Genomic DNA, 55903 nt, shown 5'->3' on the forward strand with positions numbered 1-55903 from the left:
TGATCGATGAGGCGAGGATGCAGGCCAAGTTGACGAGCCGCCCACCAGGCGATCACTGGCGCTTGGAATGACTTTCCGATCCAGCGGACGAGATGCCACAACCGGGTTGGCATTGCCTCATGGCCCTCTACCTGGCGTCCTCCGAGGCGGTGCAAATCGGGCGGGTTGTCGTCGCCACTCCGCCATTCGAGCAGGTTATCGTTTCTGGTTCCCCGTCTGAAATCCTCATCACTGATCGGACCAAGATCATCATCGAAGCCATATGCCTGCACGGGATCGAACTCTTCGGCATCTTCCCCGTATCCGCTGCACTTCTTGGCATTGCGAACGAATGCATCGAGGACGCAAACCCACTCCGGGTGTGGTGATGGTTCGGCGTCGGCAAATGCCTTGGCTCCCGGAACCGAACGTAGGACATGGGCGACCTGGCCACGCTCGTGCGGTGATATCTCCTTCGGGTCACGTTGCGCAGAAGCGACGACCCGGCTCCGCCAGGCACGTGGGTCGTCAGCCCGGTCAGCCCAAGCTTCCATGGTCTGCCATAGGTGGCCATGATCTTGATAGGCGATGGCAGTTACGCCCCGATCTCGCCACTTGGCTTCAATTTCCTCCGGCTCCCCTCGGTCGAAGGCATAGAGGCGCGTTCGGTCGAACTGACCATCATGGTTGAGCCCTTGAAGGAGGTACTTCACGTGCGGGTCTTCGGCCTGATACCCGACAAAAACGACGGTATATCGTTCCTACAGGCCGCTGATGAACTTCGTGGCCCATGCCTCGGACAGATAGGCTCTGCCGAAATCTGCACTGCTCAGCACGTAGGGGTGTTGGGTCGCATCTGGTGCAACAAGTCGCCCGTGTAGATAGGTGATACCATCAATTGGTGATCCGAATGACAGATCAGGGAACGCTGGGGGAATATGGGCCGGGATACTGCCCGCTTCGTCGCCAAGTTCGAACAGGTGATCGAAGTTGGTTGTCACGATCTGGGGGACGCCACTCTGGTTCGACGATATCCGCTTCACCAGGCTGTGTTCATGACCTTTGGTTGCTGCTGTTGATGGGACCAGCAACCGCTCTGTTACCAGTGCGTTGACCTCATCCCGACCATATTCCTGGTGCAGAAGGTTGAAGATCTGATCGAGGGGAACATTTGCTGCTGCTGGATCGTCTCGCCAAGGGGCGAACGCCTTCATTGCCTCTGATTCTTCCGGCGGATCGAAAAAGTCGATCACGTGCTGCGTAAGCCCGAGAAACGTTGGCATCCCTGAATTGAATGATACTCCCGCACCACATAGGAAGACGACCCGTCCAGCGTCGCAACGCTCCAAGAGGAGATCGGGAATAGAAGGGGCGTCGGAAAAAAATCGCATATTGAAGGTTCAACAATCTTAGCCAGTTCTGCCAGTCATGGCATTGTGAAGTTTTTGCACCGTGAAACCCGCTCAACCTCTGGCGCTCCGCAAAACAAGAGGCTCTTCTAATGGTTGAACTCATATCTGCCGCACTTCGGCGAACTCGGCAATGGGTAATGTCCGCAAAGGGCCGTCATCTAAGGATCAATTGACGTTACTGGGCTTGCAGCTCAAAAATTGCGGGAAATCTGCGGGGGTGCCGCGGGGAGCCATCCCTGTTGGTGGCCACACGGCAGATAGGTGCTCTGCGGCAAATCTCGAGAGCGTCATTCGCGTATTCGATCCACCTTGGATTTTGTCGAAGCCCACCGTAGGCGAGAGCCACACAATCAGAGCGGCGAGCGCAACGCCGAATATGTTCGAGGTTCTCGACTGAACGTTCCTCGCCTTCCGGAAGCTGAACTGGGTCGGTTGCACGGTAGTCCATAACGTTGAGCAGAAAGAGCCTGCCAAAGTTCAGACGACGGGAATGACGCGTGAGTTTTCGGGAGGTTGCGTCGTCCAACTCATCGGTTGCCGACGATGGGTTCATGCAAAGCCACATTATTGTTGGGCCTACACCCCAGCCTCGACGGAGGTATGGGCGGTAATTTCCGCAATCAGAGAACACAGCAGAACCTCGAACGTCATCGTCCAAATCAAATGTGCGACCTAATTGGCGCTGGATATCTGGATACCCCTCAGCAATGTGAGCCTCTTACAAGCAGTTGTTGAAGCGAGCTTATATGGCAATCCGCTTTCGGAAAGCTGCAACGCAGCATCATGGGCATGCCTCTATGATCGGTTTGGGCCGGAGTGACGGGTGGCAATTTCTGCGCTTGCAAGATGCTGGGCGATAGCATCCTGCATAGAGGACTCGAAGCGGCCACGCGGCGGCGCGGCGACCACGGGAGCCTCCCCGGTCAAGACCACCGTCGCTTCCGGCCCATAGCCGCCACCTACATCAGGCGAAATGCTGCCGGGTGACATCGTCAAAGCAGACATTGCCCTTTCGGGTTGAGACTATTCGTTTGGAGGCGAACATTATTATCGGTTAGACATGTTGCCATGTGTATCCAAGCTGCAGACTTCAGGAACGGTGATGCCAACCATAGAGTGCTTTTCGTTGGCGCATGTCCGGGACGTGAAGAAGAGGAAGAAGGAAGGCCATTTGTCGGCCAAGCCGGACAGAACCTCACAGTAATGTTGCAGAGACTACATGCTCTGCATCCGGGCATCTTTCCCACGGAACGCCTGGATGACTATAGCTTGATCAATGCTCACTCTCTCCCGAGGTATAGGGGGCGTGACGGCTACGATGGAAGAACACAGCCACTGAAGCGCGAGGTTTTAGCTGAGGACAACTGGGCCAGGTTTTCAGCTCAAGTAGAGCACCTGCAGCCGACAGTCATAGTGTATCTCGGGAAGGCGGCTGAGTTTGCTCATGAAATCTCTCAAAACGCGGCAAATGAGTTTCAAGCCTACAGAACGGGCCATCCGTCGGCCCCAGCTTGGAACACAAGGCCCGAGTATGTGGGTATGGGGCGAAACGCAAAGCTGCATCAGTGGGCTGAGCATCGATTTGAACAAATACCCTGACTGCGAGCCTGACGTAACTCGCCTTTAACGGCCCTAACTGCCTTTCGCCTATTATCCCAGTGCTGCAGTGCAGCTCGTCAGAGCTGCCGTACGCTGGACGACTCCCGGAAGGAGGCGATGTGCAGCGGATGCTCGGCATGCCGCCCTCAACCAACCGGACAGCGAAGGGCAGACGACCAAATCGTGAGGAGGCATGGCTACGATCAGGTTTCAGATTGAAACTGCAGTGATCTCCATTTCCATCAAAAGACGTGATGCGACCTCTTCACCTTCTTGGTCGTCGGAACATTTTATTTCGAGTTGGTCTGTGCCGCCGGAGCTAAAATAGGAAAACAAGCTTTAACAGCATCTTCTTCTATTTTGGGGCTTGTATTTGCTTCTTTAGTTGCAATTTATGGCGCTATGGTTTTCCATAAATCAGGTCAGCAATTTTGCGCGACAAGTTTCCTTGCGCACGTCATGAAGTATCAAGGAGAACGCATGAAGGTTCGCATGGGTGAGATGGGCGACATGGTCGCCAATATGAGCGCCGCCGAACTGGAACGCGAGATCGCCTCACCCGACAAGCTTCGCATATGGGAGGGAACGGCCGGGTGGAGGAACTTGCAGGTGGCCTGGGCGCCTTTTGACACCGTCGAGAATACGGCCCGCATCGCGATCTTCGGGGTGACTCCGGGGCGGGAGCAGATGGGCAATGCCCTGCGCGCCTATCACAAAGCACGTCTGGGCGGCTCAGACCACCTGGTCGCAGTGCGCTACGGCAAAGGCACCGGTGCCTTCTCGGGGGAGATGCGAGACACGCTCATCCGTCTCCTCGACGAGGTCTCGATCCCGCGCCTCCTTGGCGCAAATTCAAGCCAAGCTCTCTGGGGCGCGCAGGCCAAACAGGTTCACTTCAGCTCGGTACTGCGCTGGCCCGTCTTCTGCGACCAAAAGGACAAGCATAAGATCCTGCAGCCTCTGCAGAATTACACCGGTGGAACCCCGTCGATCACCGCCCAGAGGATCTTCAGAAGCATGCTGAAGAATGTGCTTGTTCCGGAGATACTTCGCCTGCCAGAGGACTGCCTCATCGCGCCATTGGGCTCGGCGGCCCAAAAAGCCATGACTTATGCCCTGTCCGGGGTCTCCGGCTTTGATCAGAAGCGCCTCCTTATCGGGCTTCCGCACCCCAGCGGTGCTGCGCGCGACGTTTCAAGCCAGTTTCTTGGCGATCCGCCGAGCCCTACACGGAAGAAGCCGCTCAACCCGGCGTACCGGGAGGATGCAATGCGCCTGCGCCGTGTGGTGAAGGGTTTGATCGAGGCCGATCAACGGCCGACATGCCTCGCCTCGGATACCTCCCTGAACACGCAAAGGCAGATTTAGCTCTCGTCTGTCAGATCCGTGTTCAGCCCGGCCATCCGGTCATTGTCCAATAGCGACACATCCTTTCAGCATTCCATGGTGCCGGATTTCGTTATGACGGTGACTTTGGCCTGCCTTCTGCCGATCCCTCAATCACACCAGGACTCCACGCGCGCAGTGGAGGCATTGAAGCGCAGAGAAACCTGCTAAAGTGGACAGTCCGAGGGAAGCGTCCGATCCCTGAAAAGCCCGACTCAGTTGTCAGTCCCATACGGCTTCATCATATGGCCCAGCTTTTCGTAAGCGGTGTCGCCGCCCCACGTTGTCGATGAGACCAGTCATTGCGAGTTGATACGCATCCGAAGAGATGGAGTGCGTTTCGCAATGTTCGCAAAGAGTTCGTTCCTCACAGCACTTGGTGTTGAGGTGTTTGCCTCCGGCCAGAGGCGTTGGCCGGATCATGTGAAGGCGCAGGCCGTGTCAGAGACCCTGGAGCCCGGCGCGACGGTGTCGGGTGTCGCGGCGCGCTACGAGATCATGCCGAGCCAGCCGACGGCGTGGCGACGGCTGGCCAAGGAGGGTACCCGCGATCTGGCCGCGATGTCTGATCTGCCGGCGTCGCCGTTCGATGCCTGCGATCAGGCCACCGGACGAGTGAACTCCCAAGCCCTGGTGCGCTACAAGACCAACGATTATGTGCAAGTCCTGCGCCTGCTTGAGACCTTCGACATCGATGATCTCCACGCGGCGGTGAAGAAGGCGCTGCAATTGGGCGCGGTCGGCTTCGATGCCGTGAAGCACCTCGCCCTCTGCCATGTCGAGAAACGGCCGCCCAAACTGGACCTCGATATCTATCCCTACCTGCCACGCGCGAATGTCGGGACCACCTCGGCGGCCAGCTACATGTCCCTGCTGTCGGGGGATGCGGCATGACCGACACTCCGAAGATCCTGCTCGCGGATCATCTGAAGACGCTGAAGCTACCCACCTTCCTGCGGGAATATGAGAAGCTGGGCCGCCAATGCGCCGCCGAAGGGCAGGACCATGTCCAGTTCCTGGCCCGTCTGGTCGCGCTGGAGCTGATCGATCGTGAGCGGCGAATGGTGGAGCGCCGCATCAAGGCCGCGTCCGCCACGGGCCTCGAACCGGTGGCGGCCTCGTGGCGAACTCCCGACGACCAAGAGCCTCGACAGCTTTGACTTCAAGGCGATCCCCAAGCTGAACAAGATACAAGTGCTGGAACTTGCCCGTTGCGAATGGATCGGCCGGCGCGAGAATGTCATCGCCCTTGGCCCGAGCGGCACGGGCAAGACGCATGTGGCCCTCGGGCTTGGACTGGCGGCCTGCCAGAAGGGCATGTCGGTCGGCTTCACCACCGCAGCCGCACTGGTCAACGAGTTGCTGGAAGCGCGTGATGAACGCCGCCTCCTGCGCGTCCAGAAACAGATGGCCAGCGTCAAACTGCTCATCATCGACGAGTTGGGCTTCGTGCCGCTGTCCAAGACCGGCGCCGAACTCCTGTTCGAGTTGATCTCGCAGCGCTACGAGCGCGGCGCCACGATGATTACCAGCAACCTGCCATTCGACGAATGGACCGAAACCTTTGGAACCGAGCGCCTCACCGGCGCTCTCCTCGACCGGCTGACCCACCACGTCAACATCATCGAGATGAACGGTGAGAGCTACAGGCTTGCACAGAGCCGCGCTCGAAAAGCCAAAGCCCCAACCTGATCATCCACAATGGGATTGGCCCTGCGGGCCAAAGCGCCATGGCTCGCGCCAGCTATCTGGGGAGCGCGCGCGCCATGGCGCCTCGCGCCCTGCCACTGGCCTGGTATTGCACCGCCACGTGGCCGGTTTTTGCTCCGCCGTTAACACTTTTCCCGTTTAAAGTGAGGGCATCATAGTGATCGACGTGGTGATCTTTCACACTCATACCGTGGACTTCTGCCTTATGCCCGCTTTCAAGGAAAAAGCGGTCGGGTGTTCATTGCAGCAATCGGAAACATGGGCGCGGTCAGGATCTCGTTGGCCGGACCACTCCGTAGTCGCCGCAAAGGTCCGCGAGAACCGCGTGCAGAAGGGCGATGATCTCGGCACGCGGCGCCGCAGTCCTTTCGACGATGCCGATCTGGCGGGTCACCTGCGGGGCGCCGAAGGCCAGGCGCATGATGTTCAGATCCTCGGGTTCCTGCAGGGCGACGTGCGGAACCACCGATATGCCCAAGCCTTGCCGCACGCCTGTGACGATCGATCCGATGGTGTCGATTTCGGCCACGTCATTGGTTACCACGCCGAGACGGGACAACTCGGTATCGATCAGGTTCGCCAGCGGCACGGCGCTTCGGAAACGGATGTAGGGCCGTGTATTCAAAAGTTCGATCGGGTCGCTCGCTTCCATGCCACGAGGCACGATCACCCAGAGCGGTTCACGCAAGAAGGGGCTCCAGCGCAGGGTGTTGGGAATGCCGAGGTGCTCCGCGACGATGGCGGCATCGAGCCGACCGCCGGCCACATCCGCGATCAGGGTTGAAGACAGTGACACACGCAGGCTTGGCTTCAGGTCCGGGTAGCGCCCGCGCATCTGCACCATGGCGCGCGGCAGCAGGTTCAGCGCGCTCGACCTCACCGACCCCAGCATCAGCGTCCCGGCGATCTGATCGCCGCGCAGGCTGGCCTTGGTGTCCTCGGCGCGGCGCAAGATATCTGAAGCCATTTCAATAACTTGAACTCCCTCCGGCGTGATCCTGGGCGGTCGCGTGGAGCGGTCGAAGATGGTCACGCGCAGTTCTTCCTCAAGCGCGTGAACCTGTTGGCTGACGGCCGAGGGTGTCAGGCCGACAAGGTCCGCCGCCTGCGCGAAAGTGCCATGGGATTGAATGGCCAAAAGGGTCTTCAGTTGCCGGGTGTCCATGCTTAGATCCAGTTTTTCTGAATCTACTAACCAGAATTACGCGCTTTTGTGAAGACATTCTTGGCGTTACGGTTTCAAACCAAGGAGGAAACCCACGATCCGGTTTGGGAGACCGCTGTGGGCCAATCGACAGACAAGAGAAACGAAATGGCGCGCCCCGTCGCTTCGGGACGCTATGGAGACATGCGCGATGAGCAAGACGATCCTCGTGACGGGGCCCGACCTCGATCCGTCCGCGGCCCGGCTGGTGGCGGACCACGGTTACCAGACGGTGCATACCCCGCCCTATGCTGACAGCGCCGTGATTTCCGAATTTCTCCAGCAGACCGGGGCCGAGGGCATCGTGTCTCGCATGGGCCGCCTGGATGCTGCCGTGATGGATGCCGCGCCGCAGCTCAAGGTGATCTCGAAACATGGCGTCGGGGTCGACAACATCGACATCCAGGCCGCCGCCGACCGGGGCATCCCTGTGCTGGTCGCGACCGGTGCCAACGCGGTGTCTGTGGCCGAGCATGCCATCGCGCTGCTGCTGGCGACGGTCAAGCGCGTAGTTCCGCTTGACGCAAGCCTGCGCGCCGGACGTTGGGAGAAGCCAGGTTTCCTGGGGCGCGAGATCGCCGGATCGACCTTGGGCCTGATGGGCATGGGAGCGATCGCACAGGCGACGGGCCGCATGGCCAGGGGGCTGGGGCTGAAACTGGCAGGGTACGATCCCTACGCGCACGACAGCGCTTTCGAGACCCTCGGCGTCACCCGATGCGCAACGGTCGAAGACCTGCTGGCCCGGTCCAACATCCTGTCGCTGCATTGCCCGCTGAACGAGCAGACGCGCGGTCTGCTGAACGCGGGCACCATCGCGCGGATGCCGGAAGGCGCCTACGTCATCAACACGGCGCGCGGCGGCCTCATCGACGAGCCCGCGCTGGTCGCGGCGATCCGCTCCGGTCATCTGGCGGGCGCCGGGCTCGACACTTTCGCGTCCGAACCGCCTGCGCCCGACCATCCGTTCTTCGCCGTGCCGGAAATCGTGCTGACGCCGCATATCGGCGGCGTGACGCGCGAGGCCGGGGCGCGCGTCGGCGTCGATGCGGTGCGCGGGATATTCCAGGTCCTCGACGGGCAGCCCGTCGCCCCTGAACGCATCATCAATCGCAAGTTGCTGGCCGCCGCGCAGGCGGAGTCGGCCAAAATGGAGAAACAGCCATGACCATCGGGTTCCGCATTCTCAAACGCGACCGCGTTGCCCCAGCCGAGCTTGTCGCCGAGTTCGCCAAGCTGCCCGTCGCCAACGTGTCCGACAGCATGTCGCGCATGACCGCCGCGGGGCCGACGTTGCGACCCATGCACACATCCGGAGGCATGGCGGGCGTCGCGCTGACGGTCAAGGCGCGCCCCGGCGACAACCTGATGCTGCATGCCGCGATCGACCGGGCTATCCCGGGGGACGTGATCGTCGTCGATGCCGGCGGCGCTCTGGACAACGCGCTCATGGGCGAATTGATGCTGGCCTATGCCATCAAGAAGGGCGTCGTCGGCTTTGTCATCAATGGCGCGATCCGCGACCTGGACAACTTCCGCGAAACCAACCTGCCGACATGGGCAGCGGGCGTGACGCATCGCGGCCCCTACAAGGATGGCCCGGGCGAAGTCAACGTCCCCGTCGCCATCGACGGCATGGTGATCCACCCCGGTGACATCGTCATCGGCGACAGCGACGGCGTTCTGTGCGTCCCGATCGACGAGGCCGAAACGGTCCTGAAGGCTACGAAGGCGAAATCAGAGAAAGAGATCAAACAGATGGCCGCCATCGAGGCGGGCACCAACGACCGGGCTTGGGTCGACCGCGCGCTCAAGGAACGCGGCTGCGCCCTGCTCGAAGACTGAAAACACCCGCATGTAAAGGAGGAGTGACATGCTCAACATCTTCAAGAAGACCGCCATTGTCGGTACGATGTGCATTGCAGCAGGCGCGGCGCTGGCGCAGGACTATCCCGCAAAGCCCATCGAGGTAATTGTCGGCTATTCCGCCGGGGGCGGGACCGACGTGATGGCCCGCACAGCGGCGCCCTTCATTGAGAAATACCTCGGCGACGGCGCCAGCCTCGTCGTCAAGAACATGCCGGGCGCCTCGGGCCAGATCGGTGTCACGGAAGCGGCCAATGCCGCGCCGGACGGCTACACCTTGGGCACCTTCAACCTGCCCGGCATGATGGCACGTACCATCGACCGCAAGGCCGACTACGACCGCGACAGCTTCACCTACCTCGCCAATGTTGTGAACGACCCCAACGTGATCGTGACCTCGAAGAAGAGCGGCCTCGACACGATCGAAAAGCTGCTGGAAGAGGCAAAGGCCAACCCCGGCGCAATCACCGTCGGCATGTCGAGCCTTGGCGGCGACGATCATTTCGCGCTGATCAAGCTTCAGAACGCCACCGAGACCGAGTTCACCATCGTGCCGTTCAAGGGCTCGGCCCCTGCACGGACCGCGCTGTTGGGCGGCCATGTCGCCATGGGCATCCTGAACATCTCGGAAGTGGCCGAGTTCCAGGACCAGCTGAATGTGCTGGGTGTCGCCACCAGAGAGCGTTCGGAATTCGCGCCTGACCTGCCGACCTTCCAGGAACAGGGCCTCGATCTCGTGAACGGCTCTTTGCGCGGCTTCATCGCGCCGGCCGGTCTGCCCGAGGACGTTCAGGCCAAGCTGATCGACGCCTTCACCCAGCTGAAGGACGACCAGGAATTCCTCGACGCCATGGCCGCGACCGCCAACCCGGTCGAAATCGTGACCGGCGACGATTTCAAACAGCTCACCTCGGAGCTCTATGACCTCGCCAGCGGCGTGTGGGAAACCAGCCCCTGGAACTGAGGCCGCATGCGTGAGGGGGCAGGCTCCCTCACGCACCACTTGCGCGGGGGGCGGCGCCCCCTTCGCCCCTCATCCCTTTCACCAAAGGCTTACCCATGTCCGAGAGCCGCAATTCCCGCCTGAGAAGGCCCGAGACCCTGACCGCGCTCGGCATCATCCTGGTCGCCGCGGGCTTCCTGATCCCGACCTCTAACCTGCGCGCGATTTCTGCGCTGCTGCCTGCCGCGATGCTGATCGGCCTTATCGTCCTGTCGGTTGTCCTGCTGCTCGCCGACCAGCGCACGGCCAGCGCGGGCGAAAAAGCCGCGCCGGTGACCAAGGCACCCAAACGGGTGATCGGCGCCTTCCTTCTGATCGTCGGCTATGCGCTCGCGACCGATTTCATCGGGTTCTACGTCAGCACCACCGTGACCATCCCCCTCGTGGCCTGGGTCTTCGGCTATCGCAGCCCCCTGGGCCTCTTGATCGCGACGGTCATCGTGGTCGGCACCATCTGGGCGATCTTCGATTTCGGGATGTCGCAGGACTTCCCCACCGGCCGTCTTTGGGGAGGCTGATTCATGTATTCCGAACTGCTCCACGCCCTGCCGGACGTCTTCGCCCTGACGAATTTTGCCGCTGTCGTGATCGGCGTGATCGCGGGCATCGTCGTCGGCGCAATGCCGGGCCTCTCGGCCACAATGGCGATCTCCGTCCTCGTGCCCTTCACCTTCGGGCTCGAGCCGCTGGTTGCGCTCGGCCTGATGGCGGGCATCTACAACGGCGCGATGTACGGCGGCGCGATCCCCGCCGTGCTGCTGCGCATCCCCGGCACCCCCGCCGCCGTGGCAACCACCTTCGACGGCTACCCGATGGCGCAAAAGGGCGAAGGCGGCTTCGCGCTTCAGGTCGCGGTCGTGTCGTCGGCGTTTGGGGGCATCGCCTCGGCCTTTGCGCTGATGCTGCTGGCCCCGCCGCTGTCCAGGGTCACGCTGCTCTTCGGACCGTCCGAGGTGTTCTGGGTCGCGGTCTTCGGCCTCGCCTCGATCATCTTCCTTCTGGGCGGCAACCCGGTGAAGGGACTGATCTCGGCCTGTTTCGGGGTCTTCGTGTCCGTCATCGGCTCGGACCCGATCTATGGCAACGACCGCTTCACCTTCGGCCAGCTGGAAATGCTGGACGGGATCAACATCGTGATCCTGCTGGTCGGTCTTTATGCCCTGCCGCCGGTGATGGACCTTCTGGAAACACCTCTCAAGACCGATGGCGTCAATGCGTCCAAGCTCGGAACCGTGTCGATCTGGAAGGCCCTGCCACGCATGAATTATTGGAAGACCTGGCTGCGCGGTTCCTTCATCGGCATCTGGATCGGCATCCTGCCCGGCGCGGGCGGCTCCATGGCGGCCTTCATGTCCTACAACGAGGCGCGCCGTACCTCGAAAACCCCCGAGACCTGGGGCGAGGGGGAACCCGAAGGCGTCGCCGCCGCCGAGGTCGCCAACAACGCCGACACCGCCTCCGCGCTGATCCCCGCGCTGACGCTGGGCATCCCCGGCACCGCCGTGGCGGCCGTCATGCTGGGGGGGCTCCTGGTGCACGGGCTCCAACCCGGCCCGATGCTGTTCCGCGACAATCCCGACATCGTCTTCGGCTTCATGTGGCAGTTCCTCTTCGGCGCGATCCTTCTGATCCTGCTGGGGGGATCCTTGGCGACCAACAGTTTCGCGCGCCTGCTGAACCTGCCGCGTCCGCTGCTTGGGTCGGTGATCATCGTGCTCATGCTGATCGGCGTCTACTCGATCCATGGGCGTATGTTCGACGTCTACCTGATGCTGGGCTTTGGCGTGATCGGCTGGCTGATGGACCGGCTCAAGTTCCCGCTGCCCCCGGTGGTGCTGGGTCTGATCCTCGGCGGCTTTGCCGAAGAGAACCTGCGCCTGGCCCTGCGGATCGGCCGCGGCGATCCGATGATCCTGTTCCAGAACGTGACCAGCCTCGTTCTGGTTGCGCTGACCGTGGCCGTGATCGTCGGTCCGACGCTGAAAAAGCGGTACGTCGACAGCCGCAGAACGGCATAAGGGCCCGCCCGCACCGAACCACCCGCGCGGAATGGCGCGCCCTGGCACAAGAAAAGGCTTTTGCGCCAAGGCGAAAGAACCAAGGAACCGGGGCGCAAATCCCGGCCAATCATCTCTAAAACCGGAGGAACACCATGACCATCAAGACACTGGGCACCGCGGCGCTGATCGTCGCTTCGACTGCCGTCGCTCATGCCGACGACTGGACGGCCTACACCTATTCATCCGTCTCCACGACATCCGCCGTCAAGGGCATGAACCGCATCGTGGAGCGTGTCGCGGCCGAGACCGAAGGGGACCTGACCATCGACCTGCACCTTGGCAAGACGCTGCAGATCGCCTCTGCCGACATCACCCAGGCCGTGGGCGACGGCATCATCGATATGGCGGCGGACTATTTCTTTTCCGGCAGCGTGCCGATCGCGCGCGTGCTGAACCTGCCGATGCTGATCGAGAATGACGAGGAATGGAACAAGGCCTATGCCGCGATGGAGCCGACGCTGATCGAGGCCTTCGGCGATCAGGGCGTCGTGCTGCTGGGCGGCTACCGCTACCCCGAGCAGACGATCTTCACCACCTTCGAGATCACCTCTCTGGGCGATCTCGAGGGCCACAAGATCCGCGTGACCTCGCCCGAACAGGGTGCGTTCATCGAGGAATTCGGCGGCGCGCCGATCACCCTGTCGGGCTCCGAAGTGCCGACCTCGCTGGAACGGGGCGTGATCGAGGGCGTGCTGACCGCCTCGGCCGGCGGCGCCAAGAACTGGCACGAATTCCTGCCCTACAACTACCGGTTCGCCGTGAACTACGGCAACTCGATGATCATCGCCAATGCCGACAGCTTTGCCGCGCTTTCCGAGGACACGCAGGCCACGCTGCGCAGCATCGTCGCCGAAGAGGGCCCGAAGACCACCGAGGAGTTCCTCGCGGACGAGGAGGCGCAGAAGGCTTCGCAATCCGAGGCCGGTATGACGCTGGTCGAGGCCGCCGGTGGCGAAGTCGACATGGCCGCCGAAAAGCTGGCGCCGTTCTGGGAATCCTGGGCCGAGAAGAACGGCCCGGAATACGTCGAAGCTCTCGCCACCGTGCGCGCGGCCGTCGGCAAGTAACATGCGTCCCGACATCACCACGGGGCCGGCATCGGCCGGCCCCCTTTTCGACGCGGTGGCGCGGGCGACCGCTGTGGCGACCGGCCTGATGCTTGTGGCGCTGGTCACCCTCGTCTGCCTCGAGGCGCTGCTGCGCGGGGGGTTCAACTATTCGCTGGGCTTCGCCGAGGAGCTGACCGGCTACGGCGTCGTCTTCCTGACCTTCTTCGGCGCGGCGCTGGCACTGCGCGGCCAGGCGATGTTCCAGGTGCATTTCCTGCTGGACGCCTGGCCCTTGGGCACGCGGCGCTGGCTGGTCCGCGCCTTCGTGCTGATCGCGCTGGTGATCTGCGTGATCCTGGCGTGGAAGACCAAGGATCTGACGCTGTCCTCCTTCTCGCGCGGCAAGTTCGCGCCCACCGTCCTGCGTACGCCTTTGTGGATTCCGCAGATCATGTTGCCGCTCGGCTTCTCCGTGCTGGCGTTTTTCCTGGTCGAACAGCTGTTGCTGAGCTTCCGCAAATCCGGGGACGATTGAATGGAAGCGATCCTCGCCTTCGGCCTGTTGATCGGCCTGATCCTGGGCGGCATGTGGGTGCAGTTCGCCGTCGCCGGCGCAGGCCTCACCTATATCTGGCTGCTCAAGGGTTTCGGCGGCTGGAAGGCGCTCGGCCTCGTCAGCTGGGGAGCCGCCAACAGCTTCACCCTCGCCGCCATTCCCCTCTTCGTCCTGATGGCCGAGATCTTGCTGGGTTCGGGCCTTTCGACGCGGCTCTACAACGGTGTCGCGCCCTTCATGCGGCGGCTGCCGGGCGGCCTTCTGCATACCAACATCGCGGGCAGCGGCATCTTCGCGGCGATCTCGGGCGGCTCGGCCCCCACCGCTGCCGCCATGTCGACCGTCGCCCTTCCCGAGCTTTCCGCGCGCGGCTACGACAGGCGCCTTGTCGCCGGATCGCTCGCCGCTGGCGGTACGCTGGGCATCCTGATCCCGCCCTCGATCACCATGATCATCTACGCCACCTTCACCGAGACCTCGATCGCGCGCCTCTTCGCCGCCGGTCTTGTGCCGGGCATCCTTCTCGCCTTGTGCTACATGGGCTTCATCATGGCCCGTGTTCTGGTGAATCCCGCGCTGGCACCAAGGAACGAGGTCAAGGCCAGTATCGGCGACCTGGGCCGGGCGCTCCTCGACATCGTGCCCTTCCTGATGCTGATCGTGATCGTGCTCGGCAGTATCTATGGCGGCTTCGCCACCCCGACCGAGGCTGGGGCCGTGGGCACCGTCGGCGCCATCCTGATCGCCGGGATCTACCGCAAGCTCAGCTGGCAGCTCCTGAAGGACGGGTTGTCCCGCACAGCCTCGATGAGCGGCAACATCCTCTTCATTGTTTTCACCTCGATGATTTTCGCCTACGCCACCGCGCTCTCGGGCATCGGCAAGGATCTCGTCGGCATGCTGGAAGAGGCGAATGTCTCGCGCCTGACCTTCCTGCTGATCATCATGGTCGTCTTCGCGATCCTCGGCTGTTTCATGGAAGGCCTCGGGATGATCGCGATCATCGTGCCGGTGATCTTCCCCGCCCTGCTGGTGCTGGACGTTGACCCGATCTGGTTCGGCGTTTTCGTGGTGATCCTGGTGGAACTGGGCCAGCTGACCCCGCCACTGGGCGTGATCCTCTTCGTTGTCGCCTCGTCTTCGGACGAGGTGAAGATCGAGGACGTGATCATCGGCACGTTGCCCTTCTTCATCATCATCGTGGCCTTCATGCTGCTTCTCATCGGAGTGCCGGACATCGCCCTGTTCCTGCCGGAGTTCACGTTCGGATGACGCCCACATATCCCTTCCCCGATCCGGTCGTCATCGACGCCGAGGTCTTCACCGAACTGCCCGCCGCGCTGCGCCGGACCGGCCAGCCGTCCTATTGGGCCGAGAAGAACCGGCGCGGTGCGCCTGCGGACAGTTTCCTCGAGGGGCCGTCGTTCGACACGGCGGGCAATCTTTGGTTCGTCGATATTCCGTTCGGGCGCGTCTTCCGCGCCGATCCGGCGGGGGCGATCACACAGATCGCCGAATACGACGGCCAGCCCAACGGGTTGAAGATCCACCGCGACGGGCGGATCCTGCTGGCGGATTACCAGAACGGGATCATGCTGCTCGACCCTGATACTGGTGGCGTGAGCAAGGCGCTCGGCGATGCTGATACCGAAAGCTTCAAGGGCTGCAACGACCTGCATTTCGGTCGCGACGGGGCGCTCTACTTCACCGATCAGGGACAGACCGGGTTGCAGGATCCCTCGGGGCGCGTCTGGAAATGGGTGCCAGAGACCGGGACGCTGACCTGCCTGATCGACAGGGTGCCCAGCCCAAACGGGCTTGTGCTGGACCTGGCCGAGCAGGTGCTCTTTCTCGCCGTGACCCGCGCGAACGCCGTCTGGCGGCTGCCAATGTCGCCTTCGGGGCGGGTCAACAAGGCGGGACTGTTCATCCAGTTGTCGGGCGGGCGCGCAGGACCGGACGGGCTGGCGCTGACTTCGAACGGTGGCGTCGTGGTCTGCCAGACCGGCATGGGGCTGGCCTGGGTTCACGACGAGCTGGGCCGACCGATCGCCGTGGTACGTTCGCCGCGCGGCCTTGGGACGACCAACTGCGCCTTCGGCGGGCCCGACGGGCGGACCCTGTTCATCACCGAGTCGGACAGTGGCAGCATCCTGAAAGCGGAGTTCCCGGAGCACTTGGGCATTGCTGGTGCACCGATTTTTTCCGGCGCGCTTTAGACCGGGTGCAGAAGTGTAGGGCCGATCTCGGACAGATCCCGCAGACCCAGCAGGCCGAGATTGCGGTGCACCTCGGTCTTCAGGATTTCGATGGCGGTTTCGACCATCGGCTGACCGCCAAGGGTCGCTGCATACAGGAACGGCCGCCCGACCAGCACCATGTCCGCACCCAGGGCCAGCGCCTTGATCACGTCCGTGCCGCGACGGATGCCGCCGTCGATCAGCAGCGCCATGTCGCCCGCCTGCGCCCGCGCCTCGGGCAAAACGCGCAGCGGCGACATGGCATGGTCCAGTTGCCGTCCGCCGTGGTTCGACAGGATCACAGCATCGCAGCCAACCACGCGCGCTTGCGCCACGTCGGCGGGGGCGATCACGCCCTTCAGCACCAGCTTTCCGGGCCAGCAGTCGCGTATCAGTGCAAGGTGGTCCCAGTTCAGGTGATCCTTGCGCCCGAAATCCCGCGCCACCTGTTTCGAGATGATCGGCGCACCGCGCGTGGCGAACGAGTTTTCGAAATGCGGCATGCCCTGCATCAAGGTCGGCAGGAATGTTCCCAGAACCCAGCGCGGCTTGATCGCGAAATCCCAGATCAACCGCGGCGTGATCCTGAGCGGCGTGGAGAACCCCGCGCGCTGGTTGTTTTCGCGGTTCGCCAGCACCGCAGTGTCCGCGGTCAGCACCAGCGTGCCGAAGCCCGCTTTCTCGACCCGGGCGACAAGGGCGCGGACACGGTCGTCTTCGCCGGGCAGGTAGGCCTGGAACCACGCAGATCCGTTGGCTTTCACAACGTCTTCCATCGGGGTCAGGGACGACCCGGACACCACGAAAGGAATGCCCGCGGCGCCCGCCGCGCGGGCCATCGCCACGTCCCCGTCGCGGGCCATCAGCGCCGAGAGGCCCATGGGCGCGATGCCGAACGGTGCAGTTTAATTCCGGCCCATCAGGGCGCGGGCGATGCTTCGGCCCTCGACGCCGCGCAGGACCTTGGGGATCAGCCGCCACCGGTCCAGCGCATCGCGGTTGTCCTGCCGCGCGGCGCCTGTTTCCGCCGCGCCCGAAACATAGCCGAACAGCGGGCGGGGCAGGCGGCGCCGTGCCAACGGCTCGAAATCGTCCAGCGTGAGCAGCATCAGAACCCGTAGAGCCGTTCGGGGTTGTTCCACATGCAGCGTTTGAAGGCATCGCTGCTCAACGCCGCGCGGCACAGATCCAGCATCGGCGGGATTTCCGGCACCGGCTCGGGGGTCATCACATGCGGCCAGTCGCTGCCCCAGATGATCTGGTTAGGGAAGGCCGCACCGATACGTTCGAAGAGCCCGACCAGGTCGGAGTAGCGCCCGATATCGGTGCTGATCCGGGTGGGAGAGAGCTTGACCCAGATCCGGTCCGTTTCCAGCAGGCGAAAGACGGCGTCGGGTGCGGTTGGATCGACATGGCCCACATGATCGAGGATCAGCCGCACGCCCGCGGGCAGGTCGGGCAACATCCCGGCGATCCGGTCAAAGCTGCGCGGCTCGGTATTCATCTCGATATGCCAGCCGACCTCGGCCACCCGGTCGGCAAGGTCCGGCAAGTGCCCAAGCGCGCTGTCGCCCAGCCTTGCGCGGTCCTGGATGCGCGTCGCGCGGACACCCGCGGCGTGCAGCGCGGGCAGGTCGGCGGCGCCGTCGATCACGGCAACACCGCGCAGGGCGATGGGGCCTTGCGCGCCCAGCACTTCGACCAGGCGACTGTTGTCCGTGCCATCGACCGAGGCCTGCACCACAACACCGCGGCGGACGCCCAACGGGGCTGCCTCCGCCATGTAATCGCGGATATCGCGGGCAGGCGGAAGGTAGGCGCCGGTCTGCGCTGCGCCGTCTCTGGCGAAGGAATGCAGATGGCAATCGGTAATCATGTCCGCGCCTTTCTCAGGCTCAGGGCCAGGCTGATCGCCAGCGACAGGCCGATAAGCGCCAGGAGGCCAACGGTGATCGGTGACCCGACGAAGATGCCATAACCGCCGCCCGAGGTCAGCAACGCCTGCCGCAGGCTCTGTTCGAACGGTGCGCCGAGGATCAGGCCGATAAGCAGCGGTGGTACGGGGAAATTGGCGCGGCGGAACAGGAAGCCCAGAACGCCCGCGCCCAGCATCACACAGACGTCGAAGAGGCTGTTGTTGACCGAGAATGCGCCGAAGATTGCGAGAATCGTAATCGCGGGCAGCAGGTGGCGCGGCTGGATGCGCGTGACGTGGATCGCGACGCGAAAAAACAGCAGGCCAAGGATCACCGTCGGGATGGACGACAGCAAGAGCGCTTCGAAGATGGCGTAGACTTCCAGGCCGTGGTCGCGAAACAGGAACGGCCCCGGCGCCAGCCCGTGCAGCATGAAGGCGCCGAGGATAACCGCCGTGACCGCATCGCCGGGGATACCCAGCGCCAGCGTCGGCACCAGCGCACCGCCCGTCACGGCATTGTTCGCGGCCTCGGGGGCGACGACGCCTTCGGGGGCGCCCTTGCCGAACCGGTCCGCATCGGCTGAGCGCGAGCGGGCGAGATTGTAGCTCATGAAGGCGGGAACGGTGGACCCGATCCCCGGCAGGATGCCGACAAACGTGCCAATGACCGAGGACAGGAGCAGCGTCACCCGCATCCGCCAAAGCTCGGCGAACCTGACGACCGAGCTTTTCAATGGCGGCACCTCGACATCGCCCACCAGCGGTTCGCGGTCGAAGGCCTGCAGCAACACCTCGGACATGGCAAAGAGGCCGATCAGCACGGGGATCAGCTGGAACCCGTTCTCGAAGGCGAAGGAGCCGAAGGTAAAGCGCGGCGTGCCGCTGATCGGATCGAGACCGACGATGCCTGCGCAGGCGCCCACCAGAACCATGATCAGGGCGTCGAGCTTCGATCCGCCGCCAAAAAGCACGATGACCAGCAGGGCGAACAGCATCAGCATCGCCATTTCCGCCGGTCCGAAATCCAGCGCGAAGCGCGCCAGCGGTTCGGCCAGGGCCATCAGCACGAGGCAGCTGAAGATGTTGCCAATGACGCTGGCATAAAGGGCAAAGCGCAGCGCCCGACCGCCTTCGCCGCGGCGCGCCATGGCAAAGCCGTCGATGGCCGTCGCCGCCGAGGAGGGCGTGCCAGGCACGTTCAGCAGCACCGCCGAGATCGACCCGCCGAAGATTGCGCCCTGGTAGACGCCGAGAAGCAGGATGATGGCCGGGATCGGCTCCATCGAGAAGGTGACTGGGATCAGCAGAGCGATCGCCATGGTCGGGCCAAGCCCGGGGATCGCGCCGATGATGATCCCCGAGACGATCCCGGTGATCGCCGCGACCAGCACCCAGAGGTTCAGAACTTCGAGAAAGGCATCGACAAGCACGGCTTGCGCTCCTTTGAGGTCTGGAATGGATCGGCAGGCTCAGGGCAAGGGGATGCTGAGGCCGTGCCGTCCGCAATAGGCCACGACGGCTGCCACGATCAGCGGCAGGCCCAGCAACAGGGGACGGCGTTCACCCAGAACCAAGGCCACGATGATCCCTGCCCCGGCGGCGCCTGCAAAGAAGCCGAACTGCGGCATGGCCCAGAGCGCCGCAGCGCCACTCGCGGCGACGGCCACAACACGACCGAGCCGGGCGGGGGTGCCAAGCGGGTAATCCTCGGCGCGCAGGCTCAGGACCAGGCGGAGCGCCACGACCGCCGCCAGCAGCCACAGGGCAACACGGGGAAAGCTGCGCGCGTCGGGTCCGGAGGCGCCGAAGCCGAACACCTCGATCTGTCTGTCGAGGCTGCAAAGCCCCCAGGCCGCCGCCGCCAGCAACAGTCCCGCGATCAGCGTCCGAAATCCGGGGCGGGCGAACCCGCCCCCCTGACCGTTGAAGCTCAATTGCCAAGCCCCTTGGCGATCTCGCGATAGGCGTTCAGGTTTTCCTCGATCGTCTTGGCCAATTCCTCACCCGGCATGATGCGCACCGGCTGGCTGAGATCGGTCATGAAGGTCCGGAAAGCGTCGGAAGAGGCGACCTCGGTGAAGGCGGCCTCCAACTTGGCGATGATCGCCGGGTCGGTGCCGTCGGGTGCCATGATGCCCACGATCGAGGGGAATTCCGCGGCGAGGCCTGCGTCCTTCAGCGTCGGGGCATCGGGGAAGTCCGGGTCGTTCGTTCCGTCGAGCACGCCCAGAAGGCGCAGCTGGCCGTCCTGCACGAGGTCGCGATAGGCCGGAACCAACGCCGCGTCCACGTGCCCCCCCAGCACCGCTGCCGTCGCTTTGGAGGCACCGTCGAAGGGCACGTGCTGCAACATTGCGCCGGTGTCCCTGGCAACCGATGCGAAGGCCAAGTGCGCGCCGCCCATCGCGCCCGCCGTGCCATAGGTCACCGCGCCGGATTTGGCGCCTTCGATCAGCGCGTCGAGCGTGTCGTAGGGGCTGTCCGCCGGAACCACGACGCCGTGGAACGGCCCGGAATAGTTCAGGATCGGAATGAAGTCTGACAGCGTGTCATAGCCTACATCGCGCAGCGCCGGGGTGACAAAGGATGGCGACGAGGTTGTCGCGATCAGTGTGTAGCCATCGGGTGCGGCCGATGCGACGGCGCGCATCGCATTGGTACCGCTGGCGCCCGGCTGGTTTTCCACGACGATGGGTTGGCCGAGGATTTCTTCGGCCATCGTCGCGATCTGGCGCGCGGAGATATCGGTGGTGCCACCCGCCCCATAGGGTACGACGAGGGTGATCGGACGGGTCGGGTAATCCTGCTGCGCGAAGGCGGCAAGCGGCGTGATCACCATCCCGGCCAAAAGGGCCAGGCTCGAACGGCGTGTGTATCTCATGGTATCCTCCCAAGGGTCGAAAGTGCTAACCGATGACCGCGGCGGTTGCCTGCAATACCTTGGCCATCGGTGGAGCAATGCGCGACCAGATGTCCGGCCTCCCGCCGGATACCCGATCCTTACATTTATGATTTCTTACTAAAAGCGCGAAAAATTTAAGCTTAAGGATAGATTTTCTTTATCTGCGGCTGGGCCCATGTCAGCTGGCGGTGGCTCCAATCTGCCCTGCCTATGCCTCTACCACCTGTCGGCAAGTGTCGAATTTGCTTAGGTAAGGCTCACACCGCCGCCGACCGTGGACAGCCTGGGACGGAGTTGAACCAAGCGTTCCGAAGTTCGAATTAGGCTCCAAGGTTGCGCTGCCCAGAAATGCTGAAAGCGATCAAGCTTTCATCAGACGTCGATGACGGCACATCACCGGACCACAAGGTGAGAAGAAAGGATCGCAAGTTCTGTAAAGCGCGGTTGCCTGCGCGAACCCACCGTTCGTTCGATGTGCTCCCAACGGCCCCTCTCCCGCCCTCCGTGTTGACGAGGCAGGTGCCGACCCGTGCTCCTCACTGAAAGCCCGTTTATTGAGGGCGGACACAGTGTCTTCGCGCTTTCGGCGAAGGTCGGCTTTCCGCCGTTAGCTGCGTGCCTCTGGCAGCCGCATCGTTCAATTAACACTAAAGCGGCGCGGATTCGCGCCTGAAATACGTCCCACATGGTCCCCGCTGCCCGATATCTGCTACAATTCCGGAAAGACTGGTAGTTTGCTGCTCATGAACCTCGCCTCAAAATCCTTCCTGGGGTTCCTGATTGACCCTCTCGGCCGACATCCAAGATCCCTCTCCCTGCAAGAAAAGGGTATTTCAGCACGCGGAGCTGGTTCGCCTTGGATAGGGCTTGAAGCTATCGCGACGCGCCCATCGGTGAGGAAGGGCCTTCTTTCGTCGTCGCTATCGCTCGATCTTGGCGGGAGCCGAAACCTGAGCTTGCCAGCGGTGGAGCAATCTGCGGCCAGAACCTTCGCAGAGGCGGTTACGACCGCCTGGACGAGTTTCAATCGGGCGGAGCTGGAGAAGGAGGACGCCGCGGTCCGGCGCATCCTGCATTCTCTCGATGTGCTCAAGGTGCCGGATGTTTATCCTGCCGCATGCCACGTAGCACCGCTGGCGCGCGACGCTGCCGATCTGAACAGCCGCGTGCTTTCCAAGCTGAACGCCGAGGCCGTTGGCAACGAGCTGATGTCCCGGATCGCCCCGATCGTGGCCTTCGCTGCCGATCCGAACACCGTCCGGAACGCGGCTATCGAGGCGTTCGTGGAAGGTCAGCTGCTTAGGTGGAAGGACTTCTTCGACACGGTCGAATCCATGCCGCTGACACCGGAGCAGCGCCTTTCGGTTGTCGTCGACGAGGACGCAACGCTGGTTCTGGCCGGCGCGGGCTCCGGCAAGACCAGCGTCATCACCGCCAAGGCTGCATACCTGGTGAAGGCCGAGATACGGAAGCCAAGCGAGCTCCTGCTCCTGGCCTTCGCCAAAGATGCTGCAACCGAGATGTCCGAGCGTATCGAGGCGCGGTGCGGGGTCCCCGTGGCGGCCCGCACCTTCCACGCATTGGCCTACGAGATCATCGGCCAAGTTGAGGGGGAGAAGCCCCCCTTGGCGCCCACCGCGACGGACGACAAGGCCTTCCTATCCCTCATGAAGGAGATCCTTCGGCACATCGTGGTGACCGCCAGTGGCATCGCACAAACCGTGATCGGATGGTTTGCCGGTTTCTTCGACGACTTCCCGACAGAGTGGGACTTCAAGACCAAGCACGAATGGTATGCGCAGGTAGAAAGCCGCAACCTGCGGACGCTGCAAGGCGAGACGGTGAAGAGCTTCGAGGAGCTTCTGATCGCCAACTGGCTGTTCCGAAACGGCATCGCCTACGAATACGAGCCGAGCTACGAGCACAAGCTCCAGAAGACCGGGCGCCGCGTCTACACGCCCGATTTCCGGCTGACAGAAAGCGGCGTCTACATCGAGCATTTCGGCGTTCGCAAAAAACGCGGCAGGGACGGCAAGGAGGAGTTGATCACAGCGCCTTATGTCGACCGCGACGAATACCTCGAGGGCATGGATTGGAAGCGGCAGGTCCATGCCCAGCACGAGACGGTTTTGGTTGAGACCTACAGCTGGGAGCGTGAAGAAGGCCATCTGCTCAACGCTCTCGCCGAAAAGCTCGAGCCCCACGTCACGCTGCGGCCGATCCCGGACATCGAAATCTACGATCGCGTCGCTGAGGTCGGTGTGGTGGACAGCTTTACCTCGCTGATGGGCACCTTCCTGCGTCACTTCAAGAACGGCGGCTACCGGGTCGAGGACTGTTTGGACAAGGCGCAGACGCTGAAGATGGGCAAGCGAGCGGAGGCCTTTCTCAAGATCTTCGGAGCCGTGTTCCGGGAGTATCAGGCGCGCCTGGGCGACCGAATTGACTTCGAAGACATGGTGAACCGCGCCACGGCCCTCGTCGAAAGCGGGCGCTATCAGAGCCCGTTCCGACATATCCTCGTCGACGAGTTCCAGGATATCTCTACCGGTCGGGCGAAGCTGATCCAGGCCCTCAAGCGCCAGCATTCCGATGCCAAGGTGTTTGCCGTAGGCGACGACTGGCAGTCGATCTACCGCTTTGCCGGGTCGGACATACACATCATGCGCAACTTCGGCGCGGAATTCGGGGGCACCATTGCAGAGGCCACTGGCGTCCATCGCACCGTCGACCTCGGCCGGACCTTCCGATCCGTCGACAAGATCGCCCTGGCGGCCCGTCGCTTCGTTCTGCGCAACCCGGCACAGATCACCAAGACGGTGATCCCGGCAGGCGAGACGGATGAACCGTCGATCAGGATCGCCTGGACGCGCCGCGACACCGGAGAGACGGTTTTGAACGACGCCGTGTCTGCTCTGGCCGCCACAGAAGGGAAGGGTGGCGGAAAACCGTCAATCCTGATCCTCGGTCGATATCGGTTCCTGAGGCCCGATGTCGGGCGGCTTCAGCGCCAGAACCCCGGGGCGACGATCACCTTCAAGACCATTCACGCATCGAAGGGCCTGGAGGCCGATCACGTCATCATCCTTGGCGTCGACAACGCGAAGATGGGCTTCCCGTCAATGATCGTCGACGATCCACTGCTCAGCCTGGTATCGCCCGAGGCTGAGCCTTATCCGAATGCCGAAGAGCGGCGCGTCATGTATGTCGCCGTGACCCGGGCCCGGCGGACCGTGACCATCCTTGCATCCGAAGCACGCCCCTCCGTCTTCGTCGAAGAGTTGATGAATGAGCCGGAATTCGGCGTGGTCGTGCCCCCTGAGGCCCAGAAGCATACGCACACCTGCCCGGGGTGCGGTGGACGGTTGCTTCACATGCCTGGCAGCGACGGTCGCGACTGGTATAGATGCGAGCATGTGAAGCTGTGCGGCAGCCGCATGCCGGCTTGCCCGGCCTGCGGTGTCGGCCTTCCGGTCCGTTCCCGAACAAGTGGAGATCTGGTTTGCGGTGATTGCGGCGAGAGCCAGCGGGCCTGCCCCAGCTGCGAAGCTGGCTGGCTTGTCGAACGGCGCGGCCGATATGGAGCATTTCTCGGCTGTGTCCGCTTCCCTGATTGTGATGGCAAAGCCAAGCTAAGGCAGATCGCGTGACATCCAGAAAGTGCGCGCGGTCCGGCCCGCCAGCGGATCATTGATGGGCAATGGGCATTGCAACGCTGGACAACGATTGAGAGGGGGACCGACGTGGTGGTCCAACGGAAGTACGAATCGAATATCGCCCAATCCCCCCGCCATTACGGCTTCTCCGCTAAGCCTTTGAGAAAAATGAACTTTTCTCATTTTCGGGCGCCCGTGACGCGAAAAAATATGCGCGCCACGAAAAAATGTCTGCTTCCCTACACGAGACTAGAAATCGAGGTTCGCCACGCTCAGCGCGTTCGACTGGATGAACTCGCGTCGCGGCTCGACTACGTCGCCCATCAGCTTGGTGAAGATGTCGTCGGCCTCGGCCACATCATCGATCTTCACCTGCAGCAGGGTGCGGGCCTCCGGGTCCAGCGTTGTTTCCCAAAGCTGATCGGGGTTCATTTCGCCCAGACCCTTGTAGCGTTGCAACGTCAGGCCTTTCTCGCCCTCCTTCAGGACGGCTTCCAGAAGGTCGAGGGGGCCGTAGACCGGCAGGCCCTTGTCGCGCCGCAGCAAGGTCGCGGGCTGGGTATAGAGATCCTGAAGCGCCTTGGTCATGCTGCCCAGTCGCCGCGCCTCTCCGCCGCGCAGGATCGGCCCGTCAAGCACGCGCACCTCGTCCACGCCGCGCACGGCACGCATCACGCGGATGCCCTTGTCCTGCGTCGGGCGCCCCTGCCAACCGCGTTCGTACTCGGCCGAGATCAGGTCCAGACGCTTCGCGACTGCATTCGCGGTGCCTTGCAGGTCATTGTCGATCTGCCCTGGCTCGAAGGCGCCGGCGATCGCGGCCTGTTCAAGAATGCGGGTTGCATAATGCGTCGGGAAATTGTCCAGCGCGCGCCGCACGATGCGGGCCTCCTCGACCACGCGTCGAAGATCCTGGCCGACAATCTCTTCGCCGCTACCAAGGCGCAGGGTCGCGCCGTCGATGCCCATCTCGATCAGGTAGTCGTCCAGCGCGGGCTGGTCCTTCAGGTATACCTCGGACTTGCCGCGTGCGACCTTGAAGAGCGGCGGCTGCGCGATGTAGAGGAACCCGCCCTCGATGATTTGCGGCATCTGGCGGAAAAAGAACGTCAGCAGCAGCGTGCGGATATGGGCGCCGTCCACGTCGGCATCCGTCATGATGATGATCTTGTGGTAGCGTAGCTTGGCGATGTCGAATTCGTCGCGTCCGATGCCGGTGCCGAGTGCGGTGATCAGCGTCCCGATCTCCTGGCTGCCCAGCATCCGGTCGAAGCGGGCCCGTTCCACGTTCAGGATCTTGCCGCGCAGGGGCAGAACGGCCTGGTTGGCGCGGGCACGGCCCTGCTTGGCGGAACCGCCGGCGCTGTCGCCCTCCACCAGGAACAACTCGCGGCTTTCGGGGTCGCGCGCTTGGCAATCAGCCAGTTTGCCCGGCAGGGACGCGATGTCGAGCGCGGATTTCTTACGCGTCAGTTCGCGGGCGCGGCGCGCGGCCTCGCGGGCCAGTGCGGCTTCCATGATCTTGGTGATGACCGCCCGCGCGTCGTTCGGGTTTTCCTCGAACCACTCAGCCAGCTTTTCGTTCAGCAGCCCCTCGACCGCAGGCCGCACCTCGGAGCTGACCAGCTTGTCCTTGGTCTGGCTGGAGAATTTCGGGTCGGGAACCTTCACCGAGAGAACGCAGGTCAGCCCCTCGCGGGCATCGTCGCCGGTGAAGGTGACCTTTTCCTTGCGCGCGATCCCGGATTGGCCGGCATAGATGTTCAGCGTCCGGGTCAGGGCGCCACGGAAACCGGCCAGGTGGGTGCCGCCGTCGCGCTGCGGGATGTTGTTGGTGAAGGGCAGCACCATTTCGTTGTAGCTGTCGTTCCACCACATCGCGACCTCGACGGTGATGCCGTCCCGGTCGCCGGTGATGAAGATCGGCTCCGACATCATCGGCGTCTTGGACCGATCGAGGTAACGCACGAACTCCTTCACGCCGCCTTCGTAGAACAACTCCGATCGCTGGGTTTCGGCGCCGCGTTCGTCCTTCAGGATGATACGTACCCCGGAGTTGAGGAAGGCCAGTTCGCGCAGGCGGTTTTCAAGCGTCTTGAAGCTGTATTCGGTGTTTGTGAACGTGCTGGTCGACGCGAGGAAACGTACCTCCGTTCCGGTGCGGCCGGGCGTGTCGCCGACGACGCGGAGGTGTTCGACCGTCTCGCCGCGTTCGAAGCGGGCGTAATGCTCCTTGCCGTCGCGCCAGATCCGCAGGTCCAGCCAGTCGGACAGAGCGTTCACGACCGACACGCCCACGCCATGCAATCCCCCGGAAACCTTGTAGGAATTCTGGTCGAACTTGCCGCCGGCATGGAGCTGGGTCATGATGACCTCGGCTGCGGACACGCCTTCGCCCTCGTGGATGCCGACGGGAATGCCGCGCCCGTTGTCACTGACCGAGACCGAGTTGTCGTCGTGAATCGTGACGGTTACCGCGTCGGCATGGCCGGCCAGCGCCTCGTCGATGCCGTTGTCCACGACCTCGTAGACCATGTGATGCAGGCCGGACCCGTCATCGGTGTCGCCGATATACATGCCGGGCCGTTTGCGGACAGCCTCCAGCCCCTTGAGAACCTTGATGGAATCGGCGCCATATTCTTCAGGTGCCGTGATCGGATCGGCCATTCGTCATGCCCTTCATTTTTATGACATTTTATATCGGGGGCGGTGGGGAATGTCACGGGCCGCGCAGGTAAAATCGCACCTGTCCGGGCCGGGCATCCGTTCACGTGAATGGGATGATGCAGCCGACCACGATCAGCATCGCCCCGGCGGTCAGGTTCATCCGCCGGAGCGCCGCCGGGCTGGTCAGCACGCGGCGCGCGCGGTCGATCAGAAGAGCGAAAAAAAGGTTTCCGATCAGAGGGATGGCGATGGAAAGCGCGACGATCGCGGCGATGTCGGGCGCGGTGACGCGGCTCAGGTCGAAAAAGCCGGGCAGCACGCCCATGTAGAACAGGATCGCCTTGGGGTTCCCGAGGATCACGGCGACGCCCGCCACGAAGCCCGCCGCCTTGCCGGGCCGTGTCAGGCGGCTGTCGGCGCCGATCCGGCGGTCGGCGTTGCGGATCAGCGCGATGCCCATCCACAGGAAGACCGCGACCGCGACGAGCCGCATAATGGTCATGAAATCAGCGTATTGGGTGACGACCCACGACACGCCGAGAATGGCGAGAAAGGGCCAGATCGCGTCGCCCACGACGACGCCGAGGGCCAGTGGCCAGGCCGCCTGGAAGCCCCCCGCGAGGGTGCGGGCGGACAGCGCCAGCCAGACCGGACCGGGGGTCAGGAACAGCACGAAAAGCGCTGCGGCATAAAGGGCCAGGTCGGTTACGGCGAGGGTCATGGGGCGGTTTAGGACGCGCTGCAAGCGGCTGCAAGCGGGCGTATGAAACGCATATGATTTGCATATGACTCCCATATGACTCCGTTCGAAGCCAGACGGTTAGCCGTTCGCGGGGTGAACCCGGCTTTCGCCCCCGTCCTCGGTCACCGAAAGGTGCTGCGCGCGGGGGCCGAGATCGGTGAACAGCTCGGGCCCGGTGCCGGTCAGCCAGGCCTGCGTGCCGAGCGCGCAGATCTCGTCGTAAAGGGCGGCGCGGCGGGCGGCGTCGAGATGGGCCGCGACTTCGTCCAGCAGCAGGATCGGCGCGGCGCCGGTGTCATCGCGCAGCGCGCGGGCATTGGCCAGCACAAGCGAGATCAGCATCGCCTTCTGTTCACCGGTGGAGCATTGCGCGGCCGCCACGCCCTTGGCGGTGTAGGTCGCGGCGAGGTCCGTGCGGTGCGGCCCGAGGCGGGTGCGGCCCGCCCGATAATCGCCCCGGCGGGCGTCTGCGAAGGCGCGGCGCAGTGCTTCGGCCCCGTCAGGCAGCGGCGCGGCGCCGTCCTCCGGGTCGATCAGGCAGAGCGCGGCGGCGGGAAAGGCGGTCTGCGCCCCGTGCTGCGCGGAGGCGATCCGGTCCAGCGCGGCGCGGCGGGCGCGGGTGATGTCGGCGCCGGTTTCCGCCATGCGGGCCTCGAGCGCGTCGAACCAGCGGGCGTCCTGCACCTGGTCCTTGAGCAGGCGGTTTCGTTCGCGCATCGCCTTGTCATAGGCCAGCGCGGCATCGGCGTGATCGGGGAAAAAGCTGAGCGTGATGCGGTCGAGGAAGCGGCGCCGCCCCTCGGCCCCTTCGATCCAGAGCCGGTCCATCGCCGGGGTCAGCCAGAGCACGCGGGCGAGCCGGGCAAGCGCGGTCTGCGGCGCGGGCTTGTCGTCGATCTTCGTGGCGCGCGGGCTGCCGGGTTCGGCGCGGGTGTCGATCTGGTGCCGCCCGTCCGGCCCGTTCAGGTCGGCGGCGACGCGCCAGCCGATGGCATCGGGACGGCGGGCGAGATCGGCGGCGGCGGCCCGGCGCAGGCCACGACCGGGGGAGAGGAGCGAGACAGCTTCGATCAGGTTGGTCTTGCCCGCGCCGTTGGGACCGAAGATCGCGACCGGCCGCCCGTCAAGGTCCAGCGCCGCGCGGCGGTGGGACCGGAAATGCGAGAGAGCAAGGTGCGTGACGGCGAGGCGCATGGACGCCGGGTTAGCGTGGGCGCGGGGTGGTGGCTAGGGCAGGAATTGATGAAGATGTTGCTTGTTGTGGTCGGCGCGTGCGATCCAGAGTTGGAAGAGCAATGACCAATTCGAGCGGATTATGGACCTTTTCTAGACCTTCAATCTTTCAGGATGGAAAATGCCTAAATATACTATTCGACACGATAAGATCGAAACAAGGAGCCTATTGCTTGGGGATGGGAAGCTAGCTCTTGGAGTGACTATCGGAAGCTTGGCTGTGGTCCTCTTCTATGTCGCACATGAGTTTTTTTGGGGCGTGCAGGAGGCATCAGAATATTTGTCAATCGCACCCTTGATAATTTCCCTACTCGTCGCGATGGGATCAACCTATTTTGCAGCAAATGCTTTGCTTGAGCAACGAAGAGCGCGAGAAGCGGGGACTGACCCCGTGCTTATTGCCCACTTTGGTCAAAGGGCGGACGCTCGTGAGCTGATTACATTCAATTTGTCTAATGTTGGGGCGGGCGCAGCATTAAATGTTCAACTTGATGTTGAACGTCCAGCCGAGGATGCCGATGACTGGGAGAAAAGAAATTTTCTGCAAAATATTTTTAAACCCCGACAGCCTTTTTCCGTTATTCTTCAAGGCAGTTCAATAGAGTTTAGTCTTGCCCTTGGGTGGCATCTTCTGGGGCAAGAAGCAGGCGCATCCTCTGGCAATCACTTGCCACTCAAGCCCTTGCCTCCATTTAAGGCCAAGTTGTCATATGAAGACTTGGCCGGGGGGAAATATGACGCCGAGTTTACTCTGGATGTAAGCGAGTTGCAGGGCCTCGGCGCAAACAAATCCCCACAAATGAGAATGGTTGCAGCGCTTGAGACGCTTGCTAAAAAGAGGTAGATCACCGGCGCGTGTTCTAGCTTTTCACAGTTCGGGTTGTTGGAAAAGCACAAGTCCCGCAGGCCAAGCTCGCACCAACTCCACCACCCCTCACACCCGCATCGGCATGACCACATACACCGCGCTGTCGTCGTCGCCTTCGCGCATCAGCGTCGGGTCGCCCGAGGCGTTGAAGAGGAAGGTGGCGTTCTCGCGGTCCACCTGGCCCGCGATCTCCAGCAGGTATTTCGCGTTGAAGCCGATCTCCAGCGGTTCGTCGGCATAGGCGACGGCGAGTTCCTCTTCGGCGGCGCCGGCATCGGGCGCGGTGACCGAGAGGATCAGCCGGTCTTCGTCGAGCGACATCTTCACCGCGCGCGAGCGTTCGGAGGAGACGGTCGCCACGCGGTCCACCGCGCGGGCGAAATCGGCGGCGTCCACTTCGAGCTTGCGTGTGTTCGCCGTCGGGATGACGCGCGTGTAGTCGGGGAAGGTGCCGTCGATCACCTTGGAGGTCAGGGTCAGTCCCGGCGTGGCGAAGCGCACCTTGGTTTCGGAGACCGAGACGGCGATGTCGGCCTCGTCATCGTCGAGCAGCTTGCGCAGCTCGCCCACCGTCTTGCGGGGCACGATCACGCCGGGCATCCCCTCGGCGCCCGCGGGCAGCGGCGCGTCGATGCGCGCCAGCCGGTGCCCGTCGGTCGCCACGCAGCGCAGCACCAGATCGCCCGCGCCCGCATCGGCGACGTGCATGTAGACGCCGTTGAGGTAATAGCGCGTTTCCTCGGTCGAGATGGCGAATTTCGACTTGTCGAACAGGCGGCGCAGCACGCCGGCGGCGGCGGTGAAGTTGGCGGAGTATTCCGCGCTGGCCATGACGGGAAAGTCTTCCTTCGGCAGCGTCGCCAGCTTGAACTTGGCGCGTCCGGCGGCGACATGCAGCAGCCCCGCCGCGCTGTCTGCGGTCAGTTCGACAAGCGCGCCGTCGGGCAGCTTGCGCACGATTTCGTGGAATGTGACGGCCGAGACGGTGGTGGAGCCGGCCTGATGGACCTGCGCGGGCGCGTTGTCCACCACTTCGATGTCGAGATCGGTGGCGCGGAAGCGGACTTCGTTGCCCTCGGCCTCGACCAGAACGTTGGCGAGGATCGGGATGGTGTTGCGCCGCTCCACAACCGACTGGGCCTGTGACACGGCCTTGAGCAGTGTGCCGCGTTCGATACTCAGTTTCATGCCGCCGATCCTTTAGACAGAAGGGACTGTGACGCTAGCGGATTTCTGCCGGCGCACAAGCCCTTGCGGCGGCCTTTTTCGCCTGATTTTCACGGCGACGGCCCTGTCTTAGCGGGGGATCACGCCTCCAGAAGGCGGCGCAGCATTTCCAGGTCCTCGGCGACCTGGCTGTCGCGGCCGCGCAGGTCCTCTATGCGTTTCACACCGTGCATGATCGTGGTGTGATCGCGGCCCCCGAAGCGGCGCCCGATCTCGGGCAGGGAACGGCTGGTCAGGGTCTTGCTGAGATACATGGCGATCTGCCGGGGCCGGGCGACGTTGCGCACGCGAGTCGGTCCGATCAGTTCGGACAGGCGGATGTTGTAGTGGTCGGACACGCGGCGCTGGATCTCTTCGACGGTGACCTTGCGTTCGGACACGCGCAGCACGTCGGCGAGGCAGTCCTGGGTCATGTCCATAGTGATCTCGCGGCCCACGAGGCTGGCCATCGCGAAGAGCCGCACCAGCGCGCCTTCGAGCACGCGGACGTTGGTCGAGATGCGGTGCGCGAGAAATTCGAGCACGCCGGGCGCGATCGACAGGCCGGGATACTGCGCGGCGTAGAAATCCACCTTCTGTTGCAGGATGCCGAGGCGCAGTTCGTAATCGGTCGGGTGCAGGTCCACGACGAGCCCGCATTGCAGGCGCGACTTGATGCGGTCCTCCATTCCCTCCATCTCGCCGGGGGCGCGGTCGCCCGAGATGATGATCTGTTTTTGCTGATCCACCAGCGCGTTGAAGGTGTGGAAAAACTCGTCTTGCGTGCTGTCCTTGCCGGCGATGAACTGCACGTCGTCCACCATCAGCACGTCCACCGACCGGAAGAGCTGCTTGAAGGTCATCATGTCCCGGTCGCGCAGCGCCTGCACGAAGCGGTACATGAACTGTTCGGCGGACAGGTAGACGATGCGCAGGGACGGATCGCGCGCGCGCATCTGGTGGGCGATGGCGTGCATCAGGTGGGTCTTTCCCAGCCCCACGCCGCCATAGAGGAACAGCGGGTTGAAGGTGACCGGCCCGCCTTCGGACACGCGGCGCGCAGCGGCATGGGCCAGCTCGTTCGGCGGACCGACGACGAAGCGGTCGAAGGTGAAGCGACCGTCCAGCGTGGCGCCGGGCAGTAGATCCGCCTCGTCACTGTCGGCGGCGGCGTGGCCGGTGTCGCGGGGTGCCATCGGGCGGGCCGGGTCGCGGTCATGCGCCGTCGCGGGCGCCGCCACGGGCGCTGAGGCCGATGCCTGCGCGGCGCGGCCGCTGCCGCCGGTGCAGACGTCGAATTCGATGCGCCGCACGGTGGCCCCTGCGGAGTGCAGGTGGCGCAGGATCTGGTCGGAATAGTTGCGGTTGACCCAGTTGCCGATGAAGTTCGTGGGAACCTTGAAATGTGCCACGCCATTTTCGCATGTGGCGAATTCGAGCGGCCGGATCCAGGTCTTGTAATTGTTTTCTCCGACGGAGTGCAGCAATGCGTCCTGCACTTCGCCCCAGATTTCATGCGTCATCGACATGCCACTCTTTTTCGGACCGGTCTTTCCCGGTTTCCTTGCCCCTGTTCCAGCGAGGCACGTCACTTGGGCACGACCAGACACCCCGCTCACGGGATGGCAGACGCCAGGGCCGACCTGTTCGGCCTCAACGCTCGACCGCCGCGACGCTGGCAGGCGCCGCGACTTCGAGTCGGGTCAAAATTCGGACACGGTTCCGGACGGAAAGTTCCACCCAAGCACCCACCGGACACTGCCAAACCCCTCTGGCAAACCGGCCCCATGAAAGCCTGTCATGACCCGCTAACCGGGCCTGTCGCTCTGTTCGACAGGCGTGGCCCGGTGTGGTCCGGATGACTTTCCTATGTCCCCCAAGACGACGTGAATCGCATGGGAACAGTAGCAATCGGCGCTGAGTTCCTGCAATAGAACTTACACATTGACAGAAGCATAAGGTGCTTCCGAATCTGAAATTGTTTAAAAATATATTAAAATCAAATATTTAAAGGGTTAACAGTTGGTTAACGCAAAGCCCGGGAATGGCGCACGAAAACGGGCGCGGAAAACCGCGCCCGGACCCGGATACAAGCTGTGCCTTCGCTTCAGGCGATGGCTTTGACGCGTGCCGAAAGGCGCGACATCTTGCGCGACGCGGTGTTCTTGTGAAGCACACCCTTTGTCACGCCGCGCATCAGTTCGGGCTGTGCGGTGCGCAGAGCGGCAACGGCCGCGTCCTTGTCGCCGCTTGCGATCGCTTCCTCGACCTTGCGCAGGAAGGTCCGGATGCGCGACCGGCGCGCGGAGTTGATGACCTTGCGGCGATCGTTCTGGCGCGCGCGCTTCTTGGATTGGGGCGTATTAGCCATGACGTGTCTTCCCAAGTTTGGGGTGAATTCCGATAAAGACGGCTCTTTACGGTCGACTCGCTGTCAAGTCAACCGGAGCCGCGCACTTTTCGCCGCGCGGCGTGGCACGTCACTTGTCGCGGAACTGCGGGTCGCGTTTTTCAAGGAAAGCGGCCATGCCTTCGGCCTGGTCGGAGGTCGAGAACAGCGACTGGAACATACGCCGTTCATAGAGCAGACCTTCGGACAGCGGCGTTTCGAAGCTGCGGTCCACGGCTTCCTTCACCGCCATCGTGGTCAGGCGCGACTTGTCCGCGATCTTCTCGGCGGCGGCGCGGGCCTCGTCCATCAGCTTCTTGGCCGGTACGACGCGGCTGACCAGTCCTGCGCGCTCTGCCTCGTCGGCCAGCATGAAGCGGCCGGTCAGGTGCATGTCCATCGCCTTTGACTTGCCCACCGCGCGTGTCAGCCGTTGCGTGCCCCCCATCGCGGCGTTGACGCCGAGGTTGATCTCCGGCTGCCCGAACTTGGCGGTTTCTGATGCGATGATGAAATCGCACATCATCGCAAGCTCGCACCCGCCGCCGAGCGCGTAGCCCGACACCGCTGCGATGATCGGCTTGCGGTGGTCGCGGAAGGTGCGCGTGATGCGGCCGAAATGATCGCTGCAGAACACTTCGGTGAAGCTTTTCTCGGCCAGTTCGGAGATGTCCGCCCCCGCAGCGAAGGCCTTTTCCGACCCTGTGATGATCGTGCAGCGCGCCTTGTCGTTAGCTTCGATCCCGGTCAGCGCGTCGCAGAGTTCCGCCATGAGCGCCGAGTTCAGCGCGTTCATCGCTTCGGGACGGTTGAGCTTGATCAGCGCGACGTGGTCTTCAATTTCGACGATCAGCGTCTCGTAGGCCATAAGGTCCAGCCATTTCTGTTGCAGCAGTCTCGGGCTTTAACAGTTTGCCGCCGCGCGGCACAAGTTATCTTTGGCACCGCGGGCAGTAGAAGCTGGATCGGCCCGACTGCACGATCCGTCGCACCGTTCCGGTGCATCCGGGCGTGGTGCAGGCGCCGCCCTCGCGGCCATACACGCGGAAGGCGTGTTGGAAATAACCCAGCTCGCCATCGGCCTGCCGGTAGTCGCGCAGCGATGAGCCGCCCGCGTCTATCGCTTCTGTCAGCACCGCGCGTATCACCGGGACCAGCCCGGCCGCGCGCGCCGCGCCGATCCGACCTGCCTTGCGCGCGGGGGCGATGCCCGCCCGGTAAAGCGCTTCGCAGACATAGATATTTCCCAGCCCGGCCACGACGCGCTGGTCCAGCAGCGCGGCCTTGACGGGGGTGTTGCGCCCCTTCAGCCGCGCAACGAGATAGGGTTCGTCGAAGGCGTTGCCCAGCGGTTCCGGCCCGAGCCCGGCGAGCAGTTTGTGCCTCTCGATCTCGGCTGTTGGCGCCAGGTCCATCGCCCCGAAGCGGCGCGGGTCATTGAAGGTGATCCGCACCCCGCCCGCCATGTCCAGCACCACGTGATCGTGCTTCTGCGGGGTCGGGTGGGCATGGGCGAACACGCCCGGCGCGCTGCGCCGCCCTGCCTGCGAAATGAGCATCCGGCCAGACATGCCGAGGTGTATCAGCAGCGACTCGCCCCCCGACAGGTCGGCGAGGATGTATTTCGACCGCCGACGCAGGCGCAGCACGGTCTGCCCGGTCAGCCGTGCGGCCATGTCGCGCGGCAGCGGCCAGCGCAGGTCGGGGCGGCGCGCCTCGGCCCGTTCGATGCGCACCCCTTCCATCACCGGAGCGAGCCCGCGGCGGACGGTTTCGACCTCGGGAAGTTCTGGCATCGCGGCGCTCCTGCGGCATGGGATTCCCCGGCGGTTCGTTGTATCGGCGGGGCGGCGCCCTATAAGAAAGGGCAGGCAACGGAACGGCAAGACCATGAATGACACCGACCACGGCGCGGACCGCGAGCGCACCACCCATTTCGGCAACCGCGACATCCCGGAGGCCGACAAGGCCGGGCTGGTGCAGGGGGTCTTCAGCAGCGTCGCCTCGCGCTACGACATCATGAACGACGTGATGTCGGTCGGGGTTCACCGGCTGTGGAAGGACGCGATGATGGACTGGCTGGCGCCGCGCCCGGGTCAGCGGCTGCTGGACGTGGCGGGCGGTACCGGTGACATCGCCTTCCGTTTCCTGCGCCGCGCCCCGCGCGCAGAGGCCGTCGTGCTGGACCTGACCGCGCCGATGCTGGAGGCCGGGCGCGCCCGCGCCGAGGCCGAGGCGATGGCCGGCCGGATCGACTGGGTGGTGGGGGACGCCATGGCGCTGCCGTTTCCGGACGCCAGTTTCGACGTCTACACGATTTCCTTCGGGATCCGGAACGTCACCCGGATCGAGGACGCGCTGTCGGAGGCGTACCGCGTGCTGCGGCCAGGCGGGCGGCTGATGGTGCTGGAGTTCAGCCAGATCCCCAACGACGCGCTGCAATGGGCCTATGACCGCTATTCGTTCAACGTGATCCCCAAGATGGGCGAGATGATCGCGAACGACCGTGACAGCTATCAGTACCTGGTTGAATCGATCCGCAAGTTCCCCGACCAGGAAAGCTTCGCCGCGATGATCCGCACGGCGGGCTTCGGGCAGGTGAAGTATCGCAATCTGTCCTTCGGGATCGCGGCGCTGCATTCGGGCTGGAAGCTGTAGGTGCGCGGCCCGCACAACATCTGGCGCCTGGTGCGGACCGGCGCGACCCTGGAGCGGACCGGGGCGATGGGGGCCGTGCTGGACGCCTTCAACGCGCCGCCGCATCTGCGTCTCGTGGCGCGCATCCTAGGCTGGCCGTTCAGCCCCTTGGGCCTCAAGGGCGACCCGGCGGTCCCGCCGGTGACACGGGCGCTGACCGCGCTGGGGCCGGCCTACATTAAGTTCGGGCAGATCCTGTCGACCCGCCCCGACGTCGTCGGGAACGAGCTGGCGCGCCAGCTCAGCGTGCTGCAGGACAAGTTGCCGCCCTTCCCGGTAGCCGAGGCCAAGGCCGAGGTCGCGCGCGAGTTGGGCATCGACGTGGACAGCGTGTTCTCGGAATTCTCAGAACCCGTGGCGGCGGCGTCGATCGCACAGGTCCATGCCGCGCGCATCGCCACCACCAACGAGAAGGTGGCGGTAAAGGTGCTGCGCCCCGGCATCGAGAAGGCCTTCCGCAAGGACATCGACGCGTTCTACCTGACAGCGTCGGTCATCGACATGCTGGCACCATCGGCCCGGCGCTTGAGGCCGCTCGACGTGATCCGGCATTTCGAGGGCGTGGTGATGGGCGAGCTGGACCTGCGGCTTGAATCCGCGTCGGCCGCGGAATTCGCGGCCACCACGGCGAAGGACCCGCAGTTCGGCGTGCCGTCGGTGCACTGGTTCCTGTCGGGTCGACGGGTGATGACGCTGGACTGGATCGACGGGCTGTCGGCCAACGACCTCGTGGCGCTGGATGCCGCCGGCCATGACCGGGCCGAACTGGGCACCCGCGTGCTGCAGCTGTTCCTGAAGCAGGCGCTGCGCGACGGGTTTTTCCATGCCGACATGCATCAGGGCAACCTGAAGATCGCCGCGAATGGCGACCTGATCGCGCTGGATTTCGGGATCATGGGGCGGATCGACGAATACACCCGCCGAGTCTATGCCGAGATCATCTACGGCTTCATCCGCAAGGATTACCGCCGCGTGGCCGAGGTGCATTTCGAGGCGGGCTACGTGCCCGCCGACCGCGACATCGATGAATTCGCGCGCGCGCTGCGCGCGGTGGGCGAGCCGATCTTCGGCATGGATGCCAGCCGGATCTCGATGGCGCGGCTGCTGAGCTATCTGTTCGAGGTGACAGAACGCTTCGGCATGGAGACCAGGACGGAGCTGATCCTGCTGCAGCGGACGATGGTCGTGGTCGAGGGCGTGGCGCGGTCGTTGAACCCGCATATCAACATATGGGATGCGGCCCGCCCGGTGGTCGAGGATTACGTCACCAAGAATGTCGGCCCCCGGGCGGCGGCGCGGGATCTTCTGCGCACCGCGCGGGTGCTGTCGCGGTTTGGTCCGCGGCTGCCCGGGCTGGTGGAACAGGCGCTCAAGCAGCAGGGGCGGCCCGCGCCGCCGCCGCCGCGCCCGTCATGGAAGGCGCGCGGGCTTTGGGCCGGGGCTGGGGCCGTGGTCGCCTTCGGGATTGCCGGGGTACTGGAGCTGTTCGTTCTCTGATCCGGTCAGGGCCCGCAGCGCGGCGCATTCCGCGCGCAGGGCCGGGGCGTAGGCGGTGTCGCCGCGCTCCAGTCGCCACAGGCAGTGGCCGATCATCTCGGCGTGGAAGGCGGCGGCGCGGTGCGCCAGCCGCGCGGATGCCGCCGGATCGCCATAGGCGTGCAGAAAGCTCTCCCGGTCTTCGCGCGACAGGGGCGGCAGGCCGTGGATCACTTGCATCGCGGGAGACAGCGCCAGCGCGAGGTCGCGGCAAGGCTCACCCAGCCGTGCGCATTGCCAGTCGATCAGCGCCGGGCCCGTCGCGGTTCGGATCACGTTGCCCGGCACTGGATCGCCATGCAGGAGCGCCCTTGCTCTGGGGGGCGGCAACATGGCGGCTGCCCTTATGGCCCCGACCAGGTGGTCCGTTCCGGAGGTCGCGGCGAGGTGCCGACAAGCCCTGTCGATCAACGCCGGCACGGGGCCGGCATCGCGCGGAAGGCGACCGGGATGCGGCACGGGCAAGGCATGGAGGCGGGCCAGCAGGCGTGCCAGCGCTGCGTCGGGCGCCGGGCAGGCGCGGCCTGTGAGGTGGCGGTAGATGAGGCAGGCCTCGGGCCCATGGCGGAAGAAGACCAGCGGCGCCGCGCTGATGCGATAGGGCGCGAGGCGCAACATGACCGCGTGTTCGACGTCGGGCCGGATCGGGAACAGCCGCGCGCCTGTCTGCTGGCGGGCAAGTTTGACCACCAACGCCCCTGTTCGGTCCGTCAGGAGGTAGCTGCGCGCGCTGCGCCCGCCCTCCAGCGTCTGCCAGCGCGCGCGTGGCTGCGATCCGGTCGCGGCGGCGACCCGAAACCGCAGGCGTGGTGGCAGCGGTGAGGGCCCCCGCCGGGGAGTTTCGCTGTCCATGAAGTGGCCCCCGGGGTCGGCTTCCGTGCCTCGCAGTTACGGGGCGCGCGCGTCAGGGGCAAGCCCCGCGGCGGATGGGCCGGTGCGGCAGGGGAGCGGGATGTGCGGCCGCCGCGCGTCTCAGCCGTCGCGCAAGGCGGTGATGCTGTCGGCGCTGACCGTAGTGCCGTTGTCGAGCACGATCATCGGCCCGTCGCTGCCGGACTGCACCTCGGTCACGCGGGCGTAGGTGCTGACCGGTCCGGTTTCGGTGCGCCCGCTCGCATTGCGGGTTTCGACGGCCAGCGCATAGGGACCGGCCAGAAGCTGGCCTCCGGTCGGCGATAGGCCATCCCATGCCAGTGGCCCCGGTCCGGTGACCGGCTGGCGATAAAGCTCCTGCCCGCCGGTGTCCGATACGACCAGTTCGGCCGACACGGCGTCGACCGGCAGTTCGTAGTCCACCTGCACCGGCTGCCCGGCGAAGGTGACCGGACCTTCGGTGCGGGCTTGCATCCCGACCCAATCCGCGTGCTGCGCCAGCCCGCCAAGGCTGCCGCCCGCGCCGAGCGAGCGTAGTAGATCGTTGGTCTGGACCTGCTGTTCGACGCCCGAGAAGGTCGCGAGCTGCACCGCGTAGTCTGCCGAATCGATCGGGTTGAGCGGGTCCTGGTTCTGCATCTGCACCGTCAGCATCTTCAGGAATGTGTCGAAATCCGAGGTCAGGGCACTGCTGGACTGTGCCGTCGTGGTGCTCGCGTCCGGCGCAGCGGTGGTCGGGGTCTGTGCGGTGATTTCCATATGCGTTTCCTTTTCAGAGGCGCAGATCGAGGCTGGCGGATGCGGTGGCCGTCCCGCGGGCGGATGCCGCGGGCGCGACGGCATTGGGACCGGGCGCGGGATGTGCTTGTGTGTCGGCGGCGCCGGGAGGCGTGCGGTCCGGGTCGCGGGTGCCGCGGTCCCGCGCCGACTGGCCGAAATCAAATGTCACCTCGGCATAGCCGAGGTCGCGGAAATCCTGCTGAAGCTGGGCGATGTGCCGACGCAGAAGATCTTGCGTCTCGGGTCGCTCCGCTTGGATCGCGACGTGAATCTGGCCGTCCGTGCCCGACAGGCTCAGCCGCACGCGGCCAAGCTCTTCGGGATTGAGCGCCACGTCCACGGTCCCGTCACGGCCCTGCCGTACCGCTTCAACCAGTTGCGGGCCGACCGATCTGGGCATGTCTGTCTTTGCGGCGTCGTGGCGGGCCGGGTCTGCGCGGGCCTGATCCGCCCTGAGCGGGTCGGCTGGTCGCAGCTCCGCATCGTCGGGAACCATGTCCTCCAGCGCCATCTCGCCGCTTGGCGTCTGCGCGGGCGGCTGGATCTGTGGCGCGGGGGCGGGATTCACCGTGCCACAGATCGCGGGTGCGGCGGCCTTCGATTCCGCAGTGGCCGTGTCGCCGCGGCGGAGCGTTTGCGCTTCGGTGGGGCGCCGCGGTGCGTCCTGCGCCGGGACGCCTCCCCCGGCCGTCAGCGCCTGCAGCGCGGGGTCGGGGGTGGCATGGCGCGTCTGCTCGGCACCAGTCTGGGCGGTTCTTGCTGTATCGGCAGTATTGGGGGCGCGGTCGGCGCGCGTGGTCTGCATTTCGGATGGCACGTCCTTCGGCGGGGCGGAACCGGGCGCTGCCGTGGGCGATGGCGCCGCCAGGGCCGGTGCAGCCGACGTAACGGGCGGCGCTGCCGTGTCGTCCGGCACAAACGCTGCTGTTGGCACAACGATCTGCGCCGAACCGGTGCCCCGCGTGCCCGCGTCGGGCTGTGGTGTGCCGGGCAGCGCGGCGCGCGGCAGCACAGCCTCGGTCGATGGTGCGGTCGCGAGAAATGCCAGACCGAAATCAGCGTCTTGCGTTGGTGGCTCGGACCCCGTTTCCGGCGCGTTCGCTTTTACGGCGGCCGGGCCGGCGCCGGACAGCGCGGTGGCGGGGCCTTTGCTCGGCCGGGGTGCGGGCATGATCTGGTCGGGCGTCATCGGCGGCTCTCCGGGATTCTGTGCCGCCACAATCGCGCAACAGCCTTACCGAATGTTTACCGCCGGTCCGCGATGCTGCCCGCGACACCCCAGACCAAGGAGACGTTTCATGCAGCCTGTCACACCCATGCCGCTGTCAGCCCACAGGCCCACGCCACCCGACCCTGATGCGCGGCTTCACGCTGTGGCGCGCAAGCTCGAATCTCAGTTCCTGTCCGAAATGCTACGCCATGCGGGGCTGGGCGCGACCGAAACCGAGTTCTCGGGCGGGATCGGCGAGGAGCAGTTCGGATCGTTCCTGCGGGAACAGCAGGCGGCCGGCATGGTGCGCGCGGGTGGCATCGGCCTTGCCGAATCGATCTATCACGCCCTGAAGGCGCGGCCATGATGTCATGGGCGGACGGTGCCGCGCAGGATCTGTCAGATCTGCTGACACGCGAACGGGCCTGCCTGATCGGCGGCCGGTTCGAAGAGATCGCGGAGCTTGGCCAGCGCAAGGCGGCTCTTCTGGAAAACCTCGCCGCCCGTCCCGGGGAGGCTGCGGCACTCGCAGATCTGCTTGCGCGGGCACGGGCGAACCAGCGACTTGCGGCTGCGGCTGCGGCGGGGCTGCGGGCTGCGATCCGCCGTCTGGGAGAAGTGGAACGGCTCGGCTCCGGCGCGGGGCACTACGATCGGACCGGCAGCCGGGTGCCTGTGGCGGGCGGCCAGCGGGTCTTGCGCCGACTCTGACCGGGAAGCTTGTTTTGGCTAAAATGCAATGTAATCAGGCATGTCCATTAGCGCTCCCTTAGGAACTTGCCTGCTAGCACGAAGAGGCATTCGGAAGGATGGCGCGGGCCAGTTGGGCCACCGCAGATGTCAGAACGGCAAGCATGCCGCGCCGCTGCGCGGTTCATTCACAACGGTGCAAAAGCACCTGAGCACAGGATAGAAAAGACATGTCCAGCATTCTGACGAACTCCAGCGCTATGGTCGCGCTTCAAACGCTCAAGGGCATCAACTCGGGCCTCGAGAAGACGCAGAGCGAGATCGCGACCGGAAAGTCGGTCGCCAACGCCAAGGACAATTCCGCGGTCTGGGCGATTTCCAAGGTGATGGAGTCCGACGTGAGCGGGTTCAAGTCGATCTCGGACAGCCTGTCCCTTGGCGAGTCGACCGTCGCAGTGGCGCAGCAGGCTGCGGAGACGATCACAGATCTGCTGATCCAGGTGAAGGAGAAGGTCACGGCGGCGACTGGCGACAACGTTGACCGGACGAAGCTTAACAGCGATGTGACAGCGCTGAAGGAGCAGATCGCATCGGTTGTCAGCGCCGCTCAGTTCAACGGTCTGAACCTTGTCGACGGCGCTACCGCGAACACCGACGTTCTGTCCTCGCTGGACCGCGACTCCTCCGGGAACGTGACTGCATCCTATATTTCGGTGTCCGGTCAGGACCTGTCCACTGGCGGCTACACGGCTAAGGCTGCATTTACCGGCACCACGGGCGTCGCGGCGGATGATGCCGACGCCTTCGGTTTCTCGCTCGACGGGACCGGCGGTACTGCGGACAGCGGCACGGTCGTGATCGCTGATCCGACCTATGCGGCGGGCGACAAGATCACGATGCGCATCGGCGAAAGCGAAGTCAGCTACACGGTCACGGCCGAGGATGTGGCCGCGACGACCACCGCCGACATCATCGCGGTCGGGCTCAAGAGTGCGATCGAGGCCAGCGGCGAGAACGTCACCGTCGACTACAACAGCGCGGTCGCTGGGACGCTTGTCATCACAAATGCCGGAACCGAGTCCGTTCAGATCGGCGGGCAGTTTACCAACGCCGGTTCGGGCGGCCTTGGTGCGCTGGCCAGCCTCGATGTGAGTTCGCTGGCGAACGCTCAGGCTGCACTGGCGTCGATCGAGACGCTGACCCAGACGGCGATCGATGCGGCAGCGGCCTTCGGCTCGGACGCCAAGCAGATCGAAATCCAGTCGAGCTTCGTGTCGAAACTGACCGACACTCTCAAGACCGGCATCGGGTCCATGGTGGACGCGAACATGGAAGAAGCTTCCGCGCGTCTGCAGGCGCTGCAGGTCCAGCAGCAGCTGGGCATCCAGGCCCTTTCCATCGCGAACCAGGCACCACAGAGCGTGCTGTCGTTGTTCCGGTAAGCGGAAACAAGGCCGGCGGCGCCCTGAAAGGCGCCGCTGGACGCGCCACCACTGGGCCGTGAAACGGCAAGAGCAGGACCAAGGAAGGATAAGCAGTGAGTGTCATCGAGCGGGCCCGAACGGCCTACGATCCCGCAAACCAGGCCGTCAGAAGCCCACGCAGCACGGAATACGAAGCCTTCGCACGGGTGACCCGCAGTCTCAGCCAGGCAGCAAGGGCCTCGGGTGGTGCGACCGCAGACCTTGCTCGCGCTGTGCACGAGAACCGGCGACTTTGGACCGTGCTGGCCGCGGACGTCGCCGACCCGTCCAACGGCCTCGCGCCCGATACGCGGGCGCGCCTGTTCTATCTTGCGGAATTCACGGTGCAGCAGAGCCGCAAGGTGCTTCGCAAAGAGGCTTCGGCCGATATCCTTGTGGAGATCAACACAGCTGTGATGGGAGGGCTGCGCACGTCAGCTGGCCCGGCATGACCGGCCTTGTGCTCAAGCTCGGTCCGGGCGAGAGAATCCTCATCAACGGCGCGGTCATAGAGAACGGCGATCGCCGCAGTCGCCTGAATATTGTGTCGCCAAACGCACACATCCTGCGCCTCAGGGATGCGATCCACCCCGACGAGGTGACATCACCCGTGCGGCGCGTGTGCTACCTCGCTCAACTGGTCCTCTCCGGCGACGCCGACCCCGACGAGGCACGGCGCCAGTTGCTGGTCGGGATCGAGCAACTGAGCCAGGTTTTCACCGATCGCGACAGCCGTCTGTTGCTTGCCGATGCGACGACCGCGGTGGCGGGATCCCAGTTCTATCCCGCGCTGAAGTCGTTGCGGGCACTTATGCCGCGGGAAGACCGGCTGCTAGCCGCCGGATCCGCGTGATGGCTTTTCAACCCACAATGCCGTTCGGCGGGACCGCGGGATGGAGTTTCCTGACCCGGACGATGGAGACGCAGAAGGCCGCGATGCAGGCATCCCCCGTCGTGAAGCGCGACATGGACTATTTTCGCGCAAACATCGCGAAGGTCGGATCGGCCGAGGATCTGGTCAAGGACTACACGCTGCTCAAGGTCGCGTTGGGCGCGTTCGGGCTGCAGGAGGATCTTCCGAACAAGTTCTTTGTCCGCAAAGTTCTTGAGGAAGGTGTGTTCGACCAGACAAGCCTTGCAAACCGGCTGAGCGATCCGCGCTACGGTGCGTTTTCCAAGGCGTTCGGGTTCGGCGGTGCCGGCGTCCCGCGCACCGTTCTTTCGGGCTTCCCCGACGAGATACTCTCGGCCTACAGCGACCAGACCTTCGAGGTTGCGGTCGGCGACACGCAACCCGAGTTGCGGCTTGCGCTGGGACTGGAACGGGAACTGGACCGGGTGCTCAAAGGCGCGACTTCGGCCGACGCCCATTGGTTCGGCGTAATGGGCAGCCCGCCGTTGCGGAATGTCTTCGAAACGGCGTTCGGCCTGCCGGAAAGCTTCGCCGCACTTGATATCGACCAGCAGCTGCGTGTTTTCCGCACGCGCGCCGACGCAATCTTCGGAGCTCCCGAGGTGGCGGATTTCGCGGCTCCCGAGATGCTCGAAGGGCTGCGCGATCGTTTTTTGCTTCTCACTGAACTGGACGGAGGAAGTGCAAACCTGGCGTCGACGCCGGTGCTCGGCCTGCTGTCGGGCGCGGCGGGCAGCATCGGAAGTGCGTCCGTTCTCTCGGCGCTCTACTCGGCTTGATCCGGCGTCGACTTCGACGGCGGCGGCATTCGGCGCCCCGTCCCCGGACGGACAACGCCATTTCAGGTCAGGATCAAGGCAGGCGAGCATGTCGGCCTCACTTTCACCGATGAGAGTGGCGAGCTTCAGGTCTACGTGGGCAGAGCCTGTCAGTCACGTGACGCAGGAGACCCTTGGCTCCCTTCTGATCTGGCTGGGTGAAGGCTTGGGGGATTGAGGCCTCACAACCACGTACTGAACCTTCGGCACGTGAGCGAGCGTATCCATAATCCAACGCAAGCGGGGGTCGTTTAGACCCTTGGGCGATGGGAAGAAGGTCTCACCGGTGGCCCGAGAAGCGGTCAGGCGCTTGCCCGCCCGATGCGGCTTGGACGGACTCGAAGGGCCCAAACGCGCTCTGGAAGAGCAGGAATACGGGTATCAGTCGCGCGAGCAGCACCATGGCAAGCCGTTTCAGGTGCACCTTAGCTGCCTTCAGGACAGCCTGGATGCGCATGTTCTGCAGGCGGCGCTGCACGACGGGGTGAGGTCATGCCAGGTTTTCGCCTCTCCATGATCGTTCCTGAAGCATGATGGCCCCTGAAGCGCAAGCGATGCCGTTCGCTGGGGCGGCGGTCTTCGTCCGAGCGGCGCTCGGCGCCGCCGTCAGGCGGCAGCACATGATAATGCTTCCCAAACACGACGGCCTTGTTCACGGGTCCCCCAAAGAGACAGATGAAAGCGAGGTCACTGTCATGGAAGTCACGGCCCTCGTCGTGAAGAAGCGGCCATGCTTCACGGCGTGTCCAGCTTTAAGCTTCTTGCCGCTCGGGCACTTCAGCGCCTGATTGTTAGCGTGGTACCGGAGCCGTCGCGTCGGCACGGGGTGACAGATCGGCTCAGCTCTTACGGGGAACACGACTTCCATGCTGCGGTTCTCAAGCCCGGGTGGATCTTGGCTTAGGCGTATCCGGCATCAACCGCGACGCTGCGGATATCGGCGCCGATAAGGGTCCGGGACTGCATCGAGGCGGGCGAGAAACGGCTCGCCCTCGTTCACCTCGCCTGTCGTGAAAAAAACGTCCAGGACGACCCCGGCCTGATCTTCGACGACGTAGTGCTGCTTGTAGCCTGGCTCTGGGTGACGGTTCGGACCGTTCGTCCCCATGCTGGCGTTCGGGTCGGTCGGGCAGGCGTTCTTGAATTTATAGCGTGTCTTCGAGTTGCGGGTTTTCCGCTTCGCCGCCTCGTCGGCGTCGGCATAATCTTTCACGGCGGTGAACGCATTGACATGACGCACCAACGTGCTGTCCCATGAAACGCCGACCCGGACCGACGAGGCTAAGACGTGCACGATCTCGTCCCTCGCGATGCCGACGCAGATGCGGGCCCGGACAGTTCGTTGGAAGATGCTGCGGAACCATTCGGCGCCCTGTTGTCAGCGGATGCGCGTCAGCGAGGAGCGGTCCGGCAGCCGGTCATACAGGCCGAAGCGAGCGAACCAGCGGATCGCGAGGTTCACCTGCGCTTCTCGGACCCGTCGACAATCATGGATGATCCCAAATGAAGATCCGGCGAGCATCAGGCCGCGCAGGACTCCGCCCCGGAACGTCTAGGCCTCGGCGGGGCCGATGAAGGGCCTGAGATCCTGACGACCCTCGGTGTTGACAGCCGCTGTCACCACTACGGCGACCGCGGTAATCCTGCCGCCCGGGCGCATCCCCAGATAGGTGCCCTCAAGCCAGAGATAGGGCCTGTCGGCGGTGAGCAGTCGGTGCAGGAAGTCCCGCATCCGTACGTCATTCGCCAGCAAGCCGACCCACTGGATCGTCTTTAAGGGATGCGGTGGATGGGCGTGGCGGGTGGACAACAATGGCATGGCCACGTCCCTGCTCCGCAGTGTCTGGAACCCCGATCACGGCTCTTTCGGCTCGCAACCCCGGGCCTGCACGCGCTGCGGCGCGCGCGTCCTCGCGCACCCGGCGTTTCGCGCCCGACGCCGGGTGGCAATTCGGCGTGATCCCTTCTAAACAGGCGACGAACAGTGATCGGGTGATGCGTGGCGACTGCAAGACTGACCGGACTCCAGGCTGAATGGTTCGGCAATGTGAAGGGCGATCTTCTGGCGGGGCTTGTGGTTGCACTGGCCCTGATCCCTGAGGCCATCGCGTTTTCCATCATCGCCGGCGTGGACCCGAAGGTCGGGCTTTATGCGTCGTTCTCCATCGCGGTGCTGACGGCGATCACCGGCGGACGGCCCGGCATGATCTCGGCCGCGACAGCCGCCACGGCAGTGCTCATGGTCACGCTCGTGCGGGATCACGGGCTCGAATATCTGCTGGCCGCAACGGTGCTTGCAGGGCTGCTGCAAATCGGCGCGGGGATCCTGAAGTTGGGCAACGTGATGCGTTTTGTCTCGCGCTCGGTCATGACCGGCTTCGTGAACGCGCTCGCCATCCTGATCTTCATGGCGCAGTTGCCCGAACTGACCAATGTGGGCTGGCAAACCTATGCCATGGTGGCTGGTGGGCTGGCGATCATCTACGGCGTGCCGCGCTTGACTACGGCGGTGCCGTCGCCGCTGATCACCATCGTCGTTCTGACCGCGCTGGCCGTCGCCTTCGACATGGACGTGCGCACCGTCGGCGACATGGGCGCGCTGCCCGACACGCTGCCGGTCTTCCTGATCCCCGAAATCCCGCTGACGCTGGAAACGCTGCGCATCATCCTGCCGGTCTCGGCCGCGATCGCCGTGGTCGGCCTGCTGGAAAGCCTGATGACGGCCCAGTTGGTCGACGATCTGACAGACACGCCCAGCGACAAGAACCGCGAGTGTGTCGGCCAGGGCATCGCCAACACCGCCACCGGCTTCATCGGCGGCATGGCCGGGTGCGCAATGATCGGCCAGTCGATGATCAACGTGAAATCGGGCGGGCGGGGGCGTCTGTCGTGCTTTGCCGCCGGGGTGTTCCTGCTGATCCTGATCGTTGGGCTGGGCGATTTCGTGGCGATCATCCCCATGCCTGCCCTCGTGGCAATCATGATCATGGTGTCCATCGGCACGTTCTCGTGGTCGTCGGTCAAGGCGCTGCGGGAGCACCCGACCAGTTCGTCCGTCGTGATGCTGGCCACGGTCGCCACAACGGTCGTGAGCCACAATCTCGCCATCGGGGTGCTGACCGGCGTGCTGCTGTCCGGCATCTTCTTCGCGGGCAAGATCGCACAGATCTTCAGGGTCACGTCGACCCTGTCCGACGACGGGCGCGCCCGCACTTATGTGTTCGAGGGACAGCTTTTCTTCGCCTCCGCGCAGGACTTCTCCAATGCCTTCGATTTCGGCGAGGCGCTGGAACGGGTCGTGATCGATGTCAGTCGCGCGCATATCTGGGACATCTCGTCCGTTGCGGCGCTGGACATGGCCGTGCTGAAGTTCCGCCGGGAGGGGGCCGATGTGGAGATCGTTGGCATGAACGAGGCGAGCGAGACCCTTGTCGACAAGCTGGCGCTGCATGACAAGCCCGGTGGGCTCGACAAACTGATGGACCACTGAGAGGGCGCCATGACCGAACTGATCGCGCTGGTGGACGGGTCCACCTATTCGCAAAGCGTCTGCGACCATGCGGCCTGGGCCGCGGGGCGGCTGGGCGCCGGGGTGACGGTCGCGCATATCCTGGGCCATCGGCAGGGCGTGAAGACGGACCTGAGCGGGAACATAGGTTTGGGCGCGCGCACCGCGCTGCTGGAGGAACTGGCCGAGCTGGATAAGGCGCAGGCGCGCCTTGCGCAGAAACGCGGCCGTGCGATCCTGGAGGACGCGAAGGCGCGTATCGAGGCGCAAGGCGTGGATCACGTGGAAACCCGACTGCGCAACGGCGATCTGGTCGACACGCTTCAGGATCTTGAAACCGATGCGGAACTGGTGCTGATCGGCAAGCGCGGCGAGGCAGCGGATTTCGCCAAGCTGCATCTCGGGTCCAACCTTGAGCGGGTCGCGCGGTCCACCAAGCGCCCTGTGCTGGTCTGTGCACGCAGCTTCCGTCCGATCCGCCGGGTGACCATCGCCTTCGATGGCGGTGCAAGCGCGATGAAGGCGGTCGATCACATCGCCCGCAGCCCGCTTCTCGCCGGGCTGGCGCTGACCGTGCTGACGGTTGCCGCCGACACGCCCGAAACGCGGCGCAGGCTGGAAGGAGCGGCGGCGCAATTGCGTGGCGGCGGCTACGATGTGGAGATCGAGATCCAGCCGGGCCAGCCCGAGGACGTGCTGTCGCGGCGCGTGACGGCCGGGGACACCGATCTTGTCGTCATGGGCGCGTTCAACCACACCCGGTTCCGCAGTCTGATCATTGGATCCACCACGGCGGAGCTTGTCCGTTCTTGCCAGGTGCCGATCCTGTTGTTCCGCTGAGATGAGCGCGGGGCCGGGCCATTACATCGTGCTGCGCTACGGCCGCGCCGACCCCGATGCGCTGCTCGACGGCGTGGCATCGCTGGGCGGGCCGGTCAGTCACATGTCTGCCACGTCGCTGAGGCTGGCGGGCTACCCGGAAACCACTGACCGCGCGGCGGCCTGCCTTGCCACCGCACGCAGGCAGCCAAGGAGCGGGCTGCACCGAGCGCTGAAGCGACGGCTCTATGCGGTGCAGTACAACGCGTTCCGCCACAGGTTCGAGTCGGACGCGCGCAGCGTGGCGGTGGCCTGGAATGGTATCACCGGGACCCGCGCCGCGTTCATGGCGGCCGCCCGCGATGCCGGGCGCCCCTGCCTTTACCTTGAACGCGCACCGCTTCCGGGCCGGATCACCGTCGATTCCGTCGGCGTCAACCAGTCCGGCAGCCTTCCGCGCGAGGCCGATTTCTACCGTGACTGGGCAGCAGGTGCGCCGGATCGGGCCAGTTCGGGCTGGCGCGCAATGGCGCCGCAGCTTGTCGCCCGCGCACCCAAGCGGGGGGACGTCACGCAGGGCGCGGCGCAAGCGGACCTTGCGGGTCGGCCCTTCGTGTTCTGCCCGCTGCAAGTGCCTGACGACACGCAGATCACCCAGTTCGCCGGGTGGCCGGGCACACTGCAGGGGTTCCTTGATGCGCTGGACACTGCTGCCGCGTCCCTACCGGACGGCTGGCACCTGCGCCTGAAGGAACATCCGTCTTCGAAGATCCCGCTGACAGGCGCGCTGACGCGTATCGCCGCGCGCCACGGCGACCGGGTGGTGATCGACAACGCGACCGACACCTTCGCTCAGGTTGCCGCGGCACGGGCTGTCGTGACCTTGAATTCTTCGGTCGGGCTTCAGGCGTTCTTCTTCGACAAGCCGGTCATCGTGCTGGGGCTTGCCTTTTTCCGCATTGACGGGCTGGTCACGCCCGCCGACAGCACCGACCACCTTGCGACGATTTTCGCGCGGATCGGCGAGGAAGGGTTCGACCCGGCGCTGCGCGACGCGTTCATGACCTATCTCGACCGGGTCTATTATCCGCGCATCGAAACCGGGCCCGATGGGGCGGTCCGCGTGGTGCCGGACCTCGTGTTGCCGAAATTGCCCTATCCGCCGTCCACCTGACGGGCGCTGACGCCGCACCCCCTTTCGCGGTCCGGTCAGGTCGGGTATGGGGCGTGCGTCGCAGACAAAGGAGACCCGGCCAATGGGCTATAACGTCGTCGTCGTCGGTGCCACGGGCAATGTGGGCCGCGAAATGCTCAATATCCTCTCGGAACGCGGGTTCCCGGTGGACAAGATCGCGGCGCTTGCCTCGCGCAAGTCGCTGGGAACGGAAGTGAGCTTTGGCGACAAGACCCTGACTACCGGGGATCTGGAGCAGTTCGACTTCACCGGCTGGGACATCGCGCTGTTCGCCGTCGGGTCGGACGCGACGAAGATCTACGCGCCTCGGGCCGCGAAGGCGGGCTGCGTGGTCATCGACAACTCGTCGCTCTATCGCTACGACCCGCAGGTTCCGCTGATCGTGCCCGAGGTGAACGCCGATGCGATCATCGGCTATTCCGCGAAGAACATCATTGCCAACCCGAACTGTTCGACGGCACAGATGGTCGTCGCATTGAAGCCGCTTCATGACCGCGCACGGATCAAGCGGGTGGTGGTCTCGACCTACCAGTCCGTTTCCGGCGCCGGCAAGGACGGCATGGACGAGTTGTGGGACCAGACCAAGAGCATCTACAACCCGGTCGACGATGTGCCGCCGTCCAAGTTCCAGAAGCAGATCGCCTTCAACGTGATTCCGCAGATCGACGTGTTCCTTGAGGATGGATCGACCAAGGAAGAATGGAAGATGGTCGCCGAGACCAAGAAGATCATGGACCCGTCGATCAAGGTCACCGCGACCTGCGTGCGCGTGCCCGTGTTCGTCGGACATTCCGAGGCGATCAACATCGAGTTCGAGGATCATCTGGACGAAGAAGAGGCGCGCGATATCCTGCGCGAAGCACCGGGGATCATGGTCGTCGACAAGCGTGAACCGGGTGGTTACACGACGCCGATTGAATGCGTGGGCGATTACGCTACTTTCGTCAGCAGGATCCGGCAGGACAGCACGATCGACAACGGGATCAACCTGTGGTGCGTGAGTGACAACCTGCGCAAGGGGGCTGCGCTGAATGCGGTTCAGATCGCCGAAACGCTGGGCAACAGGGTGCTCAAGAAGGGCTGATGCCTTCGCGGCCGCGCTTGCGCTTTGCGCGGCCGTTCTTGCCCCTCCGGCCGATGCCGAGGCGCGAAACTACGCCAGCGCCTTCGCCGGGCAGATGACCGACAACGAGTGGGGCGAGCTGTTCGACAACTGGGGCGCGGTGCGCTGGCGCGATGCGACGCAGGTCGGCGTCGGTGCCTCCCGCGAATGGCGACTCGGCCGCTTCGGGTTCTTCGGGGCCGAGGCGCAGGTTCTAAAGCATTTCGGCGAGCAGACCCATGTGGAGCTTACCGCGCCGCTATTCCTTCGTACGCCGCGCCCGTCCAGCGTGTTTCTGCCGTCGTTCGCCTACGGACTGGGTCTGTCCTACGGCACCGAACCTTCAAAGACCGAAATCGCCCGCACCGGCGAAAGCACGGAGCTGTTGGCCCACTGGTTCTTCGAACTGGAATTCGGCAATGACGAGAGCCTTGTGAAACCCTACCTGCGCCTGCACCATCGCTCGCACGCGTGGGAAACGTTCGATGCGCGCACCGGGTCGAACGCGGTGTTGATCGGGATGCGTCTGCCGCTGGACCGACTGCTCCGTTGAGCTGGGTCAGACAGTGGTAAAACCCAGCGTGGCCCCGTCCAGCATTTGCAATTCCCCCGACGAGATGTCCACCCACATGCCGTGCAAGCCGAGCGATCCGTTCTCGACCGCGTCCCGGACGAACGGGAAGGTATAAAGGTTCTCCAGGGACACCAGCACAGACTGCTTTTCCAGCGCGGTCTGCTGGGCCTGCGGGTCTTCGATCCCCTTGATCCGGTCGAAGCCGGGCCGCAGGATATCGAGCCAGCGCCCGACGAAGCTTTCGGGGCGTTCGAGTTCCGGCGCGTGTCCGCTGCACATGGTCCGGCAGCCTTCGACGCCGCCGCACATGGAATGGCCCATAACGATAAGGTTCGTGACCTTCAGCATGTTCACCGCGTATTCCACCGCCGCCGACGTGCCGTGGTGGTCGGTGTCGGGCGCATAGGGCGGCACGAGATTGGCGATGTTCCGGTGCATGAAGAATTCGCCCGGTTCGGCCCCGAAAAGCTGGGTGACGTGCACCCGGCTGTCGCAGCAACTGATCACCATGCAGCGCGGGCGCTGCCCTTCCGTGGCAAGGCGTCGGTACCAGACCTGGTTTTCGGAGTAATCCACGGCTTTCCAGCCCCGGTAACGCTGGATCAAGTAATTTGGCAGCGGGCGGGTCACGAAGGAAGGGGGCGCAAGCGTCGTCATGGTCCTGATCGTTACGCGCAATCCGATTGAAATTCGAGATAGTAATCGCCGCAGGGGCAAGGAATTGTTCAACCTGCCGTTTCTATGGTCGGCCCCGTGGGTGGCCTCAGGTACGGTAAGGGGTGAAGATGGCGCGGATGCTGGAATTCGAAGAACAAGTCGGGGTGGATGCAGGGCGCCTGACCCGGCTCTACCGTGATGTGGGCGACCGGGAGGCGGACCGCCTGATCTGCGACGCGATGGAGGATCTTGCCTTGTCGCTTGCCCGAATCGGTCGCGCCTACGCCGCGCGCGACTCGGCACGAATCATTGATCTTGCGGTCGGCATGGAATCGCTCTGCGCCCGGATCGGCCTGCCCAAGCTGGAGCGCGTCGCGCGCAGCGTGGCGATCTGCGCGCGCCGGGGCGACGGCGCCGGGCTGGACGCCACGCTGGCGCGACTTTCGCGGGTCGGCGACCGGTCGCTCTCGGCGGTCTGGGATCCGCACTATCACAGCGTTTGACGGCGGGGCGCGCGGGCTCTTTCCGCCGCCGCGCCGGGGGCCTAGGGTTGGCGGGCACGGACCAGACCAGCCGAAAGGACCCCCATGCCCCCGAGCTTCGTTCCCGACGCGCCCGGCGCGCGCGTTCTGCACCTTGTCGCCGCCGAAGATCTTGACCGCTGGACCGGCACGCTGGCGCCCGAGGAACGGGCATGGGTCACGGGCGCGGGGTTCAAGGCGTCGGTCGGCGCGCTGTGCCTGCTGCCAGGGGCTGATGGCGGGGTTGGCGCCGCGGCGCTGGGTCTGGGCGATGCGCAGGCCCGGGCGCGCGGGCGGTTCGCCGCCGCGGCAGCCGTGCCGCACCTGCCCGAAGGCGCATGGCGGCTTGACGGGACCGACGGGCCGGAGGACGCCGCCGAACAGGCGCTTGGCTGGCTGCTGGCCGGGTATGCCTTCACCCGTTATGCCGGGACCGGTCGGCCGCTGCCGGGGCTCATCGCCCCCGACGGTGTCGATGCCCCCCGAATTGCCGCGATGGCGGCCGGTGAGGCGCTGACCCGCGACCTGATCAACACGCCTTCCAATGACATGGGGCCGGACGAGCTGGAACAGGCCGCCCGCGCGCTGGCAACCGAGCATGGCGCGCGCGTCGCGGTGACGACCGGCGATGCGCTCCTTGATGCCGGGTTCCCGATGATCCACGCCGTCGGGCGCGCCTCTCCGCGCGCGCCGCGCCTGATCGACATGGCTTGGGGCGATGCAGGGCCGACGCTGACCCTGGTCGGCAAGGGCGTCTGTTTCGACACGGGCGGGTTGAACCTGAAGCCCGGCAATTCCATGAGTTTGATGAAGAAGGACATGGGTGGCGCAGCGGCGGTGCTTGGCCTTGCGCACACGATCATGGCTCTGGCCCTGCCTTTGCGGCTGCGCGTGCTGGTCCCGGCGGTGGAGAACGCGGTGTCCGGCGCCGCCTTCCGGCCCGGCGATATCTTGCGCTCGCGCAAGGGGCAAAGCGTTGAGATCAACAACACCGATGCCGAGGGGCGGCTGGTTCTTGCCGATGCGCTGGCGCTGGCGGACGAAACGCCGCCGGACCTGCTGGTGTCGATGGCGACTCTGACCGGTGCGGCGCGGGTGGCGGTCGGTCCGGACATCGCGCCGTTCTTCACCCATGACGCGGCGCTGGCCCATGCGCTGGCGGCGGGAGGGCAAGCGATGCGTGACCCGGTTTGGCAACTGCCGCTGCACGCCCCCTATGAAGCGATGTTGGAGCCGGGGTTCGCGGATCTGGACAACGCGCCGTCGGGCGGGTTCGCCGGGGCGATCACCGCCGCGCTGTTTCTCAACCGCTTCGTGACCGAGACCCCGCGCTATGCGCATTTCGACATTTACGGCTGGCAGCCGGCCGCCGCCCCGGCGCGCCCCAAGGGTGGGGTCGGGCAGGGCGTGCGCGCGATCCTGCATGCGCTGCCGGGTCTGCTTGACGCCGGCGATGCATGAGATAGGCACAGCGCAACTTTCATGACAGGCGGATCGCGATGACCGGACAGTCCCAGCAGGAAACCGTGGCGCAGGTCGTCGTTCCGGTTGCAGACATTCTTGACCGCCCGGATGGCGCCCGCCAACGCCAGCTGCTCTATGGCGACGTGGTGGAGCTGACGGGGCAGGATGGCGACTGGCACGCGGTGCGCGCCCGGCGCGACGGCTATACCGGCGTTGTCCGGGCCGACGAGCTTGGGGCGGCGGTCGCGGCGACGCATCACATCACGTCGCTGGCGACGCATCTCTATTCGGCGCCGGACATCAAATCCGCGGACCTGGCCAGCCTGTCGCTAGGATCGCAGTTGACCCTTGTGGCAGAAGCGGGTGCCTTCGGGCGCACCCATGCGGGATTTTTCGTGCCGATGGCCCATGTCGCGCCGCTGCGGCGCCGGTTCGCGGACCCTGTGGCGGTCGCGGACCTGTTCCTTGGCACGCCCTACCTGTGGGGCGGCAACAGCAGGCTGGGGCTGGATTGTTCCGGCCTCGTGCAGGTGGCGTGCCTGGCCTGCGGCCTTCCGTGCCCTGGCGACAGCGCCGAACAGCAGTGCGAGGCTGGGCAGGCGGTGGCGGCCGATGCTCCGCTGGCGCGGGGCGATCTGGTGTTCTGGCGCGGTCACGTGGCGATGGCGGTCAATGACAGCACCCTGATCCATGCCAACGCACATCACATGGCAGTGGTCTATGAAGGGGCCGAGGACGCGATCCGGCGCATTGCCGGGCAGGGGGGCGGGCCTGTCACCGGGCGGCGGCGGCTGGGCTGAGACGGCGGGCCGACAGGGTCAGACCCGGGTTCAGACCGGGCGGATCAACTTGCGTTCCAGCACCCGCAACACAGTGCGCAGGTCGTGACCGCGGCGCAGGATCTGGCCGTCCATCCCGATCACCGAGTACATGCCCTGTCGGCCCCGCAGCTTCGGGTCCTTCTCGATTCGGTAGATCGGGTTCTCGGCGGTGCGGCGGAACACGGAGAACACGGCACGGTCCTTCAGGCAGGAAATGCCGTAGTCGCGCCATTCCCCGGCCGCCACCATCCGACCATAAAGTGTAAGGATCACAGAGAGTTCCGTCCGGTGGAAGGCGACCTGTTCGGGCATCGGACCCGCGGCGGGAACGGGGGAGGGCGGTTGCATCGTCATGACCCGAGTGTGCGGCCGGGCCGGGGTTAAATCAAGCGGTTCCAGAGACTTGCGCAGTCGCCGGATTTTGCCGAAAACCTGTGTCGAAAGCTGGGCAGTTATGCTTCTGAACCCACTGATCATGAAGGATATTTCTGCTATCTAAAGGGTGTGGCGCGGTGCGTCGCACCCCGGCGCCAGTTCAATTGCCCCCACATTTGCGGCGCCGGGGGTCGGGGGCAGACCGGCACCGCGGCGCGGTGTCCGGACAGGGATGGCAGCGG

The 55903-nt window shown here is 64.5% G+C and carries 53 protein-coding genes and 3 pseudogenes; 31 read left to right on the plus strand and 25 right to left on the minus strand.

All coding sequences use genetic code 11. The features are described 5' to 3' along the window. From DKT77_RS21150 to DKT77_RS21560, 3 genes and pseudogenes are all read right to left on the minus strand, one after another. Positions 1-692 (minus strand): annotated as a pseudogene (locus DKT77_RS21150) (hypothetical protein); the annotation flags it as partial. A 48-nt stretch (positions 693-740) separates the two neighbouring features. Next, positions 741-1232, minus strand: a complete 492-nt coding sequence (locus DKT77_RS21155; RefSeq protein ID WP_238547690.1) for an SIR2 family protein — start codon at positions 1230-1232, stop codon at positions 741-743. A 334-nt stretch (positions 1233-1566) separates the two neighbouring features. Beyond that, positions 1567-2022 (minus strand): DUF1643 domain-containing protein, encoded by a 456-nt coding sequence (locus DKT77_RS21560; protein ID WP_420798328.1) that lies wholly within the window; start codon positions 2020-2022, stop codon positions 1567-1569. Positions 2023-2459: 437 nt separating this feature from the next. On the opposite strand from DKT77_RS21560, the gene DKT77_RS16925 reads away from it, so the two are divergent. The 4 genes and pseudogenes from DKT77_RS16925 to istB all read left to right on the plus strand — a co-directional run bounded on the left by DKT77_RS16925 (position 2460) and on the right by istB (position 6068). Continuing rightward, a complete protein-coding gene (locus tag DKT77_RS16925; protein WP_109812858.1) occupies positions 2460-2990 on the plus strand; it encodes a uracil-DNA glycosylase family protein in 531 nt (176 codons plus the stop codon). A 480-nt stretch (positions 2991-3470) separates the two neighbouring features. Beyond that, the gene (locus DKT77_RS16930; RefSeq protein WP_109812859.1) at positions 3471-4358 is read left to right on the plus strand and encodes a hypothetical protein; all 888 of its coding nucleotides are present in this window, start codon (positions 3471-3473) and stop codon (positions 4356-4358) included. Positions 4359-4721: 363 nt separating this feature from the next. Further along, positions 4722-5270: a transposase gene (locus tag DKT77_RS21565; protein ID WP_420798327.1), complete on the plus strand. Its 549-nt coding sequence runs from the start codon at positions 4722-4724 to the stop codon at positions 5268-5270. Further along, positions 5267-6068, plus strand: a pseudogene (gene istB / locus DKT77_RS16940) (IS21-like element helper ATPase IstB). The gene DKT77_RS21565 and the pseudogene istB overlap by 4 nt, the downstream one beginning before the upstream one ends. A gap of 286 nt (positions 6069-6354) precedes the next feature. Here the strand turns inward: istB and DKT77_RS16945 are convergent. Next, positions 6355-7251, minus strand: a complete 897-nt coding sequence (locus DKT77_RS16945) for a LysR family transcriptional regulator (RefSeq protein ID WP_109812860.1) — start codon at positions 7249-7251, stop codon at positions 6355-6357. Between the two features lie 190 nt (positions 7252-7441). Between DKT77_RS16945 and DKT77_RS16950 the strand changes: the two genes are divergently transcribed. The 9 genes from DKT77_RS16950 (at position 7442) to DKT77_RS16990 (ending at position 16043) form a co-directional block, all read left to right on the plus strand. Then, on the plus strand, positions 7442-8458 hold the full coding sequence (locus DKT77_RS16950) for a hydroxyacid dehydrogenase (protein ID WP_109812910.1): 1017 nt from the start codon (positions 7442-7444) through the stop codon (positions 8456-8458). Next, the gene (locus DKT77_RS16955) at positions 8455-9135 is read left to right on the plus strand and encodes an RraA family protein (protein ID WP_109812861.1); all 681 of its coding nucleotides are present in this window, start codon (positions 8455-8457) and stop codon (positions 9133-9135) included. The genes DKT77_RS16950 and DKT77_RS16955 overlap by 4 nt, the downstream gene beginning before the upstream one ends. 28 nt (positions 9136-9163) lie before the next feature. After that, the gene (locus tag DKT77_RS16960) at positions 9164-10120 is read left to right on the plus strand and encodes a Bug family tripartite tricarboxylate transporter substrate binding protein (protein ID WP_109812862.1); all 957 of its coding nucleotides are present in this window, start codon (positions 9164-9166) and stop codon (positions 10118-10120) included. 95 nt (positions 10121-10215) lie between these two features. After that, a complete protein-coding gene (locus DKT77_RS16965) occupies positions 10216-10677 on the plus strand; it encodes a tripartite tricarboxylate transporter TctB family protein (RefSeq protein ID WP_109812863.1) in 462 nt (153 codons plus the stop codon). 3 nt (positions 10678-10680) lie between these two features. Further along, entirely contained in the window at positions 10681-12177 is a 1497-nt protein-coding gene (locus tag DKT77_RS16970; protein ID WP_109812864.1) for a tripartite tricarboxylate transporter permease, read from the plus strand. A gap of 134 nt (positions 12178-12311) precedes the next feature. Beyond that, positions 12312-13286, plus strand: a complete 975-nt coding sequence (gene dctP, locus DKT77_RS16975) for a TRAP transporter substrate-binding protein DctP (protein ID WP_109812865.1) — start codon at positions 12312-12314, stop codon at positions 13284-13286. 1 nt (position 13287) lies between these two features. Continuing rightward, complete coding sequence (locus DKT77_RS16980) at positions 13288-13803, plus strand: TRAP transporter small permease (protein ID WP_109812866.1); 516 nt, start codon at positions 13288-13290, stop codon at positions 13801-13803. Continuing rightward, the gene (locus DKT77_RS16985) at positions 13804-15096 is read left to right on the plus strand and encodes a TRAP transporter large permease (RefSeq protein ID WP_109812867.1); all 1293 of its coding nucleotides are present in this window, start codon (positions 13804-13806) and stop codon (positions 15094-15096) included. Then, the gene (locus DKT77_RS16990; protein ID WP_109812868.1) at positions 15093-16043 is read left to right on the plus strand and encodes an SMP-30/gluconolactonase/LRE family protein; all 951 of its coding nucleotides are present in this window, start codon (positions 15093-15095) and stop codon (positions 16041-16043) included. Before DKT77_RS16985 ends, DKT77_RS16990 begins: the two co-directional genes overlap by 4 nt. Here DKT77_RS16990 and DKT77_RS16995 read toward each other — a convergent pair. From DKT77_RS16995 to DKT77_RS17015, 5 genes and pseudogenes are all read right to left on the minus strand, one after another. Further along, positions 16040-17173, minus strand: a pseudogene (locus DKT77_RS16995) (alpha-hydroxy acid oxidase). The gene DKT77_RS16990 and the pseudogene DKT77_RS16995 overlap by 4 nt on opposite strands. Beyond that, entirely contained in the window at positions 17173-17940 is a 768-nt protein-coding gene (locus DKT77_RS17000; RefSeq protein ID WP_109812869.1) for an amidohydrolase family protein, read from the minus strand. Before DKT77_RS17000 ends, DKT77_RS16995 begins: the two are co-directional and overlap by 1 nt. Further along, entirely contained in the window at positions 17937-19412 is a 1476-nt protein-coding gene (locus tag DKT77_RS17005; RefSeq protein ID WP_109812870.1) for a tripartite tricarboxylate transporter permease, read from the minus strand. Before DKT77_RS17005 ends, DKT77_RS17000 begins: the two co-directional genes overlap by 4 nt. A gap of 39 nt (positions 19413-19451) precedes the next feature. After that, complete coding sequence (locus DKT77_RS17010) at positions 19452-19916, minus strand: tripartite tricarboxylate transporter TctB family protein (RefSeq protein WP_109812871.1); 465 nt, start codon at positions 19914-19916, stop codon at positions 19452-19454. Further along, entirely contained in the window at positions 19913-20863 is a 951-nt protein-coding gene (locus DKT77_RS17015) for a Bug family tripartite tricarboxylate transporter substrate binding protein (protein ID WP_109812872.1), read from the minus strand. The genes DKT77_RS17010 and DKT77_RS17015 overlap by 4 nt, the downstream gene beginning before the upstream one ends. Before the next feature lie 764 nt (positions 20864-21627). Between DKT77_RS17015 and DKT77_RS17020 the strand changes: the two genes are divergently transcribed. Then, on the plus strand, positions 21628-24534 hold the full coding sequence (locus DKT77_RS17020; protein ID WP_238547978.1) for a UvrD-helicase domain-containing protein: 2907 nt from the start codon (positions 21628-21630) through the stop codon (positions 24532-24534). A gap of 255 nt (positions 24535-24789) precedes the next feature. On the opposite strand, the gene gyrB is transcribed toward DKT77_RS17020, so the two are convergent. From gyrB to recF, 3 genes are all read right to left on the minus strand, one after another. Beyond that, on the minus strand, positions 24790-27207 hold the full coding sequence (gene gyrB / locus DKT77_RS17025; RefSeq protein ID WP_109812874.1) for a DNA topoisomerase (ATP-hydrolyzing) subunit B: 2418 nt from the start codon (positions 27205-27207) through the stop codon (positions 24790-24792). 100 nt (positions 27208-27307) lie between these two features. After that, positions 27308-27928, minus strand: a complete 621-nt coding sequence (locus DKT77_RS17030; RefSeq protein WP_109812875.1) for a LysE family translocator — start codon at positions 27926-27928, stop codon at positions 27308-27310. Between the two features lie 99 nt (positions 27929-28027). Then, positions 28028-29143, minus strand: coding sequence for a DNA replication/repair protein RecF (recF, locus tag DKT77_RS17035; protein WP_109812876.1), 1116 nt, complete (start codon positions 29141-29143; stop codon positions 28028-28030). Positions 29144-29303: 160 nt separating this feature from the next. Between recF and DKT77_RS20735 the strand changes: the two genes are divergently transcribed. Continuing rightward, complete coding sequence (locus DKT77_RS20735) at positions 29304-30026, plus strand: hypothetical protein (RefSeq protein ID WP_146205029.1); 723 nt, start codon at positions 29304-29306, stop codon at positions 30024-30026. 90 nt (positions 30027-30116) lie between these two features. On the opposite strand, the gene dnaN is transcribed toward DKT77_RS20735, so the two are convergent. From dnaN to mutM, 5 genes are all read right to left on the minus strand, one after another. Then, a complete protein-coding gene (gene dnaN / locus DKT77_RS17040; protein ID WP_109812877.1) occupies positions 30117-31238 on the minus strand; it encodes a DNA polymerase III subunit beta in 1122 nt (373 codons plus the stop codon). Positions 31239-31357: 119 nt separating this feature from the next. Continuing rightward, positions 31358-32779 (minus strand): chromosomal replication initiator protein DnaA, encoded by a 1422-nt coding sequence (gene dnaA / locus DKT77_RS17045; protein ID WP_238547976.1) that lies wholly within the window; start codon positions 32777-32779, stop codon positions 31358-31360. Positions 32780-33363: 584 nt separating this feature from the next. After that, complete coding sequence (gene rpsT, locus DKT77_RS17050) at positions 33364-33627, minus strand: 30S ribosomal protein S20 (protein ID WP_109812879.1); 264 nt, start codon at positions 33625-33627, stop codon at positions 33364-33366. 109 nt (positions 33628-33736) lie between these two features. Next, positions 33737-34513 carry an enoyl-CoA hydratase-related protein gene (locus DKT77_RS17055; protein ID WP_109812880.1) on the minus strand — a complete coding sequence of 259 codons (777 nt, stop codon included), beginning with the start codon at positions 34511-34513 and terminating at the stop codon, positions 33737-33739. Between the two features lie 64 nt (positions 34514-34577). Continuing rightward, positions 34578-35441, minus strand: a complete 864-nt coding sequence (gene mutM / locus DKT77_RS17060; protein WP_109812881.1) for a bifunctional DNA-formamidopyrimidine glycosylase/DNA-(apurinic or apyrimidinic site) lyase — start codon at positions 35439-35441, stop codon at positions 34578-34580. A 94-nt stretch (positions 35442-35535) separates the two neighbouring features. On the opposite strand from mutM, the gene ubiE reads away from it, so the two are divergent. Together ubiE and ubiB are read left to right on the plus strand one after the other, a co-directional pair. After that, positions 35536-36303, plus strand: a complete 768-nt coding sequence (gene ubiE, locus DKT77_RS17065; protein ID WP_109812882.1) for a bifunctional demethylmenaquinone methyltransferase/2-methoxy-6-polyprenyl-1,4-benzoquinol methylase UbiE — start codon at positions 35536-35538, stop codon at positions 36301-36303. Further along, positions 36304-37839 (plus strand): 2-polyprenylphenol 6-hydroxylase, encoded by a 1536-nt coding sequence (gene ubiB, locus DKT77_RS17070; protein WP_109812883.1) that lies wholly within the window; start codon positions 36304-36306, stop codon positions 37837-37839. Here the strand turns inward: ubiB and DKT77_RS17075 are convergent. From DKT77_RS17075 to DKT77_RS17085, 3 genes are all read right to left on the minus strand, one after another. Further along, positions 37753-38730, minus strand: coding sequence for an aminoglycoside phosphotransferase family protein (locus DKT77_RS17075; RefSeq protein ID WP_109812884.1), 978 nt, complete (start codon positions 38728-38730; stop codon positions 37753-37755). The two genes, ubiB and DKT77_RS17075, sit on opposite strands and share 87 nt — an antisense overlap. A gap of 120 nt (positions 38731-38850) precedes the next feature. Continuing rightward, complete coding sequence (locus DKT77_RS17080; protein WP_238547977.1) at positions 38851-39510, minus strand: flagellar hook capping FlgD N-terminal domain-containing protein; 660 nt, start codon at positions 39508-39510, stop codon at positions 38851-38853. A 13-nt stretch (positions 39511-39523) separates the two neighbouring features. Next, complete coding sequence (locus tag DKT77_RS17085) at positions 39524-40720, minus strand: flagellar hook-length control protein FliK (protein WP_109812886.1); 1197 nt, start codon at positions 40718-40720, stop codon at positions 39524-39526. A 109-nt stretch (positions 40721-40829) separates the two neighbouring features. Between DKT77_RS17085 and DKT77_RS17090 the strand changes: the two genes are divergently transcribed. The 6 genes from DKT77_RS17090 to DKT77_RS17115 all read left to right on the plus strand — a co-directional run bounded on the left by DKT77_RS17090 (position 40830) and on the right by DKT77_RS17115 (position 44586). Next, entirely contained in the window at positions 40830-41108 is a 279-nt protein-coding gene (locus DKT77_RS17090; protein WP_109812887.1) for a rod-binding protein, read from the plus strand. After that, positions 41105-41452, plus strand: a complete 348-nt coding sequence (locus DKT77_RS17095; RefSeq protein WP_109812888.1) for a hypothetical protein — start codon at positions 41105-41107, stop codon at positions 41450-41452. The genes DKT77_RS17090 and DKT77_RS17095 overlap by 4 nt, the downstream gene beginning before the upstream one ends. Positions 41453-41661: 209 nt before the next feature. Continuing rightward, positions 41662-42873: a flagellin gene (locus DKT77_RS17100; protein WP_109812889.1), complete on the plus strand. Its 1212-nt coding sequence runs from the start codon at positions 41662-41664 to the stop codon at positions 42871-42873. A gap of 95 nt (positions 42874-42968) precedes the next feature. After that, positions 42969-43346 (plus strand): flagellar biosynthesis regulator FlaF, encoded by a 378-nt coding sequence (flaF, locus tag DKT77_RS17105; RefSeq protein ID WP_109812890.1) that lies wholly within the window; start codon positions 42969-42971, stop codon positions 43344-43346. Continuing rightward, complete coding sequence (flbT, locus tag DKT77_RS17110; RefSeq protein ID WP_109812891.1) at positions 43343-43747, plus strand: flagellar biosynthesis repressor FlbT; 405 nt, start codon at positions 43343-43345, stop codon at positions 43745-43747. Before flaF ends, flbT begins: the two co-directional genes overlap by 4 nt. Next, a complete protein-coding gene (locus DKT77_RS17115) occupies positions 43747-44586 on the plus strand; it encodes a DUF1217 domain-containing protein (protein WP_109812892.1) in 840 nt (279 codons plus the stop codon). Before flbT ends, DKT77_RS17115 begins: the two co-directional genes overlap by 1 nt. Before the next feature lie 955 nt (positions 44587-45541). On the opposite strand, the gene DKT77_RS17130 is transcribed toward DKT77_RS17115, so the two are convergent. The 3 genes from DKT77_RS17130 to DKT77_RS17140 all read right to left on the minus strand — a co-directional run bounded on the left by DKT77_RS17130 (position 45542) and on the right by DKT77_RS17140 (position 46444). Further along, positions 45542-45868 carry a hypothetical protein gene (locus DKT77_RS17130; protein ID WP_109812895.1) on the minus strand — a complete coding sequence of 109 codons (327 nt, stop codon included), beginning with the start codon at positions 45866-45868 and terminating at the stop codon, positions 45542-45544. A gap of 135 nt (positions 45869-46003) precedes the next feature. Continuing rightward, positions 46004-46147 (minus strand): transposase, encoded by a 144-nt coding sequence (locus DKT77_RS21570; RefSeq protein WP_109812896.1) that lies wholly within the window; start codon positions 46145-46147, stop codon positions 46004-46006. 30 nt (positions 46148-46177) lie between these two features. Further along, a complete protein-coding gene (locus tag DKT77_RS17140; RefSeq protein WP_109812897.1) occupies positions 46178-46444 on the minus strand; it encodes a transposase in 267 nt (88 codons plus the stop codon). A 195-nt stretch (positions 46445-46639) separates the two neighbouring features. Between DKT77_RS17140 and DKT77_RS17145 the strand changes: the two genes are divergently transcribed. From DKT77_RS17145 to DKT77_RS17165, 5 genes are all read left to right on the plus strand, one after another. Then, positions 46640-48115: a SulP family inorganic anion transporter gene (locus DKT77_RS17145; protein ID WP_109812911.1), complete on the plus strand. Its 1476-nt coding sequence runs from the start codon at positions 46640-46642 to the stop codon at positions 48113-48115. A 9-nt stretch (positions 48116-48124) separates the two neighbouring features. Then, positions 48125-48973, plus strand: coding sequence for a universal stress protein (locus DKT77_RS17150; RefSeq protein WP_109812898.1), 849 nt, complete (start codon positions 48125-48127; stop codon positions 48971-48973). 1 nt (position 48974) lies between these two features. Then, positions 48975-50126, plus strand: coding sequence for a capsular polysaccharide export protein, LipB/KpsS family (locus tag DKT77_RS17155; protein ID WP_109812899.1), 1152 nt, complete (start codon positions 48975-48977; stop codon positions 50124-50126). A gap of 82 nt (positions 50127-50208) precedes the next feature. Continuing rightward, the gene (locus DKT77_RS17160) at positions 50209-51231 is read left to right on the plus strand and encodes an aspartate-semialdehyde dehydrogenase (protein ID WP_109812900.1); all 1023 of its coding nucleotides are present in this window, start codon (positions 50209-50211) and stop codon (positions 51229-51231) included. Then, on the plus strand, positions 51179-51802 hold the full coding sequence (locus tag DKT77_RS17165) for a hypothetical protein (protein WP_109812901.1): 624 nt from the start codon (positions 51179-51181) through the stop codon (positions 51800-51802). Before DKT77_RS17160 ends, DKT77_RS17165 begins: the two co-directional genes overlap by 53 nt. Before the next feature lie 6 nt (positions 51803-51808). On the opposite strand, the gene DKT77_RS17170 is transcribed toward DKT77_RS17165, so the two are convergent. After that, positions 51809-52480 (minus strand): carbonic anhydrase, encoded by a 672-nt coding sequence (locus DKT77_RS17170; RefSeq protein WP_109812902.1) that lies wholly within the window; start codon positions 52478-52480, stop codon positions 51809-51811. A gap of 128 nt (positions 52481-52608) precedes the next feature. On the opposite strand from DKT77_RS17170, the gene DKT77_RS17175 reads away from it, so the two are divergent. From DKT77_RS17175 to DKT77_RS17185, 3 genes are all read left to right on the plus strand, one after another. Continuing rightward, positions 52609-52983 (plus strand): hypothetical protein, encoded by a 375-nt coding sequence (locus tag DKT77_RS17175; RefSeq protein WP_109812903.1) that lies wholly within the window; start codon positions 52609-52611, stop codon positions 52981-52983. A gap of 84 nt (positions 52984-53067) precedes the next feature. Then, on the plus strand, positions 53068-54462 hold the full coding sequence (locus DKT77_RS17180) for a leucyl aminopeptidase family protein (protein ID WP_109812904.1): 1395 nt from the start codon (positions 53068-53070) through the stop codon (positions 54460-54462). 38 nt (positions 54463-54500) lie between these two features. After that, complete coding sequence (locus DKT77_RS17185) at positions 54501-55265, plus strand: C40 family peptidase (RefSeq protein ID WP_109812905.1); 765 nt, start codon at positions 54501-54503, stop codon at positions 55263-55265. Positions 55266-55295: 30 nt separating this feature from the next. Here the strand turns inward: DKT77_RS17185 and DKT77_RS17190 are convergent, their stop codons facing one another. Beyond that, positions 55296-55640 (minus strand): DUF2794 domain-containing protein, encoded by a 345-nt coding sequence (locus DKT77_RS17190; RefSeq protein ID WP_109812912.1) that lies wholly within the window; start codon positions 55638-55640, stop codon positions 55296-55298. Between the last annotated feature and the right edge of the window lie 263 nt (positions 55641-55903).

The organism is Meridianimarinicoccus roseus, assembly GCF_003172915.1.
Classification (GTDB): domain Bacteria; phylum Pseudomonadota; class Alphaproteobacteria; order Rhodobacterales; family Rhodobacteraceae; genus Meridianimarinicoccus; species Meridianimarinicoccus roseus.

What these genes read in the sequence shown, in the direction of transcription:
- DKT77_RS17170 (WP_109812902.1), bottom strand. Translation starts at nt 52,480, where the DNA reads ATGACGACGCTTGCGCCCCCTTCCTTCGTGACCCGCCCGCTGCCAAAT.
- DKT77_RS17165 (WP_109812901.1), top strand. Translation starts at nt 51,179, where the DNA reads ATGCGGTTCAGATCGCCGAAACGCTGGGCAACAGGGTGCTCAAGAAGG.
- DKT77_RS16955 (WP_109812861.1), top strand. Translation starts at nt 8,455, where the DNA reads ATGACCATCGGGTTCCGCATTCTCAAACGCGACCGCGTTGCCCCAGCC.
- mutM (WP_109812881.1), bottom strand. Translation starts at nt 35,441, where the DNA reads ATGCCAGAACTTCCCGAGGTCGAAACCGTCCGCCGCGGGCTCGCTCCG.
- dnaA (WP_238547976.1), bottom strand. Translation starts at nt 32,779, where the DNA reads ATGACGCATGAAATCTGGGGCGAAGTGCAGGACGCATTGCTGCACTCC.
- DKT77_RS16950 (WP_109812910.1), top strand. Translation starts at nt 7,442, where the DNA reads ATGAGCAAGACGATCCTCGTGACGGGGCCCGACCTCGATCCGTCCGCG.
- DKT77_RS17000 (WP_109812869.1), bottom strand. Translation starts at nt 17,940, where the DNA reads ATGATTACCGATTGCCATCTGCATTCCTTCGCCAGAGACGGCGCAGCG.
- DKT77_RS17020 (WP_238547978.1), top strand. Translation starts at nt 21,628, where the DNA reads ATGAACCTCGCCTCAAAATCCTTCCTGGGGTTCCTGATTGACCCTCTC.
- flbT (WP_109812891.1), top strand. Translation starts at nt 43,343, where the DNA reads ATGACCGGCCTTGTGCTCAAGCTCGGTCCGGGCGAGAGAATCCTCATC.
- DKT77_RS17015 (WP_109812872.1), bottom strand. Translation starts at nt 20,863, where the DNA reads ATGAGATACACACGCCGTTCGAGCCTGGCCCTTTTGGCCGGGATGGTG.
- DKT77_RS16960 (WP_109812862.1), top strand. Translation starts at nt 9,164, where the DNA reads ATGCTCAACATCTTCAAGAAGACCGCCATTGTCGGTACGATGTGCATT.
- DKT77_RS17160 (WP_109812900.1), top strand. Translation starts at nt 50,209, where the DNA reads ATGGGCTATAACGTCGTCGTCGTCGGTGCCACGGGCAATGTGGGCCGC.
- DKT77_RS16985 (WP_109812867.1), top strand. Translation starts at nt 13,804, where the DNA reads ATGGAAGCGATCCTCGCCTTCGGCCTGTTGATCGGCCTGATCCTGGGC.
- DKT77_RS17085 (WP_109812886.1), bottom strand. Translation starts at nt 40,720, where the DNA reads ATGACGCCCGACCAGATCATGCCCGCACCCCGGCCGAGCAAAGGCCCC.
- DKT77_RS17080 (WP_238547977.1), bottom strand. Translation starts at nt 39,510, where the DNA reads ATGGAAATCACCGCACAGACCCCGACCACCGCTGCGCCGGACGCGAGC.
- DKT77_RS17115 (WP_109812892.1), top strand. Translation starts at nt 43,747, where the DNA reads ATGGCTTTTCAACCCACAATGCCGTTCGGCGGGACCGCGGGATGGAGT.
- DKT77_RS20735 (WP_146205029.1), top strand. Translation starts at nt 29,304, where the DNA reads ATGCCTAAATATACTATTCGACACGATAAGATCGAAACAAGGAGCCTA.
- DKT77_RS17180 (WP_109812904.1), top strand. Translation starts at nt 53,068, where the DNA reads ATGCCCCCGAGCTTCGTTCCCGACGCGCCCGGCGCGCGCGTTCTGCAC.
- gyrB (WP_109812874.1), bottom strand. Translation starts at nt 27,207, where the DNA reads ATGGCCGATCCGATCACGGCACCTGAAGAATATGGCGCCGATTCCATC.
- DKT77_RS17185 (WP_109812905.1), top strand. Translation starts at nt 54,501, where the DNA reads ATGACCGGACAGTCCCAGCAGGAAACCGTGGCGCAGGTCGTCGTTCCG.
- DKT77_RS16925 (WP_109812858.1), top strand. Translation starts at nt 2,460, where the DNA reads ATGTGTATCCAAGCTGCAGACTTCAGGAACGGTGATGCCAACCATAGA.
- DKT77_RS21570 (WP_109812896.1), bottom strand. Translation starts at nt 46,147, where the DNA reads ATGCTCGCCGGATCTTCATTTGGGATCATCCATGATTGTCGACGGGTC.
- DKT77_RS17100 (WP_109812889.1), top strand. Translation starts at nt 41,662, where the DNA reads ATGTCCAGCATTCTGACGAACTCCAGCGCTATGGTCGCGCTTCAAACG.
- DKT77_RS16945 (WP_109812860.1), bottom strand. Translation starts at nt 7,251, where the DNA reads ATGGACACCCGGCAACTGAAGACCCTTTTGGCCATTCAATCCCATGGC.
- dnaN (WP_109812877.1), bottom strand. Translation starts at nt 31,238, where the DNA reads ATGAAACTGAGTATCGAACGCGGCACACTGCTCAAGGCCGTGTCACAG.
- DKT77_RS16990 (WP_109812868.1), top strand. Translation starts at nt 15,093, where the DNA reads ATGACGCCCACATATCCCTTCCCCGATCCGGTCGTCATCGACGCCGAG.
- DKT77_RS17150 (WP_109812898.1), top strand. Translation starts at nt 48,125, where the DNA reads ATGACCGAACTGATCGCGCTGGTGGACGGGTCCACCTATTCGCAAAGC.
- DKT77_RS17090 (WP_109812887.1), top strand. Translation starts at nt 40,830, where the DNA reads ATGCAGCCTGTCACACCCATGCCGCTGTCAGCCCACAGGCCCACGCCA.
- DKT77_RS21565 (WP_420798327.1), top strand. Translation starts at nt 4,722, where the DNA reads ATGTTCGCAAAGAGTTCGTTCCTCACAGCACTTGGTGTTGAGGTGTTT.
- DKT77_RS17075 (WP_109812884.1), bottom strand. Translation starts at nt 38,730, where the DNA reads ATGGACAGCGAAACTCCCCGGCGGGGGCCCTCACCGCTGCCACCACGC.
- DKT77_RS17155 (WP_109812899.1), top strand. Translation starts at nt 48,975, where the DNA reads ATGAGCGCGGGGCCGGGCCATTACATCGTGCTGCGCTACGGCCGCGCC.
- DKT77_RS17055 (WP_109812880.1), bottom strand. Translation starts at nt 34,513, where the DNA reads ATGGCCTACGAGACGCTGATCGTCGAAATTGAAGACCACGTCGCGCTG.
- DKT77_RS17190 (WP_109812912.1), bottom strand. Translation starts at nt 55,640, where the DNA reads ATGACGATGCAACCGCCCTCCCCCGTTCCCGCCGCGGGTCCGATGCCC.
- DKT77_RS17030 (WP_109812875.1), bottom strand. Translation starts at nt 27,928, where the DNA reads ATGACCCTCGCCGTAACCGACCTGGCCCTTTATGCCGCAGCGCTTTTC.
- DKT77_RS17140 (WP_109812897.1), bottom strand. Translation starts at nt 46,444, where the DNA reads ATGCCATTGTTGTCCACCCGCCACGCCCATCCACCGCATCCCTTAAAG.
- dctP (WP_109812865.1), top strand. Translation starts at nt 12,312, where the DNA reads ATGACCATCAAGACACTGGGCACCGCGGCGCTGATCGTCGCTTCGACT.
- ubiE (WP_109812882.1), top strand. Translation starts at nt 35,536, where the DNA reads ATGAATGACACCGACCACGGCGCGGACCGCGAGCGCACCACCCATTTC.
- DKT77_RS16970 (WP_109812864.1), top strand. Translation starts at nt 10,681, where the DNA reads ATGTATTCCGAACTGCTCCACGCCCTGCCGGACGTCTTCGCCCTGACG.
- DKT77_RS16930 (WP_109812859.1), top strand. Translation starts at nt 3,471, where the DNA reads ATGAAGGTTCGCATGGGTGAGATGGGCGACATGGTCGCCAATATGAGC.
- recF (WP_109812876.1), bottom strand. Translation starts at nt 29,143, where the DNA reads ATGCGCCTCGCCGTCACGCACCTTGCTCTCTCGCATTTCCGGTCCCAC.
- DKT77_RS16980 (WP_109812866.1), top strand. Translation starts at nt 13,288, where the DNA reads ATGCGTCCCGACATCACCACGGGGCCGGCATCGGCCGGCCCCCTTTTC.
- DKT77_RS16965 (WP_109812863.1), top strand. Translation starts at nt 10,216, where the DNA reads ATGTCCGAGAGCCGCAATTCCCGCCTGAGAAGGCCCGAGACCCTGACC.
- DKT77_RS17095 (WP_109812888.1), top strand. Translation starts at nt 41,105, where the DNA reads ATGATGTCATGGGCGGACGGTGCCGCGCAGGATCTGTCAGATCTGCTG.
- rpsT (WP_109812879.1), bottom strand. Translation starts at nt 33,627, where the DNA reads ATGGCTAATACGCCCCAATCCAAGAAGCGCGCGCGCCAGAACGATCGC.
- DKT77_RS17175 (WP_109812903.1), top strand. Translation starts at nt 52,609, where the DNA reads ATGGCGCGGATGCTGGAATTCGAAGAACAAGTCGGGGTGGATGCAGGG.